Source organism: Stenotrophomonas sp. GW821-FHT01H02A (genome assembly GCF_059422145.1).
Genome location: NZ_JBWKWI010000009.1, coordinates 114,198 through 171,625 on the forward strand (window position 1 = coordinate 114,198; position 57,428 = coordinate 171,625).

Annotated in this window: 50 protein-coding genes, 1 pseudogene and 1 riboswitch (2 of these 52 cut by a window edge); of the genes and pseudogenes, 12 read left to right on the top strand and 39 right to left on the bottom strand. The window is 67.6% G+C overall.

Annotation, left to right across the window (positions count from 1 at the left end; all coding sequences use genetic code 11):
• A protein-coding gene (gene cydB, locus AC07WC_RS14505) for a cytochrome d ubiquinol oxidase subunit II (protein ID WP_495210622.1) crosses the window boundary here: on the bottom strand, window positions 1-889 show its 5' portion. The gene continues 125 nt to the left of window position 1, outside the view; 889 of the gene's 1,014 nt are visible here — the first part of the coding sequence; its start codon is at window positions 887-889; the stop codon falls past the left edge of the window.
• Between the two features lies 1 nt (window position 890).
• Window positions 891-2,288: a cytochrome ubiquinol oxidase subunit I gene (locus AC07WC_RS14510; RefSeq protein ID WP_495210623.1), complete on the bottom strand. Its 1,398-nt coding sequence runs from the start codon at window positions 2,286-2,288 to the stop codon at window positions 891-893.
• 198 nt (window positions 2,289-2,486) lie between these two features.
• Between AC07WC_RS14510 and AC07WC_RS14515 the strand changes: the two genes are divergently transcribed.
• The 5 genes from AC07WC_RS14515 to hemF all read left to right on the top strand — a co-directional run bounded on the left by AC07WC_RS14515 (window position 2,487) and on the right by hemF (window position 8,557).
• Window positions 2,487-4,853 (top strand): S9 family peptidase, encoded by a 2,367-nt coding sequence (locus tag AC07WC_RS14515; protein ID WP_495210624.1) that lies wholly within the window; start codon window positions 2,487-2,489, stop codon window positions 4,851-4,853.
• 28 nt (window positions 4,854-4,881) lie between these two features.
• A complete protein-coding gene (locus AC07WC_RS14520) occupies window positions 4,882-5,301 on the top strand; it encodes an NUDIX hydrolase (RefSeq protein ID WP_495210678.1) in 420 nt (139 codons plus the stop codon).
• 67 nt (window positions 5,302-5,368) lie between these two features.
• On the top strand, window positions 5,369-5,932 hold the full coding sequence (locus tag AC07WC_RS14525; protein WP_495210625.1) for a hypothetical protein: 564 nt from the start codon (window positions 5,369-5,371) through the stop codon (window positions 5,930-5,932).
• Between the two features lie 51 nt (window positions 5,933-5,983).
• A complete protein-coding gene (locus AC07WC_RS14530; RefSeq protein WP_495210626.1) occupies window positions 5,984-7,609 on the top strand; it encodes a hypothetical protein in 1,626 nt (541 codons plus the stop codon).
• 51 nt (window positions 7,610-7,660) lie between these two features.
• Window positions 7,661-8,557, top strand: coding sequence for an oxygen-dependent coproporphyrinogen oxidase (hemF, locus tag AC07WC_RS14535; RefSeq protein ID WP_495210627.1), 897 nt, complete (start codon window positions 7,661-7,663; stop codon window positions 8,555-8,557).
• A gap of 5 nt (window positions 8,558-8,562) precedes the next feature.
• Here hemF and AC07WC_RS14540 read toward each other — a convergent pair whose 3' ends face one another.
• The gene (locus AC07WC_RS14540; protein ID WP_495210628.1) at window positions 8,563-9,036 is read right to left on the bottom strand and encodes a DUF421 domain-containing protein; all 474 of its coding nucleotides are present in this window, start codon (window positions 9,034-9,036) and stop codon (window positions 8,563-8,565) included.
• 356 nt (window positions 9,037-9,392) lie between these two features.
• Window positions 9,393-12,164, bottom strand: coding sequence for a DNA polymerase I (gene polA / locus AC07WC_RS14545; protein ID WP_495210629.1), 2,772 nt, complete (start codon window positions 12,162-12,164; stop codon window positions 9,393-9,395).
• 97 nt (window positions 12,165-12,261) lie between these two features.
• Here polA and AC07WC_RS14550 point away from each other — a divergent pair, with 97 nt between their 5' ends.
• Window positions 12,262-12,543 carry a DUF2782 domain-containing protein gene (locus AC07WC_RS14550; protein WP_495210630.1) on the top strand — a complete coding sequence of 94 codons (282 nt, stop codon included), beginning with the start codon at window positions 12,262-12,264 and terminating at the stop codon, window positions 12,541-12,543.
• 81 nt (window positions 12,544-12,624) lie between these two features.
• On the top strand, window positions 12,625-12,864 hold the full coding sequence (locus tag AC07WC_RS14555; RefSeq protein ID WP_495210631.1) for a hypothetical protein: 240 nt from the start codon (window positions 12,625-12,627) through the stop codon (window positions 12,862-12,864).
• A gap of 41 nt (window positions 12,865-12,905) precedes the next feature.
• Here AC07WC_RS14555 and AC07WC_RS14560 read toward each other — a convergent pair whose 3' ends face one another.
• The 14 genes from AC07WC_RS14560 to AC07WC_RS14625 form a co-directional block, all read right to left on the bottom strand.
• Window positions 12,906-13,352, bottom strand: coding sequence for a universal stress protein (locus AC07WC_RS14560; protein ID WP_495210632.1), 447 nt, complete (start codon window positions 13,350-13,352; stop codon window positions 12,906-12,908).
• A gap of 77 nt (window positions 13,353-13,429) precedes the next feature.
• Window positions 13,430-13,999 (bottom strand): sugar O-acetyltransferase, encoded by a 570-nt coding sequence (locus AC07WC_RS14565; RefSeq protein WP_495210633.1) that lies wholly within the window; start codon window positions 13,997-13,999, stop codon window positions 13,430-13,432.
• A gap of 49 nt (window positions 14,000-14,048) precedes the next feature.
• Window positions 14,049-14,306 (bottom strand): hypothetical protein, encoded by a 258-nt coding sequence (locus tag AC07WC_RS14570; protein WP_495210634.1) that lies wholly within the window; start codon window positions 14,304-14,306, stop codon window positions 14,049-14,051.
• Window positions 14,307-14,540: 234 nt separating this feature from the next.
• Window positions 14,541-15,095: a hypothetical protein gene (locus AC07WC_RS14575; protein WP_495210635.1), complete on the bottom strand. Its 555-nt coding sequence runs from the start codon at window positions 15,093-15,095 to the stop codon at window positions 14,541-14,543.
• Window positions 15,096-15,215: 120 nt separating this feature from the next.
• Complete coding sequence (gene uvrD, locus AC07WC_RS14580; RefSeq protein WP_495210636.1) at window positions 15,216-17,405, bottom strand: DNA helicase II; 2,190 nt, start codon at window positions 17,403-17,405, stop codon at window positions 15,216-15,218.
• Between the two features lie 63 nt (window positions 17,406-17,468).
• Entirely contained in the window at window positions 17,469-18,860 is a 1,392-nt protein-coding gene (locus tag AC07WC_RS14585; protein WP_495210679.1) for an FAD/NAD(P)-binding protein, read from the bottom strand.
• A gap of 36 nt (window positions 18,861-18,896) precedes the next feature.
• Window positions 18,897-20,315, bottom strand: coding sequence for a cardiolipin synthase (cls, locus tag AC07WC_RS14590; protein ID WP_495210680.1), 1,419 nt, complete (start codon window positions 20,313-20,315; stop codon window positions 18,897-18,899).
• Between the two features lie 150 nt (window positions 20,316-20,465).
• Complete coding sequence (rpmG, locus tag AC07WC_RS14595; protein WP_172407465.1) at window positions 20,466-20,633, bottom strand: 50S ribosomal protein L33; 168 nt, start codon at window positions 20,631-20,633, stop codon at window positions 20,466-20,468.
• 10 nt (window positions 20,634-20,643) lie between these two features.
• Window positions 20,644-20,880 carry a 50S ribosomal protein L28 gene (gene rpmB / locus AC07WC_RS14600; protein WP_019185625.1) on the bottom strand — a complete coding sequence of 79 codons (237 nt, stop codon included), beginning with the start codon at window positions 20,878-20,880 and terminating at the stop codon, window positions 20,644-20,646.
• Window positions 20,881-21,108: 228 nt separating this feature from the next.
• Window positions 21,109-22,665, bottom strand: a complete 1,557-nt coding sequence (locus AC07WC_RS14605) for an AAA family ATPase (protein ID WP_495210637.1) — start codon at window positions 22,663-22,665, stop codon at window positions 21,109-21,111.
• A gap of 4 nt (window positions 22,666-22,669) precedes the next feature.
• Entirely contained in the window at window positions 22,670-23,218 is a 549-nt protein-coding gene (locus AC07WC_RS14610) for a hypothetical protein (protein WP_495210638.1), read from the bottom strand.
• Window positions 23,215-23,427, bottom strand: a complete 213-nt coding sequence (locus AC07WC_RS14615; protein WP_421098761.1) for a hypothetical protein — start codon at window positions 23,425-23,427, stop codon at window positions 23,215-23,217. Before AC07WC_RS14615 ends, AC07WC_RS14610 begins: the two co-directional genes overlap by 4 nt.
• 9 nt (window positions 23,428-23,436) lie before the next feature.
• Window positions 23,437-25,152, bottom strand: coding sequence for a hypothetical protein (locus AC07WC_RS14620; RefSeq protein ID WP_495210639.1), 1,716 nt, complete (start codon window positions 25,150-25,152; stop codon window positions 23,437-23,439).
• Complete coding sequence (locus AC07WC_RS14625) at window positions 25,149-25,634, bottom strand: hypothetical protein (protein ID WP_495210640.1); 486 nt, start codon at window positions 25,632-25,634, stop codon at window positions 25,149-25,151. Before AC07WC_RS14625 ends, AC07WC_RS14620 begins: the two co-directional genes overlap by 4 nt.
• 183 nt (window positions 25,635-25,817) lie before the next feature.
• On the opposite strand from AC07WC_RS14625, the gene AC07WC_RS14630 reads away from it, so the two are divergent.
• Window positions 25,818-27,032, top strand: a complete 1,215-nt coding sequence (locus tag AC07WC_RS14630) for a glycosyltransferase (protein ID WP_495210641.1) — start codon at window positions 25,818-25,820, stop codon at window positions 27,030-27,032.
• A gap of 66 nt (window positions 27,033-27,098) precedes the next feature.
• Here the strand turns inward: AC07WC_RS14630 and AC07WC_RS14635 are convergent, their stop codons facing one another.
• From AC07WC_RS14635 to AC07WC_RS14700, 14 genes and pseudogenes are all read right to left on the bottom strand, one after another.
• Window positions 27,099-30,281, bottom strand: coding sequence for an efflux RND transporter permease subunit (locus AC07WC_RS14635; protein WP_495210642.1), 3,183 nt, complete (start codon window positions 30,279-30,281; stop codon window positions 27,099-27,101).
• A gap of 38 nt (window positions 30,282-30,319) precedes the next feature.
• Window positions 30,320-31,132: pseudogene (locus tag AC07WC_RS14640) on the bottom strand (efflux RND transporter periplasmic adaptor subunit); the annotation flags it as partial.
• A 152-nt stretch (window positions 31,133-31,284) separates the two neighbouring features.
• Window positions 31,285-32,571, bottom strand: a complete 1,287-nt coding sequence (locus AC07WC_RS14645) for a TolC family protein (RefSeq protein WP_495210681.1) — start codon at window positions 32,569-32,571, stop codon at window positions 31,285-31,287.
• A gap of 56 nt (window positions 32,572-32,627) precedes the next feature.
• Window positions 32,628-33,008, bottom strand: coding sequence for a DUF2946 family protein (locus tag AC07WC_RS14650; RefSeq protein WP_495210643.1), 381 nt, complete (start codon window positions 33,006-33,008; stop codon window positions 32,628-32,630).
• A gap of 100 nt (window positions 33,009-33,108) precedes the next feature.
• Window positions 33,109-34,896, bottom strand: coding sequence for a DUF885 domain-containing protein (locus tag AC07WC_RS14655; protein ID WP_495210644.1), 1,788 nt, complete (start codon window positions 34,894-34,896; stop codon window positions 33,109-33,111).
• A gap of 98 nt (window positions 34,897-34,994) precedes the next feature.
• Window positions 34,995-35,336 carry a lipid-A-disaccharide synthase N-terminal domain-containing protein gene (locus AC07WC_RS14660; protein WP_495210645.1) on the bottom strand — a complete coding sequence of 114 codons (342 nt, stop codon included), beginning with the start codon at window positions 35,334-35,336 and terminating at the stop codon, window positions 34,995-34,997.
• On the bottom strand, window positions 35,336-36,058 hold the full coding sequence (locus tag AC07WC_RS14665) for a glycosyltransferase family 2 protein (protein ID WP_495210646.1): 723 nt from the start codon (window positions 36,056-36,058) through the stop codon (window positions 35,336-35,338). The genes AC07WC_RS14660 and AC07WC_RS14665 overlap by 1 nt, the downstream gene beginning before the upstream one ends.
• Window positions 36,059-36,145: 87 nt before the next feature.
• Complete coding sequence (locus AC07WC_RS14670; RefSeq protein WP_495210647.1) at window positions 36,146-37,111, bottom strand: NAD-dependent epimerase/dehydratase family protein; 966 nt, start codon at window positions 37,109-37,111, stop codon at window positions 36,146-36,148.
• A 50-nt stretch (window positions 37,112-37,161) separates the two neighbouring features.
• Window positions 37,162-37,887 carry a suppressor of fused domain protein gene (locus tag AC07WC_RS14675; RefSeq protein WP_495210648.1) on the bottom strand — a complete coding sequence of 242 codons (726 nt, stop codon included), beginning with the start codon at window positions 37,885-37,887 and terminating at the stop codon, window positions 37,162-37,164.
• Between the two features lie 41 nt (window positions 37,888-37,928).
• Window positions 37,929-38,237, bottom strand: coding sequence for a helix-hairpin-helix domain-containing protein (locus AC07WC_RS14680; RefSeq protein WP_495210649.1), 309 nt, complete (start codon window positions 38,235-38,237; stop codon window positions 37,929-37,931).
• A gap of 35 nt (window positions 38,238-38,272) precedes the next feature.
• Window positions 38,273-39,196 (bottom strand): ParB/RepB/Spo0J family partition protein, encoded by a 924-nt coding sequence (locus AC07WC_RS14685; protein WP_495210650.1) that lies wholly within the window; start codon window positions 39,194-39,196, stop codon window positions 38,273-38,275.
• Window positions 39,196-39,993, bottom strand: a complete 798-nt coding sequence (locus tag AC07WC_RS14690) for a ParA family protein (RefSeq protein WP_019185613.1) — start codon at window positions 39,991-39,993, stop codon at window positions 39,196-39,198. The genes AC07WC_RS14685 and AC07WC_RS14690 overlap by 1 nt, the downstream gene beginning before the upstream one ends.
• Before the next feature lie 201 nt (window positions 39,994-40,194).
• Window positions 40,195-40,833, bottom strand: coding sequence for a 16S rRNA (guanine(527)-N(7))-methyltransferase RsmG (rsmG, locus tag AC07WC_RS14695; RefSeq protein ID WP_495210651.1), 639 nt, complete (start codon window positions 40,831-40,833; stop codon window positions 40,195-40,197).
• A 50-nt stretch (window positions 40,834-40,883) separates the two neighbouring features.
• A complete protein-coding gene (locus AC07WC_RS14700) occupies window positions 40,884-41,483 on the bottom strand; it encodes a 4'-phosphopantetheinyl transferase family protein (protein WP_495210652.1) in 600 nt (199 codons plus the stop codon).
• 90 nt (window positions 41,484-41,573) lie between these two features.
• Here AC07WC_RS14700 and AC07WC_RS14705 point away from each other — a divergent pair, with 90 nt between their 5' ends.
• Complete coding sequence (locus AC07WC_RS14705; protein ID WP_070426235.1) at window positions 41,574-41,825, top strand: GlsB/YeaQ/YmgE family stress response membrane protein; 252 nt, start codon at window positions 41,574-41,576, stop codon at window positions 41,823-41,825.
• Between the two features lie 63 nt (window positions 41,826-41,888).
• Here the strand turns inward: AC07WC_RS14705 and xth are convergent, their stop codons facing one another.
• The 4 genes from xth to AC07WC_RS14725 all read right to left on the bottom strand — a co-directional run bounded on the left by xth (window position 41,889) and on the right by AC07WC_RS14725 (window position 47,392).
• Window positions 41,889-42,656: an exodeoxyribonuclease III gene (gene xth, locus AC07WC_RS14710; protein WP_495210653.1), complete on the bottom strand. Its 768-nt coding sequence runs from the start codon at window positions 42,654-42,656 to the stop codon at window positions 41,889-41,891.
• A gap of 41 nt (window positions 42,657-42,697) precedes the next feature.
• Window positions 42,698-44,113 (bottom strand): coniferyl aldehyde dehydrogenase, encoded by a 1,416-nt coding sequence (locus AC07WC_RS14715; RefSeq protein ID WP_495210654.1) that lies wholly within the window; start codon window positions 44,111-44,113, stop codon window positions 42,698-42,700.
• 123 nt (window positions 44,114-44,236) lie between these two features.
• On the bottom strand, window positions 44,237-45,892 hold the full coding sequence (locus AC07WC_RS14720) for an MFS transporter (protein ID WP_495210655.1): 1,656 nt from the start codon (window positions 45,890-45,892) through the stop codon (window positions 44,237-44,239).
• A 66-nt stretch (window positions 45,893-45,958) separates the two neighbouring features.
• Window positions 45,959-47,392: a DcaP family trimeric outer membrane transporter gene (locus AC07WC_RS14725; RefSeq protein WP_495210656.1), complete on the bottom strand. Its 1,434-nt coding sequence runs from the start codon at window positions 47,390-47,392 to the stop codon at window positions 45,959-45,961.
• Between the two features lie 405 nt (window positions 47,393-47,797).
• Here AC07WC_RS14725 and acs point away from each other — a divergent pair, with 405 nt between their 5' ends.
• From acs to mntP, 3 genes are all read left to right on the top strand, one after another.
• A complete protein-coding gene (gene acs, locus AC07WC_RS14730) occupies window positions 47,798-49,741 on the top strand; it encodes an acetate--CoA ligase (protein WP_495210657.1) in 1,944 nt (647 codons plus the stop codon).
• A 178-nt stretch (window positions 49,742-49,919) separates the two neighbouring features.
• Window positions 49,920-50,585, top strand: coding sequence for a response regulator transcription factor (locus AC07WC_RS14735; protein ID WP_495210658.1), 666 nt, complete (start codon window positions 49,920-49,922; stop codon window positions 50,583-50,585).
• Between the two features lie 186 nt (window positions 50,586-50,771).
• Window positions 50,772-50,935, top strand: a riboswitch (yybP-ykoY riboswitch).
• 15 nt (window positions 50,936-50,950) lie between these two features.
• Window positions 50,951-51,529, top strand: a complete 579-nt coding sequence (mntP, locus tag AC07WC_RS14740) for a manganese efflux pump MntP (protein ID WP_495210659.1) — start codon at window positions 50,951-50,953, stop codon at window positions 51,527-51,529.
• A 24-nt stretch (window positions 51,530-51,553) separates the two neighbouring features.
• Here mntP and AC07WC_RS14745 read toward each other — a convergent pair whose 3' ends face one another.
• From AC07WC_RS14745 to AC07WC_RS14755, 3 genes are all read right to left on the bottom strand, one after another.
• Window positions 51,554-55,015 (bottom strand): hybrid sensor histidine kinase/response regulator, encoded by a 3,462-nt coding sequence (locus tag AC07WC_RS14745; RefSeq protein WP_495210660.1) that lies wholly within the window; start codon window positions 55,013-55,015, stop codon window positions 51,554-51,556.
• A gap of 78 nt (window positions 55,016-55,093) precedes the next feature.
• A complete protein-coding gene (locus tag AC07WC_RS14750; protein WP_495210661.1) occupies window positions 55,094-57,241 on the bottom strand; it encodes a S46 family peptidase in 2,148 nt (715 codons plus the stop codon).
• Window positions 57,242-57,339: 98 nt separating this feature from the next.
• Window positions 57,340-57,428: the end of a translocation/assembly module TamB domain-containing protein gene (locus AC07WC_RS14755; protein ID WP_495210662.1), read on the bottom strand. It continues 3,757 nt past the right edge of the window; 89 of the gene's 3,846 nt are visible here — the last part of the coding sequence; the start codon falls outside the window, past its right edge — the gene reads right to left on this strand; its stop codon occupies window positions 57,340-57,342.

Below are 57,428 nucleotides of genomic sequence, written 5' to 3' on the forward strand. Positions count from 1 at the left end.
GCGCGGCGGCCTGCCACAACGTCATGCTGGGCGGCAGCAGGTACGGCCACATGCCCAGCACCAGGCCGATGAAGCCGAGCACGAACAGGGCCAGCGTCAGCAGGAACGGCGGCAGATCGCGCCTGGGGTGCATCGCGCTGCGCCATAGCGCCGTGGCGACCGCCAAGGTCAGCAATGGCACCGGCGAGAGCCACCAGAAGTTGCCATCGCTGAACCAGCGCGCCATCAGGCGCGAATCCAGGAACGGCAGCCACGCGCTGACCAGGCCCATGAACACGATCACGGCGACCACCAGCGGGCGGGTCAAGGTGCGCGCGAAGGTCTGCTCGCGGCCTTCGGTCTTGAGGATCAGCCAAGTGCTGCCCAACAGCGCGTAACCGAACACCACGGCAGCGCCGGTGAGCATCGAGAACGGGCTGAACCAACTGAAGGCGCCGCCGACATACCGGCCGTCCACGACCTGCAGGCCCTGGACGAGTGCGCCCAGGATCACGCCCTGCGCGAACGCGGCCAGCAGCGAACCCAGGCCGAACGCCACGCTCCACAGCTTGCGCGAGCGGTGCGCCTTGAAGCGGAACTCAAACGCCACGCCGCGGAATACCAGCGCCACGACCAGCAGCAGCACCGGCAGGTACAGCGCCGAGAGCAGCGCGGCGTAGGCCTTCGGGAACGCTGCCATCAGCCCGGCCCCGCCCAGTACCAGCCAGGTTTCGTTGCCGTCCCAGATCGGCGCGGCGGTGTTCATCATGATGTCGAGCTGTTCTTCATCCTCGGCCATCGGCGCGAGGATGCCGATGCCGAGCACGAAGCCATCCAGCACCACGTACATCAGCACGCCAAAGCCGATCACCGCGAACCATGCCACAGGCAGCCAGGTCGTCATCTCCATCTCAGCGCTCCTCCAGCGGTTCATCGGCGCCGGACAGCGGCCGCGCCGGGGTATGGCTGCCGGCATCCAGGGCTGGGGCCGGGTCATGCGGCTTGGGACCGGTGCGGATGATCTTCACCAGGTACCAGACGCCCCAGCCGAACACGAACGCATAGCCGACGATGTACACGCCGAGCGACAGCGCGGTCATCCATGCGCTCTGCGGGCCTACCGCATCAGCGGTGCGCAGTACGCCATAGACCACCCACGGTTGCCGGCCCATCTCGGTCACGAACCAGCCGGAAATCAGCGCGATGAAGCCGCTGGGCAGCATCCAGTTCCAGCCGCGGATCAGCCACCGCGACTGCAGCAGCTTGCCGCGCCACCACTGGAACGCCGAGACCCAGGCCAGCAGCAGCATCAGGGTGCCGAGCCCGACCATCACCCGGAACGCGAAGAACACCGGCACCACCGGCGGCCGTTCACTGGCGGGTACCGAGGTCAGCGGGTCGAAGGTCCCGTCCAGCGAATGGGTGAGGATCAGGCTGCCCAGGCGCGGGATCGCGATCTCGTAGTCATTGCGCTCGGCCTTCTCGTTGGGCACGGCGAACACCACCAGCGGCACGCCCTTGCCCTCGCCTTCGGAATGCCAGTGCGCTTCCATCGCCGCGATCTTCATCGGCTGGTGCTTGAGCGTGTTCAGGCCATGCATGTCACCGACGAAGATCTGCACCGGCACCGTCAGCGCGGCGAACCCCACCGCCGCCAGCAGCATCTTGCGCCCTGCCTCGCGGTGCACGTCCTTGCGCAGGTACCACGCGCCCACGCCGCCGATCACGAAGCAGGTGGTGATGAACGAACCCAGCGCCATGTGCGCCAGGCGGTACGGGAAGGAGGGGTTGAACACCACCTGCCACCAGTCCTGCGGGTGCACGATGCCGTCGATGATCTCGTAGCCGGCCGGGGTCTGCAGCCAGCTGTTGGAGGACAGGATCCAGAACGTGGAGACCAGCGTGCCCAGCGCCACCATGCAGGTGGAGAAGAAGTGCAGGCGCGGCGAGACCTTGCCCCAGCCGAACATCATCACGCCCAGGAAGCTGGCCTCCAGGAAGAACGCGGTCAGCACTTCATAGGTCAGCAGCGGCCCGATCACCGTCCCGGCGACCTCGCTCAGCCGCGGCCAGTTGGTGCCGAACTGGAAGGCCATGACGATGCCGCTGACCACGCCCATGCCGAAGGACACGGCGAAGATCTTCTGCCAGAAGAAATACAGCTCGCGCCAGACCGGATTGCCGGTGCGCAGCCAGCGCGATTCGACAAAGGCCAGCCAACTGGCGGTACCGATCGTGAACGCCGGGAACAGTACGTGGAAACTGATGACGAACCCGAACTGGATCCGGGACAACAACAACGCGTCCAAGAGACGCCTCCGACTGGCTTCTGGAATCCGCACCAGTCTGGGCCGGTATCCGTGAAAGGCACATGCGACCCGGTGACGCGCTGCTTCACTTTGTCGCAGGTGGGTCGGGCGCAGGGCGCCTCCCATGACCTGTGGCCCCTTCGGGCGGCCCTTGCGGCTGCTACGCTTGGCGGGTTTTCCTCATTGGTGCTGCCCGCAATGCCCAGAACGCTGCCTTTGTCCCTGCTGCTGCTTGCCGCCCTTGGCGGTGCTGCCCACGCGGCGCCGACGCCGATCACCATCGAGCAGGCCATGGCCGACCCGGACTGGATCGGTCCGCCGGTGGAAAGCGCCTGGTGGTCCTGGAACAGCCAGCAGGTCGAATACCAGCTCAAGCGCACCGGCAGCCCGGTGCGCGACACCTTCCGCCAGCCGGTCGCCGGTGGCGTGGCCGCGCAGGTCGGCGATGACCAGCGCGGCACCCTGGACGTGGACAGCCCGGTCTACGACAGCGCCCGCCAGCGCTCGGCCTTCGTCCGCAATGGCGATGTGTTCGTGCGCGACCTGCGCAGCGGTGCCCTCACCCAGCTGACCCGCAGCACCGAGAAGTCCGGCGCGGTCAATTTTGCCCGCGACGGCGGCGTGATCTGGCGCACCGGCCAGAACTGGTTCCATTGGACCGCCGCCGCCGGCGTGCAGCAGGTGGCCAGCCTGAAGGCCGAGAAGAACCCGGACGATGCGCCCAAGGCCGACACCCTGCGCGAGCAGCAGCTGCGCACCCTGGCCACGCTGCGCAACGACCGCGCCCAGCGCGAGGCGCTCAAGGCGCAGGAAGCCAGCTGGCGCCGTGCCGACGGCACCCGCGCGCCGGGCCCGGTGTATCTGGGCGCCGACGTGGAGATCGTCGACAGCGTGCTCTCGCCCGATGCGCGCACCCTGATCGTGGTCACCAAGCCGAAGAGCTTCGATGAAGGCCGCGGCGGCAAGATGCCCAAGTACGTGACCGAATCGGGTTACGAAGAGTTCGAGGACACCCGCACCCGCGTGGGCCGCAACGATCCGGAGCCGAACGCGCTGTGGCTGGTCGATGCCGTGGCCGGCACGGTCAAGCCGCTGTCGCTGGACGGCCTGCCGGGCATCGCCACCGATCCGCTGGCCGCGCTGCGCAAGGCCGCCGGCAAGGACGCGCTGAAGGGCAACCGCCCGGTGGAAGTGCTGGGTGGCCCCGGCGCGCCCGGCATCCGCTGGAGTCCCGATGGCCAGCAGGCCGCGATCATGCTGCGTGCCAATGACAACAAGGACCGCTGGATCGCCAGCGTGACCCCGACCAGCGGCAAGCTGGAGACGCGTCATCGCCTGACCGACAGCGCCTGGATCAACTGGAGCTTCAACGATTTCGGCTGGTCCAACGACAACCGCACGCTGTGGCTGCTGTCCGAAGAATCCGGCTACTCGCACCTGTACACCCAGCAGGGCACGGCCAGGCCGCAGGCGCTGACCGGCGGCAAGTGGGAAACCTCGATGCCGGTGCCCAGCGCCGATGGTCGTGGCTTCTACTTCCTGTGCAACCAGCAGTCGCCGGGCGACTACGAAGTGTGCGCGGTCGACAACGCCAGCAGGCAGGTGCGTGAGCTGACCTCGCTCAACGGCGTGGAGGACTTCTCGCTGTCCCCGGACGGCCAGCAGCTGCTGGTGCGTTACTCCGGTGCCTATCTGCCGACCCAGTTGGCCGTGGTGCCCACCGCCGGTGGCCAGGCCAAGGTGCTGACCGATACCCGCACCGCCGAGTTCAAGGCGCGCGAATGGATCCAGCCCAAGCTGGTGCAGGTGCCGTCCAAGCACGGCGCCGGCGTGGTCTGGGCCAAGTACTACGGCCCGGAGACCTTCGAGCCGGGCAAGCAGTACCCGATCGCCATGTTCGTGCACGGCGCCGGTTACCTGCAGAACGTGCACCAGCAGTACCCGGCCTACTTCCGCGAGCAGATGTTCCACAACCTGCTGGTGCAGAAGGGCTACGTGGTGCTGGACATGGATTACCGCGGCAGTGCCGGCTACGGCCGCGACTGGCGTACGGCGATCTACCGCAACATGGGCCACCCGGAACTGGAGGACTACAAGGACGGCCTGGACTGGCTGGTCGAGACCAAACAGGGCGACCGTGACCACGCCGGCATCTACGGCGGTTCCTACGGCGGCTTCATGACCTTCATGGCGCTGTTCCGCTCGCCGGGCACGTTCAAGGCCGGCGCCGCGCTGCGCCCGGTGGTCGACTGGCACCAGTACAACCACGGCTACACCGCCAACATCCTCAACACCCCGGATATCGACCCGGAGGCGTACCGCAAATCGTCGCCGATCGAATACGCCGACGGCCTGCAGGACCACCTGCTGATCGCGCACGGGATGATGGACGACAACGTGTTCTTCCAGGACTCGGTCAACCTCACCCAGAAGCTGATCGAGCTGCACAAGGACAACTGGACGATCGCGCCGTATCCGCTGGAACGCCACGGCTATGTGCGCGCCGATTCCTGGCTGGACCAGTACAAGCGCATCCTCAAGCTGTTCGAAGAGAACCTGAAGTAAGCCAGCGATGACGTCGGTTCCCACTGACGTGCAGCACGCCGCGGCGACGATCGATATCGTCGCCGCGGTCGTTTTCGATCCCGATGGCCGCGTGCTGGTGGTGCGCAAACAGGGCTCGGAGACCTTCATCCAGCCCGGCGGCAAACCCGAACCCGGCGAAGCGCCCTTGGTCGCCCTGGCGCGTGAACTGTACGAAGAACTCGGGGTCACCCTGGAGCCTGCCAGTGCCGTGCCGCTGGGCCGGTTCGAAGCCTGGGCGGTGCACGAAACCGGGCACCGGGTGCGTGCCCACGCGTTCCTGGTGGCGGTCACCGGTACGCCCCGCGCGCAGGCCGAGATCGCCGAACTGGCCTGGGTGCCGTTGCACCCGCCGCATGGTCGGCGCTTGGCACCGCTGAGTGCAGACCATATCCTGCCCGCGGCCGCGAACGCGGTGGCGGCGACCTAGACGTTGCGGCCTGCCCCAACCAGGACACCGGATGTCAGCGTCGCTTCCCCCGCAATTGCCTACCGCCATGCCCCGCCCCAGCGGGGACGGTGCGCCTGCGTTCCTGGCGCCGCTGCTGAAATCCGTCCTGCTGGTCTGTCTTGCATCGGCTGCGCTGTGGGCGGTGCTGGCGCTGATCTCGATTCCGTTGTCGGGAGTGGAGGCCCTGCGGGCGCTGTTGGCCGACAAGGACCTCGGCTGGTTGCCCGGCTCGGTGCACTGGCTGCTGAGCCACCCGGTGCTGGCCAACGTGCTGCTGTGCCTGGCCAGTCTGGTCGGCGTGGTGGCGTGCTGGGGCATGCTGCGCCGCTGGCGCTGGGCGTGGGGATCGTTCGTGGCGCTGCTCGCCGTCACCGCCGTGCTCAACGGGGTGGTGGTGTGGGCGGTCGACGATGCTTTCCGCCACCTGCTGGCGCAGCTTCCGGCCGATACCTATTCGCTGGAGATACTGCAGCTGCGCAGAGACCTGCGCGTGCTGCGCGTGATCTGGGGCGGATCGATGGGACTGACCGCTGCCGCATTCGCGGTGCTCCACGGCTGGCTGATCGTGCGCCTGTGCGCCCCCGATGTACGCGCGCTGTTCCGCCGCTGACATTTCCCCCCGCGGCGCTCCGTGCGCTGCACGACCTGCAAGGATGATGGTGTGACTGCTTCCCTCCCCCTTCTGCGCCGCCATGGCTGGCGCGCGACCCTGTTCACCCTGCTCACGGCGGTGAGCCTGCCGGCGGCCGCCCAGGCCATGGTCTGTGGCACGTTCGTGGACGAAGACACCGGCACCACGCTGACCCTGCGCAGCGCCAACGAGGGCGTGCGCCAGATTCCCGGGCAGGCCCCCGAGCCGTACCTGCTCAGCCGCCTCGGCAAGGAGCTGAAGCTGGCCGACCTGGACAACGGCGGCGTCGGCTCGCTGACAGCGGAGGACGGCGGTCGCCGCCTCAGCGACCGTTACAACACGTACCGGTTGCAGAAGGCGGCCAGCTGCCGGCCTGCGGCGGTGTTTCCGGCCGCGTCGTGCCGGGCCGAGATCGGCACCTGCCTGAAGGACACGCTGTTCGCCAGCAACGATGACCTCCGGCAGTGGTGCCGCGAGGGCGTGCCGGCCGCCTGCAAGCGCCTGCTGGCCAATTTCCAGTCCGAAGCGCGCGAGGCCAACACGCTGGCCGCGACGCAGGGCGATGCCCCGGATCTGCCCGAACCGGAGGTCTGCAAGCCGGCGTCCACGGAGTACGACGAAGCGGCCTGCATGGAGGCGGCGCGCGATGCCCTGGGACAGGCCCTGGCCAAGGCCCTGCTCGGTGGCCTGAGTGCAGCCGATGCATCCCCCTTGCCGGCCGCGCAACTGGATGAGGTCACCACGCTCTGCCAGGCGCAGACCCGTGGCACCTTCTGCGCCAACGCCGCCGAAGCGCTGTGGGACGCCGGCCGCCTGGTCGCCGCCCGCGATGCACTGCAGCGGGCCTGCACCCGTGGCGAAGACCCGCGCGCCTGTGAGCGTGCGGCGCCGCTGGCCGGGCTGGACGCCCACGCACTGAGCCCGGTGGCAGCCACGTCCCTGCCGTGCGGCAGCTACCTGGCCAGCCAGGGCCTGATGGACCACCTGGCGTTCGGCAATGGCGGCATGATCGACAGCGGCTTCGGCGGCAAGCTGCGCGCGCGGCTGGTCGATGGCGACATCCGCGTGCGCCACGACCAGGGCGACGACTTCGTGTTCAAACGCCTGGCCAACGGCAACCTGATCGGCATGGACAGCTGGAACCGCTTCAGCTACTACGAACGCAGCGGCGACACGCAGCAGTGCAGCGCACCGGTGGTCTTCGTTGAAACGCCGCTGCCGCAGGACTGCCCGACGCTGGCCCGCGAAGGCGGTGCCCAGGCGTGCTGCGCGGCCGGCAAGCTGCAGGGCTGCAATGCCGCCGGTCATCAGCTGGCGCTGCGCAACCGCTGGGCCGAGGCGGCACCGTTCTATCTGAAGCTGTGCACCGCCGGCGTGCGCGAGGGCTGCGAGAACCTGGCCAGCGTCTACGAACACACCGGTGACGAGGCGCTGCCCGAGCAGATGGCCGCGATCTGCGCAAAGGACGGCAAAGGCACCCACGTCGCCTGCGATGTGCACGCGACCCGCAACTGGGGCCTGATGCAGGTCAGCGCCGGGCTGGAGCAGATCGCCGAGCGCATGGCGGCCGACGCGGACGACGACGCCGATGCGCCGGCCGAGGCCCCTGCCACGACAAAGAACACCCGGAACAGCAACCGCAAGGGCGGCCACTGAGCGCACGTGAGCACACGCAGGCCGTGCACCGGCCTGCGGTAAAGTAGTGCCATGAACGACTTCGACCGCGTCCGCGCGTATCTGACCGACCTGCAGGACCGCATCTGTGCGGCGATCGAAACCGCCGACGGCCAGGCCCGCTTTGCCGAAGATCTCTGGCAGCGCGCGGAGGGTGGCGGTGGTCGCACCCGCATCCTGCGCGAGGGCGCGGTGTTCGAGCAGGCCGGGATCGGGTTCTCCGACGTAGCCGGCACGCGCCTGCCGCCATCGGCCTCGGCGAACCGGCCTGAGCTGGCCGGCGCGTCATGGCGTGCGACCGGCGTTTCGCTGGTGTTCCATCCGGCCAATCCCTACCTGCCGACCACGCACGCCAACGTGCGCTACTTCCGCGCCGAACGCGATGGCGTGGCGGTGGCGTCCTGGTTCGGCGGCGGCTTCGACCTCACCCCGTTCTACCCGATCGACGAAGACGTGCGGCACTGGCACCAGGTCGCGCACGATCTGTGCGCACCGTTCGGCGAGGAGCGCTATGCGGCGCACAAGCGCTGGTGCGATGAGTATTTCTTCCTGCGCCATCGCAACGAAACGCGCGGCGTGGGCGGGTTGTTCTTCGATGACCTGCATGGCGATTTCGAGCGCGACTTCGCCTATCTGCGCGCGGTCGGCGATGGTTTCCTGGACGCCTATCTGCCGTTGGTCGAGCGTCGCAAGGACACGCCGTATGGCGAACGCGAGCGCGAATTCCAGCTGTACCGGCGCGGCCGCTATGTCGAATTCAACCTGGTATACGACCGTGGCACCCTGTTCGGGCTGCAGAGCGGTGGGCGCAGCGAGAGCATCCTGATGAGCCTTCCCCCGCGCGTGCGCTGGGAGTATGGCTTCCAGCCGGAGCCGGGCAGCGATGAGGCGCGTTTGGCGGATTACCTCGTCCCACGCGACTGGCTCTAACGCCGTTATTTCTTCGGCACGATGGTGATGTGCCCGTTGATCTCCAGCACCGCCAGGGCGACATCGTCGATGGACAGGCAGCCCTGCTGCCGCATCGCCGCGTCCAGGTCGGCCGGGGTGACCAGTTCGCGCTTGAGGACTGAATCGAGCACCTTGCCATCGCGGGCGATCAGGATCGGCTCGCCTTCGACCAGGGTTTCCACCCGTCGGCTGCGCGTGCTGAGCCAGCCCACGCCGTAGTTGATCGAGATCAGGGTCGCCGCCAACAGCAGGCCGCCGCCCAGCGACGTGTCCTCACCCAGCAGGGCGTTCTGCACCGCGTTGCCAAGCAGCACGATCAGCAGCACGTCGAACGGCGTGATCTGGCCCAGCGCGCGCTTGCCGGACAGCCGGACCATGCCGAGGACCACCACGTACACCACCACCGCGCGCAGGATGAATTCCCACCACGGCATGGCCAATGCAAACAGGTCGCTCATTGCCTCTCCCGGACTCGTGCGGCCAGCATGGGCCGCCACCCGCGGCGAGGCAATGGCCTGGCGACGCGGTTGGCCCGTTTCGGTGCCACAAATAAAAAGCCCCGCCAACCAGGGGGAGGTTAGCGGGGCCGGGGAACGGGCGCTTGGGGAGGAGCCCCCGTTCCGAGATCTGCTCCAGGGGATGGGAGAGATCCACAACAGGCATTGCGCCTGTCGAGGTCTATCAAAGCACTCCGAACATTGATAGTTCGTGAAGGGGCCCAATTAATCCGGGCCTCTTCACAGAAACATTCATCCAACAGTCAGATTATCGTGACGCACTGAACCAATTCAGCCTTTTGACTGTGATTCAGGCCTCAATGTGCCTCATCCCAGTTATCGCCAACACCGGCATCCACCACCAGCGGGACCCGCAGTTCGGCCGCCGAAGACATCAGTTCCACCACTTTCAAACGCAAGGTATCGAGGAAACTGCTTTCGGTTTCAAACACCAGTTCATCGTGCACCTGCAGAATCATCTTGGCCTGGTCGTCGTGGTCCTGCAGCCAGCGGTCCACGTTCACCATGGCGCGCTTGATGATGTCCGCCGCGGTGCCCTGCATCGGTGCGTTGATCGCGGCGCGTTCAGCGCCGGCGCGCAGCCCCTGGTTACGGGCGTTGATGTCGTTCAGGTACAGGCGGCGGCCGAACAGGGTTTCCACATAGCCCTGCTCACGGGCCTGCTGGCGCATCCGCTCCATGAAGTCACGCACGCCCGGGTAGCGGCTGAAGTACAGCGCCACGTAATCCTGCGCCTGGCCTCGGTCGATGCCCAGGTTGCGGGCCAGCCCGAACGCGCTCATGCCGTACATGAGCCCGAAGTTGATCGCCTTGGCGGCCCGGCGCTCGTTGGCGGTCACGTCGTCCAGGGGGCGGCTGAAGACTTCGGCCGCGGTCGCCCGGTGGACGTCCACGCCCTGCTCGAAGGCCCGCACCAGGCCGGGATCTTCCGAGAGGTGGGCCATGATCCTCAGTTCGATCTGCGAGTAATCGCAGGCCAGGATCTTTCGGCCCGGCGGCGCGACGAAGGCGCGGCGGATGCGGCGGCCGTCCTCGGCGCGGATCGGGATGTTCTGCAGGTTCGGGTCCGACGAGGACAGCCGGCCGGTCGCGGCACCGGACTGGTGGTAGCTGGTGTGTACCCGCCCGGTGTCCTGGTTGATCATCTCCGGCAGCTTGTCGGTGTAAGTGCTGCGCAGCTTGGCCAGCCCGCGGTACTCCAGGATCACCCGCGGCAGCTCGTGCTGCTCGGCGATCGCCTCCAGCGCCTCTTCGTTGGTGCTGGGCTGGCCCTTGGGGGTCTTCACCAGCGCCGGCAGCTGCAGCTCATCAAACAGCACGGCCTGCAACTGCTTGGGGGAATCCAGGTTGAACGTGCGCCCGGCCAGCTCGGTGGCCTTCTGCTGCGCGGCCAGCATGCGCGACCCCAGATCCTGGCTCTGCCGGCGCAGCTCGGCCATGTCGATATGCACGCCGTTGGCTTCGATCCGGGCCAGCACCGGCACCAGCGGCATCTCGATGTCGCGGTAAACGCCGTCCAGCGAGGGCGTGGCCTGCAGTTGCGGCTGCAGCGCGTGGTGCAGGCGCAGGGTCACGTCGGCATCTTCGGCCGCGTAGCGGCAGGCTTCGTCCAGGCCCACCTGCGAGAACGAGATCTGCTTGGCGCCCTTGCCGGCCACCTCTTCGAACTTGATCGTGGTGTAACCCAGGTAGCGCATCGCCAGCGAGTCCATGTCATGGCGCGTGGCGGTGGAATTGAGCACGAAGCTCTCGAGCATGGTGTCGTCGTGATACCCCTGCAGGTTCACGCCGTGGCGGCGCAGCACGTGCAGATCGTATTTGCCGTGCTGGCCCAGCTTCTTCTTGGCGGGGTCTTCCAGGGCCGGGCGGAGCGCCGCGAGCACCTGCTCACGCGGCAGCTGGGCCGGTGCGCCCGGGTAATCGTGGCCGACCGGGATGTAGGCGGCCCGGCCCGGCTCGACTGCCAGGCTGATCCCGACCAGGTTGGCGCGCATCGCGTCCAGCGCGTCGGTCTCGGTATCGAAGGAGATCAGCTCGGCATCGGCAAGGCGCTGGACCCAGGCATCGAGCTGGTCGGTGGTCAGCACCATCTCGTACTCGCCGGGGGCGGCGAGCGCCGGATCCACCGGCACCACCGCCGCCTCCGCCGTGCCACGGGCGTAGCCGGCCGCGGTGCCGCGCAGGCTGACCGGGGCATCGCTGGCAGCGGCCGGGGCCGGCACGGGGCCACCCAGCTCCTTGAGGGCCTGGGTGAAGCCGTAACGCAGGTACAGCTCGCTCAGCGACGGCACGTCCGGCTCACGCAATGGCAGCGTCTGCGGCGTTACCTCCAGCGGTACGTCGGTGCGGATCGTGACCAGTTCGCGGTTGAGCGGCAGGCGCTCCAGCGCTGCGCGCAGGTTCTCGCCGATCTTGCCCTTCATGGTCGGGGCCGCGGCGATCACGCCCTCCAGGTGCTGGTATTCGGCCAGCCACTTGGCGGCGGTCTTGGGGCCGCACTTCTCCACGCCGGGCACGTTGTCGACGGCGTCGCCCATCAGTGCCAGCAGGTCGACGATCTGGTCGGCGCGCACGCCGAACTTCTCCATCACCGCCGCGTCCGAATCCATGCGGCTGCCGGTCATGGTGTTGACCAGTTCGATGCCGGGACGGACCAGCTGGGCGAAGTCCTTGTCGCCGGTGGAGATGGTGACCTGCAGGCCATCACGGTGGCCCTGCAGGGCCAGCGTACCGATCACATCGTCGGCTTCCACGCCGGGGATGCGCAGGATGCTCAGGCCCAGCGCTTCGACGATGCGGCACATCGGCTCGACCTGCGGGCGCAGGTCGTCGGGCATCGGCGGGCGGTTGGCCTTGTAGTCGGCATACAGGTCGTCACGGAAGGTCTTGCCAGGCGCATCGACCACGAAGGCGACGTACTCGGGGCGCTCCTTCAGGGTGGCGCGCAGCATGTTGACCACACCGAACAGCGCACCGGTGGGCTCACCCTGCGCATTGGTCAGCGGCGGAAGCGCGTGGAACGCGCGATACAGGTAACTGGACCCGTCAATCAGGACTAATCGGCTCATGCGACGATTCTACGCGTCCGGCCCTGACCGTCGTCGGCACCGGGCTCACGATCCATCGGGCATAATCAGGCCTTCTTCGCCCAAGGACTCCCGGCCCATGAAGATTCTGTTGCTCGCAGGCCTGCTCGCGCTGGCCGGCTGTGCCACTGGTGGTGGCGACAGGCCCCCGGTGGATGTCACGGGTGCCGACGTGGTCAAGACGGTCCAGGACAACGGTGACACCATCGAGGAATACCGGGTGGGGGGCCAGTTGCGGATGGTCAAGGTGACTCCGTCGCGTGGTGCCCCGTTCTACATGTACGACCAGAACGGCGATGGCCGCATGGACAGCGACAAGGATGGCGTTTCGCCGGTCTACTGGAAGCTCTACAGCTGGTGAGCCCGCTGATGTCCGCCCCGCCGCCCCGTGCCCGCACGCGGTGGCCGGGGCAGCAAGCCCGTCCCTGCACGTCTACGCTCGATGACCACACCCGAACGCCGCACTGCCCCGAATCCGGCTGAACTGCGCGCCGGCCTGACCGCGGAGCAGCGCCAGGCGGTGGAGACGCTCGAGCATTTCGGCTGGCAGCTGCGCTTCGTGCGCCGCCCGCTGTTCCGCGACCCGATCCCGGTGCTGTTCGACCGCAACGGCGAGCGCTACGTGGTGCTGCAGCCGGATGGCACGCTGGATGAGTCGCAGACGTTGAAGCTGCGGGACTGACGGGTCGTGCCGGCCAGCGGCCGGCACGACGGGGTCGCCCGTCAGCGGATGACCAGCACCGGTACCGTACTGCGCGCGAGGACTTCGGCGGTCTGGCTGCCGAGCAGCACGCGGGTGACGCCCCGGCGACCATGCGAGGTCATCACGATCAGGTCGCTGCCGCGTTCGGTGGCGGTATCGATGATGCCGTCGGCCGCATAGCGGTCGAGCACGTGCACGGTGGTGGTCCGCAGGCCCTGGGCCTCGGCGGCCGCCTGGGCCGGGCGCAGGATTTTCTGCGCGGTCTCTTCGCGGTCGGCCTTGTACTCGGGCGTGTTCATGTAGCCCACGCTCCAGCCCATGGCGTCGTACATGCCGACCGCCCACGGTTCGGAGACGGTGACGATATCGACCTCGGCATCGAGGTCCCTGGCCAGCTCCAGGCCCTTGGCCAGGCCTTTCTCGGCCAGCTCCGAACCATCGGTGGCGATCAGGATGCGCTTGTACATGGCAGAGCTCCTTCAAAGGTGTGCAATGTGGACACCACCATTGCACACCCGATGTGGACGCGGTGCCTTGAGCTGGATCAATCGCCGTGGGCGCGCGCAGGCACGACCCGCGCCGGGTTGCCGACCACGGTCGCACCGGCGGGTACATCACGGGTCACCACGCTGCCCGCGCCGACCACCGCATCATCACCGATGGTGATGCCGGGCAGCACGATCGCGCCGCCCCCGATCCAGACATTGCGGCCGATGCGGACCGGCCTGGCCGACTCCAGGCCTTCGGCGCGTGCCTGCGGATCGCGTGGATGGTCGGCCGCATAGATCTGCACCGCCGGGCCGATCTGGGTGCCATCGCCGATGCTGACCTCGGCCACGTCCAGGATCACGCAGTTGTAGTTGAGGAACACGCCTTGCCCCAGGCGGATGTTGCAGCCGTAATCGCAATGGAACGGCGGGCGGATCACCGCGCCCTCGCCGACCGCACCCAACTGCTCGCGCAACAGCGCCCGGCGCACCGCCGGGCTCTCGGCCAGGGCGGCGTTGTAACGGACCATCCAGACCTTGGCGGCCGCCATGTCGGCCTGCAGCGCCGGGTCGCCCGGGCGGTACGGCTTCCCGGACAGCATCTTTTCCTTTTCGCTCGGACCCATGTGGCCTCCATCAGACAGAGGTTGATGATGCCGGTTGCCCGCGCGCATGTCAGCGCGTGCTGCGCCGCGTGCCCAGCAGCGCCACCACCGCGAAGACGAGGCCGCTCAGCCAGAACCACAGCGTTGCCTGGCCGATGCACACCACGCTGGGCTGCGGCTGGCAGCGCAGGCGCAACAGATCGAAGTCGCCGCCGTGGGCCAGGCAGGACTGCACGTGGTGGACCAGGGCCAGCACCGGCTCGGCCCAGCCTGCCGACCATGTCAGCAGGACCAGTGCAGCGAGCAGATACGGAATTCCCTTGTTCACGAGTGCGCTCCCAGCGGACAGGGGCAGACTCTGGGCGCCGGTCCGGGGAGCGACAAGCGGCACGCGACGAACTGGGTGAAATCCGGGATGAGTCGGGGGCGATGCGGGATGAAGCGCGGCGTCCCGGCCCACCCGCAGCCAGGTCGCGCAAACGTGCATCGCCCGTGCTGCAGCGCAGAACGACAAGGGGCGAGGCCCATGCGCTATGCGCCAGGCCACGCGCCGGGTTGCTGATCAGGCGGTACGCACCACACGCGCACCCTGGCACAGCGGGTAGCTCGCCAGCAGATCGGCGATACGCGCGTGCATCGTGTCGAAGGAGGCGCCGTACAGATACAGCGCCGTCTCGGTCGGCCCCTGCCACCAGCTGCAGATTTCACCGTGGCCTTCGATGCGCTCGACGATCTGTTCAAACACGTAGTTCGAATCGCACTGCTCGTAGACCTCATCGGGCAGATCGGTGCCGTTGAGATACAACGCCAGCCCTTCGGTGACACCGAACGGCTGATCGGGAGCGCCGTCGCGCTGGATCAGCGATCCCTTGGGCGCACCCAGCTGCTCCAGCAGCTCGATCACGCCGGGCAGCGAGGCCGGGTCATTCAGCGCGATCTCGATATCGCCATAGTCCACTTCGCCGTCGTCGGTCAGCGCGGTGCCGCCGCCGGTGATCTCGCCCAGCTCGGCAGTGCCCAGCAAGGCATCCAGCGGATCTTCGAACAGCTCATGGCGATGCTCGGGCTGAAGCTTGGCGTTCAACTTCACGGTGACGTGCAGCGGCGAATCGGTCATGGCGGGGGCCTGTTCGAAAAAGATGGCCCCATTGTAGTGCCGGCCGCTGGCCGGCTCCCGACAACGCCGCGGCAAGCAGCTGCCGGCCAGCGGCCGGCACGACTGGATGACGGTGCTGCTTCAGAGCACCGTCAGATTGGCATACGCCATCACCAGCCACTTGCTGCCGGCGTCGATGAATTCCACCTGCACGCGGGCGTGCTGGCCGCTGCCTTCGTAGTCGGTGACCATGCCCTCGCCGAACTTGGGATGGTTGACCATCGCACCCAGCTTGAGCGGCGGTGCTTCCAGCGCCGCATGGCCCATCACCCGGTTGGCACCCAGCGAGGTGCCGCGCGAGACCTGCACCTTGGGGCGCACTTCGTTCACCAGTTCACGCGGGATCTCGCGCAGGAAGCGCGAGGGCACGTTGTAGTTGTCCTGGCCATGGATGCGGCGCGATTCGGCATAGCAAAGCACCAGCTTCTGGCACGCGCGGGTGATGCCCACGTATGCCAGGCGACGCTCTTCTTCCAGCCGCCCGCTTTCTTCCAGCGAACGTGCGCTCGGGAACAGGCCGTCTTCCATGCCGGCCAGGAACACCAGCGGGAATTCCAAGCCCTTGGCGGCGTGCAGCGTCATCAACTGCACGCCCTCTTCGCCAGCCTGGGCCTGGCCTTCGCCGGCCTCCAGCGAGGCGTAGGCGAGGAAGGCGACCAGCTCGCTCATGTCCTGGGTTTCTTCGACATCGTCTTCGCGACGCACGAAGCGCGAGGCCACCGAGACCAGTTCGTCCAGGTTGTCCGCGCGCGATTCCGAATCCAGCGCGTTGCGGCTTTCCTTGGACCAGTGCTCACGCAGGCCCGAGCGCATCAGCACGTGGTCGATGCGTTCAGCCAGGGTCATCGTGTCCGCTTCGGCCTGGAGCTGGTTGACCAGCACCAGGAAGCCGGCCAGCGCATTGCGTGCACGTGCGGCCAGCGCACTGCCCTGGGTGGTCAGCATGGTGGCTTCCCACAGCGAGATCGCGTGGGCGCGCGCCAACCGGCGCACTTCATCCAGGGTGCGGTCGCCGATGCCGCGCGTCGGCGTGTTGACCGCGCGCTCGAACGCAGCGTCATCGTTGCGGTTGGTCATCAACCGCAGGTACGCCAGCGCGTCCTTGATTTCGGCACGCTCGAAGAAGCGCATGCCGCCGTACACGCGGTACGGCACCTGCTCGGAGAGCAGCGCTTCTTCGAACGCACGCGACTGCGCGTTGCTGCGGTAGAGCACGGCGACGTCGCCATAGCTGCCGCCATCACGCACCCATTGGCGCGCGCGCTCGACCACGTAACGCGCCTCGTCCATTTCGTTGTAGGCCGCGTACAGATCGATCGGATCGCCGTCGCCGCTGTCGGTCCACAGCTCTTTGCCGATACGGTCCGGGTTGTGCGCGATCACCGCGTTGGCCGCACCCAGGATGTTGGCGCTGGAGCGGTAGTTCTGCTCCAGGCGCACGGTCTGCGCGCCGGGGAAATCCTTGAGGAAACGCTGGACGTTCTCGACCTTGGCGCCGCGCCAGCCGTAGATGGCCTGGTCGTCGTCGCCGACCACGAACACGTGCCCGCTGTCACCGGCCAGCACGCGCACGAAGGCGTACTGGATGGCATTGGTGTCCTGGAACTCGTCCACCAGGATCTCGCGGAAACGAGAACGATAGTGGGCCAGCAGCGCGGGATTGTCGCGCAGCAGTTCATGCGCACGCAGCAGCAGTTCGGCGAAATCGACCAGGCCGGCACGGTCGCAGCGCTCCTGGTAGGCCGCGTAGGCCTGACGCATGGTTTCCAGCCACGCGTCATGCGGCTCGGGCTGGATGTGCTGCGGGCGGCGGCCCTCGTCCTTCTGCTCGTTGATCCACCAGGCGATCTGCTTCGGCGGGAACTTGCCGTCGTCGATCTCCAGCTGCTGCACGACCCGCTTGACCAACCGCAACTGGTCGTCCGAATCCATCACCTGGAAGCTGTCGGGCAGCTTGGCATCCTGGAAATGCAGGCGCAGCAGGCGATGGGCCAGGCCATGGAAGGTGCCGATCCAGGCGCCGCGGCTGCCCTGTGGCAGCTGCAGGTCGATGCGGTGACGCATCTCGCCGGCGGCCTTGTTGGTGAAGGTCACCGCAAAAATGCCATGGGTCGGCACGCCGCAGACTTCATTGAGCCAGGCGATGCGGTGGATCAGCACGCGGGTCTTGCCGGAACCGGCACCGGCAAGCACCAGATGGTGGCCGGGCGGGGCGGACACAGCTTCGCGCTGGGCGGGGTTCAACCCGTCGAGCAAGTGGGAAACATCCATGTCCCCATTTTACCCCCGGGCGGGTCGCTCCGGGCTGTTACGCGGCGCGGGGATCGAACGGGTTCAGCCGCGCGCAGCGTGTTCGGCCTGCACGCGCAGCTCCGGGATCGCCAGGCTCTCCCACAGGGTGCCGATGCGCAGGCTGCCGACCACCCGGATCGCCGGCCGTGGTTGGCCATGGCCGTCGATCAGGGCGCCCTCCTCCACCGTGGCATCCAGGCCCAGCCCATGCGGGCCCGGACGTGCATGCCCGTCCGCCAGCAGCTGCTGGATCAGCGGATTGCGCATGGACAGCGCGCGGGTCTCCACCCCGGTGGCATTGATCACCGCGCCGACGGTCAACGGCGGCAGGCCACCGTCCGGGCTGCGCCCGTGCAGTTGCAGCCCGCTCTCCTGCACCAGCAGCGTATCCAGCCGGGCACGGTGGCGCTGCAGCTGGCCGCTGCGTTCCAGCTCGGCCACCTGGGCCTGCACGGATTCGGCGATGCGATGGCGGTGCACGTCCCAATAGCGCACCACGTGGCGCAGGAAACGGCGCTGATCGGCCTCGCTCAAGCTCAGCCACAGCGCCTGGCCCATCGGACGGATGCGGTCCATCACGCTCTGCCAGGGGATGCCCTGCGCCACCGCCGTGTGGGCCTGCCCACGCAGTTCGCGGACGCGCTGGCGCAGCGACATCGCCAGCAGCGGCTGCGGATCGAAGGTGACCGCCGCGCCGTGCGCGTGCGGCAACGGCAGCAGCGCGTGGCGCGACAGCACGAAAATGCGCCCGCGGTGACCGGCGGCAGCGAGGGCCACCACGCTGTCGGCCATGCTCAGGCCCGAGCCGATGATGGCCAGATCGTCGTCACCGGCGAGGACACGCACGCCGTCGTAGTCCCAGGCCTCCACCGCCTGCGCGGGCGGCAGTGCCTCGGCACCGGACACTGGCAGCGGGCGCATGCTGTTGCCGCAGGCCAGCACCACGCGCTGCGCGTTCCAGAGGATGTCGTCCTCGATCCGCAGCTGCACGCCGTGTGCGGTAGGTGTCAATGCGAACACCGGCTGCTCGACCACCTCCAGATCTGCCACGCTGCGCTCGCGCGCCTGTTCCAGGCGTTCGCGCAGGTACGCGGCGTAATGGCGGCGCGGCACGAACTGATCGGCCAGCACCTCACGCGACACATCGGGAATGGCCTGACTGTCGATCAGGTAGTCGAGGAAATCCGCTGGCTGATCCGGCAGCCCGCTCATCTTGCCGGCCGGCACGTTGAGCAGGTGCTCGGGCCACGGGGTGGCGTAGGCGATGCCTTCAGCCAGCACCGAGGCGGGCTCGAACAGCACGATGCGTGACGGCCGCCGTGCATGGCGCAGGGCCTGCAGTGCGGCGAGGACGCCGGCAGCGCCGCCGCCGACGATGGCCAGATCACACTGGCGATGGGTATCGGACGCAGTCATGCCCGGATTGTAGGCGATGCGCGTGGAGGGGCCGCCCACCTACGTCACAACCGGCTACATCAACGCATCGGCCAGCCGTGCGATGCCTTCCCGGCTGCGCTTCCATGCCGGGCGCTGGCGCCATGTCGCCAGATCCAGCTGACGGGATTGTTCGAGGTAGTCTGCTTCGATCTGCGCCAACTGGCGCACCATGCCGGCGTCGTAGCAGAGCATGCCGATCTCGGCGTTGAGCGCGAACGAGCGGATGTCCAGGTTGATCGAGCCGACCAGCGCGATGTCTTCATCCACGGTCAGGTGCTTGGCATGCAGGAAGTTCGGCTCGTACAGCGCGATGCGCACGCCGCTGCGCAGCAGCTCGTCGTAGTAGGCCTCCTGCGCCCAGGAAGTCAGCCGCTGGTTGGTGCTGGCCGACAGGATCAGCTGCACCTGCACGCCGGACAGCGCAGCGATGCGCAGCGCGCTCAGGGTCGCTTCGTCGGGCACGAAATACGGCGTGACCAGCACGATCCGCCGGCGCGCCAGATGGATCAACGCGTTGACCGCATCGCGCGCGTTGCTGAAGGGGTATGCCGGACCGCTGGGCAGCAGTTGGGTCGGCACATCGGCCGGGCACACCGGGACCGCGGTCAGCACGTCCAGGCGCTGCCCGGTTTCCATGTACCAGTCGCTGGCGAACACCGCCTCCAGATGGGCCACCACCGGCCCGCGCACGCGCGCGACCAGTTCCTTGTTCGGGAAGCCGGCGACGAACTGCGCGCGCGCCAGGTTCTGCGAGCCGATGTAGCCGACGCGGTTGTCGATCACCGCGATCTTGCGATGGTTGCGCAGGTCCATGCGGCCACTGCGGCGCCAGCGCAGGCCACCGGGCAGCATCGCGCGCACGTCCACGCCGATCGCCTGAAGCCGGTGGCGATAGTGGCGCAGCCCGCGCTTGGCGCCGACCGCATCCAGCAGCAACCGGCAGTGCACGCCACGCGCCGCGGCCCGCTGCAGCGCCTGCACGATGGCCTCGCCGACGGCATCGTCAAACATCAGGTAGTACAGCAGGTGCACGCGATCGCGCGCCTGGTCGATGTCTTCGATCAGCGCCTGCAGCGAGGCGTCATAGTCGTTGAGCAGATCCACCGCGTTGCCGTGGATGGGCATGAAATCGCCCTGCCGCTCGATCAGCGGCACGATCTCGGCGGTGGCGGTATCCGGCGCGGGTGTCCAGCGCAGCGGTGGCTGCAGCGCCTGTTCTTCGCGGATCACCTGGGAGGCTTCGGCCTGCCGCTGCACGCGCTGGCGCGACAGCCACGGGTGGCCGAACAGCAGATACAGCGGCAGCCCGAGCAGCGGCACGAAGCCGACCAGCAGCAGCCAGCTGCGCGCGGCACCGGGCGTGGTGCGGCTGGGAATCCAGAACAGCGCGGCCAGCCGGATCAGCCAATCCAGCATCAACAACCACGAACCCAGCAGCCACTCGAACAGCATCGCGTCGCCCGTCGGGAGGGGACCCCATTCTGCCATGGGCTGCTGTGCGGCCGGGGTGACCGGCGTAGCGGTCATCGCCGCGCGGGCTGAAACGGAAAAACCCGCCACGAGGGCGGGTTTTTCGTCGGGAAGCTCAAGGATCCTTGCGGATTACTTGATCTTGCCTTCCTTGTACAGGACGTGCTTGCGCACGACCGGATCGTACTTCAGGAATTCCATCTTCCCGGGGGTGTTCTTCTTGTTCTTGTCCGTCGTGTAGAAGTGGCCAGTGTTGGCCGTCGAAATCAGACGGATCTTATCGCGCTTGCCTGCCATGATCGTTTACTCCTCAGACCTTTTCGCCGCGCGAACGCAGCTCAGCCAGAACGGAGTCGATACCGTTCTTGTCGATGGTGCGCAGGGCATGCGCGGAAACACGAAGCTTGACCCAGCGGTTTTCGCTGGCCACCCAGAAGCGGCGCTCGTGCAGGTTGGGCAGGAAACGACGACGGGTCTTGTTGTTGGCGTGCGAGACGTTGTTACCCGTCTGCACTCGCTTGCCGGAAACTTGGCATACGCGGGACATTGCGCACCTCGATGAAAGTAGTTGTCAGCCCATAGCCCGGGCGACGGCGGCCTCGACGGTTTCCCGCCACACGTCATGAGAATCAAAGGGTTACGCTGTCGAGGGCGGGCCGGATGACGTGTTCCCGGCCTCCGATCCAAAGGTTTTCTGGACACAGCGAGCCGCTCATTATGCCCGCTCAGCCCTGCTGGCGCAACCGAGGCCGGGCGCAACTCCCGGCCGGGTCGTTCAGGCCAGCACGGCGCGACGGGGCCGCCCGTTGGCCGGATTGCTGGCCGCGATCGGCTCACCGGAGGCCGGCACTGCCCGCTCCCGGCCCCAGGCGCGGATGTTCTCGATCTGCTCCGGGGCGGTGCGCGACAACGGCACCACGTTCTGGAAACTGCGCCGGAACAGCGCATCGGTGACCACCGCATCGCCTTTCAGGTAGGCCTCCTTGACCACCTCGCGGACCGCCGATTCCAGGTCCGAACCGGCAAAGCCCTCGGACAGCTCGACCAGCTCGTCGAGCAGGGCCGGCGCCAGTTCGCGCTGCTGCAGGCCACGGCGGGCGTAGATGCCGATGATGTCACGACGTTCCGGCGCGGTCGGCAGGTCGACGAAGAAGAGTTCATCGAACCGGCCCCGGCGCAGCAGTTCGGGCGGCAGCTTGGAGACATCGTTGGCGGTCGCCACCACGAACACGCGGGTACGGGCTTCCTGCAGCCAGTACAGGAACTGGCCGACCAGCCGGGTCGAGGTACCGCCATCGCCGCCCCCCGTGGCGCCGGCCAGGCCCTTCTCGATCTCGTCGATCCACAGCACGCAGGGCGCCACGTGATCGGCAGTGGCCAAGGCCTCTTTCAAGCGGCCTTCGCTCTGGCCCAGGTACTGGCCGTGGATGGTGGACAGGTCCAGCCGGTACAGTGGCAGCTGCCAGTCCTGGGCGATGGCCTTGGCCGACAGCGATTTGCCGCAGCCCGGCACGCCGACCAGCAGCACGCCACGCGGCGGCCGGATGCCGCGCTCGCGCAGGTCAGCGGTCAGCAGTGGCCGCTCGCGTGCCAGCCAGCTTTTGAGGCCGCCGAGGCCACCGACACTCAGGTCGCCGCCCCGTACCGGCACGCGCTCGATGCCGGAGATGTCGGCGAAGATCCGGTCCTTGGCGTGCATCAGCTCGACCAGATCATTCTTGTCGATACGGCCGTTGACCAGCAGCGTGGCGATGATGTTCTCCGCCTCCAGCCGCGAGATGCCGGCCAGGATGGCCGCTGCCTGGCGGATGTCGGCGTCGTCCCAGTCGATCTGGAACTGGCTGCGGTAAGGATCGATCTGCTCATGGATGATCGCCGCCATCTCGTCTTCGGTGGGCGGCGACAGCACCAGCGACATGCCCAGGCGCTGCAACTGACCGAACACCGGCTTGCTGGTGACCACGACCAGCGAGCCGCCATGGTCGGCCGCCAGCATCGCCACGTCGATCAGTTGCCGGGCCGACGGCGTGTCGTCCTCCAGGTCGGACACCTCGGTCAATACGAAACTGAGGTTCTGCCGCTGTGCCATCTGCTGGCTGGCGAAGTCGACCGCACCGATCACCGAGCGGTCTTCGTTGACGATCCGCCCGGTCGCCAGTTCGCGCGTCCCCTGCGACAAGGTGTGCACGTAAAACGGTGCACTCAGCGCACCGGCCACGTCACGCAGGATGTCCAGCACCCGCGCACGTTCGGTGCTGCGGATGGAGATGAAGGGCACGCGCGCTTTCAGGTAGCGGGTCAGCGTGGCGTGGAACTCGCGGGTATCGCTCATGGGGTCAGATCATCAAGGTTCGCCGGCGCCCCGGCAGGGCGGGAACATCGGCAGGTGCAGCAGAAGGGAGTGACGGCGGCGCGGTGGCATCCAGCGCGGCCGGCCGGTAGTGGCACAGGCTGTTGTAGCGCACCGCGCGCAGGGTGCGGTCGCAGCGTTGGGCGCGTGCGTTGGCGTCCAGGTCGGCCTGCATCCTGGCGGTGATGCGGACCAGTTCCTCGCGCAGGAAGGCGCGCAGCGATTCGGGCAGCGTCGCCAGCGAAGCCAGCTGATGCAGCACGCTGAAATGCCGACGCGCATCCAGCAGTGCCCGGACCAGGGTCACCTCATCGGCGCGTTCACCCAGGTTGCGCTGCAGGCGACTGCTGCACTGCTTCAGGCGCAGATCGAGCAGCATGGCGATCCGGTCGGTGAACAGCTGCGCCACGCCGGGGGTCCAGTCCAGCCGGCCTGCCGCCATGGCCGCGAGCGCCTCGGCTTCGCGGCCACCGTCGCTGAACGCATCCAGGACCTGGCTCCATTCGGCGTAGGTCCGCGGAACCGGCAGGGTCATCCGTGCGAGGCACGCTTGCGGCGGACGAAACCGGTCATCGGCAACAGGTCCCAGCCAGGCAGGGCACCGGCGAGCGCATCCGGCGCGGCAACGGCGACCGGCGGGGGGGCCGGGGTCGCCACCGCTGCATCGTTCAACGGCGGTGGAACGGCGTCATGGACCGGCAGCGGTGGCGGCACGGCGGAAGCATCGAGCAGGGAACGGGTCATGGTCGGGCCTCAGGCGGTGGCGGCAAGGATGCGGCGGGTGTTGTCATGGCCGCCAAGAGTGAACTGTTCGGGCGTGATCGACTCCAGCAGCGCGGTCAACTCGGCGGCCTGTGCGTCGCGCCCGGCCAGGTCCCGCCGCACTTCCACGACTTCGGCCATGCAGGCCTTGAGCGCATTCTGCAGTTGCTCGCGCTGCCGCGTGAAGTCGGCGCGGACCGTTTCGCGGGTCTTTTCCAGATTCTTGTAGGCCATGCCGACCCACAGCAGCATCAGCGCGGCGATCACCATGCCGATGACGTTGCCCAAGGTCATCACCAGCAGCAGGACACCCAGCACCAGCACCGCCCAGTGCTGGAAGCGCAGCTTCACACCGGCCAATGCCTGCGCGAGCCCGGTGTCGACGTGCTCGTTGAGCGAGGTCTCCAACGCAGCCTGGTTGCTGCCATCGCGGGTGCTGCCCTGCCAGGCATCCAGTGTGACCTCCACCTCGGTCGGGATCGCCTGGCGGATGCTGGCGGTGAGGTCGTGGTGCGCTTCCAGAATCCAGCTGCGCGACTGCGCGGTGGCAAACCGCTGGGTGGCGCGCGAGGCCTGCGAGGTTTCCGGATGCATCGCGGCGTTGGTGAGCAGCTGGGTGAAACTGATGCGGTGTTCCAGCGCCGGGTCCTGCAGCTGGAAGCGGCGATCGGCCGCAGGGCGGTCGCCGTTCTCATCGATGATCAGCTTGCACAGGGCCTCATCGCGGCGCAGCGGGAGCTCGTCGGCATCGAAATGCGAGACCAGCTTGGTCAGCAGCGCATCCACGTCGGCGGCCAGTCCGGCCGTGGCGCGTACGTCACCGCTGAACACGCTCTGGAAGTGCCGGGTGACGGCCGCGTGGGTCGCCGTGGCGTTGAGCGAGTCCTGCAGGGCCGGCCAGGTCGGGCTGAAGCGCTGCAGGTGCGGATAGCGGGCGCTGTCGTCGCCATTGGGCGTCTTGGAGCGCAGCGCGTCGATCCACTGGCTGCGCTGGGCCTCTACGAAGCCGGCCCGCTGGGCCAGTTCCTCGATCCATTCATTGGTGCGGGCCACGCAGATGCGGGCGGTATCCACGCCGAACACACCGCCGGCGATCGCATCGATCAGCACCACGGTCTGGCGGTCGAGTTCCACCGGATTCTGCATGCCCAGGTAACGGTCCATCCACTGCTGGGCGGCCGACAGACGGCCGGCGCGGCGGCTGACGAGGGAGAACAGCAGGCTGGTTTTCTCGTCATCGCGACGGATCGCCTCGGCCAGCGCACGCTGCGCCAGATCCTGCTGGTCGTTGAGCCACGCCGCCAGCGCCACCAGTGCCGGGGCCAGCCAGTAACCGGGTGCAGCGAGCATGAGGTTCTCGCTGGCGGCACGGATGGTGTCCTGCCGGACCAGGCTGATATCGGCCGCCTGCAGGATGCCGGTGGTCTGGCGGCGCACTTCGGCGTAGTGGCCGAAACGGTTCTCCAGCGCCTGGCGGATCTTCACCTGGCGGGTTTCGGCCAGCGACAGCTCCTTGGCTTTCAGGTCCGCCGCCACGAAATCCATGAACGCCTTTTCCAGGCGGGCCAGTTCGCTGCGGGTGGCGCCCACATCGCTCTGGATCGCGTGGGCCCGGGTATGCAGGGCGTCCAGGTCCTGCCCCAGCGAGCGCAGGCTGCTGTTGATCGCGGACAGGTCCGCCATGTGGATGATGCGTTGTGTGCTCATGTCGTTCCTTCGATGACGGCGGTCTGGCCGGAGTCGCTGACGGTGACCATCCGCTTCGCGTACACCTCGATGAAGGCGTAGGACGGATGCAGGGCCAGCGTGCGTGCCCGTTCGAGCGTTAGCGGCAGCGGGTGGCCGATCTTGAAGTGCTCGCTGATCTGCCCGGTCAGGTCCAGCGTATGGACCTCATACGGGTGCCCCAGCATGCAGCGGCTGACGATGCCGAGCAGACGGTCCTCCAGGGCGATCTCACCGAGCTCCGCCTCGACCAGTTGCTTCAGCGCGGCCACTGCGTCGCGATCGTGCACGTGGCCGCCCACATCGACCCGGGTCATGGCCTGTACGTACGCAGGCGAGCGCTTCTGCCGGAGCCGGCTGTCGAGCGAGGCCGCGCTCAGTGTGGTGGTACGTGCCTGTGAGCGCGTGGCGACAGACAGGCCAGCGGTGGCGGCCTCCTTGCCGAACAACAGATTGCGAGCCATTCCCTGCTTCCTGCGACACCGCGAGCGCGGCCGTTCCGTGGCGGAAAGTAGCAGAGATGCGGTGCTGTTCCAATGCGATGGGGCCGTCACTGGCGGCTGCGTTAGGCTGGGTGCCCGAGAAGGACAGCCCTGCATGAGGATCCCCGCCATGACCCGGCGTTCCGTGTTCCCGACGCGCCACCCATGAAGCTGCTCGCCCTGACCTACGGCACCGAAGGCGACACGCGCCCGTTGGTGATGCTCTGCCATGGCCTGATCACCGCGGGCCATGACGTGCTGTTGCTGGCCGAGCGCGGCACGCTGGATACCGCGCGCGAGCTGGGCGTGCCGCATGCCGCGCTGGAGGGGGACATCCATGACGAGGTGGTGGCCCTGGTCTCGCGTGGCAACGCCCGGCTGGCCGCCTCGCGGGGGCTGACGCGGATGGCGCAACGTCATGTGCCCGGCTGGATGCGCCAGGCCGATGCCGCTGCCGCCGGGTGCGATGCGGTGCTGACCGGCGGGCTGGCCGCCTTCGTCGGCCTGACCGTGGCCGAGCACCACGGGCTGCCGGTGATCGGTACCGGGATGATCCCGCTGACCCCGACCGCCGGCTTCCCCTCCCCGTTCCTGCCACGGCTGCGCTTGCCCGGCGTGCTCAACCGGCTCAGCTACACCCTGGTCAACCAGACGGTATGGCGCACCTTCCGCCGCCCGATCAACGCCGCGCGAGCGGCACTGGGCATGCCGCGGCGCGCCTCACCCTGGCGGGATCTGCCGATGCTGTACGGCATTTCGCCCAGTTTGCTTCCCCCGCCGCCGGACTGGCCGGACAACCACCGGATCTGCGGCCAGTGGCGCGCGCCCGAACGTGGCTGGCAACCGCCGCCGGATCTGCAGGCCTTTCTGGATGACGGCCCCGCCCCGGTCTACCTCGGCTTCGGCAGCATGACCGGCTTCGATCGCGACCACGTGCTGCCCGCGCTGCTGGCGGCGTTGGCGCCGCGCCGGGTCCTGCTGTTCCCGGGCTGGGCCGGGCTGCCCAGCGCCCCGTTGCCACCCAGCGTATTCGTGATCGGGCCGACCCCGCATGAGGCGTTGTTCCCACGCTGCGCGCTGATCATCCATCACGGTGGCAGCGGCACCACGCATTCGGCCTGCCGGGCCGGGGTGCCGTCGCTGGTGATGCCGTTCGCCGCGGACCAGTTCTTCTGGGCGGACCGGCTGCGCGAGCTGGGCGTGGCACCGGCAGCGTTGTCGCCGAAGCGCCTGGACGCCGGGACCCTGCAGCGGGCGATCGCCTTTGCAGAACGTGCCGATACCCGTGCCCGCGCCGCCGCGCTGGGTCACGCGATGACGGCCGAGAACGGCGTCAGCACTGGCGTCGCTGCCATCGAGGCGTGGTTGTCACCTCGATAGCAGCGGCGGCACGGTGCGCGGCGGCTTCCGTGCCACCTTCCAAGTGACCCGACCAACGGCCGGGTGCTACCGGGTAACCGGTGCAGCGTCGTCCTTGCGATGCAACCACCGATACAGCACCGGCAACACCAGCAAGGTCAGCAGCGTGGACGAGACGATGCCGCCGATCACCACGGTCGCCAGCGGACGTTGCACTTCCGAGCCGGCGCCGACGTTGAACGCCATCGGCACGAAGCCGAGCGAGGCCACCAGCGCGGTCATCAGTACCGGGCGCAGACGGCCCAGCGCTCCCTCGCGCACCGCCTGCGGCAAGGGCATCCCCTGCTCGCGCAGGCTGCGCACGAAACTGATCATCACCAGGCCATTGAGCACCGCCACACCGGACAGCGCGATGAAGCCCACACCGGCCGAGATCGACAGCGGAATGCCACGCAGGGCCAGCGCGAGTACGCCGCCGGTGAGCGCCAGCGGCACGCCACTGAACACGATCGCCGCATCCTTGACCGAGCCGAACGCCCAGAACAGCAGCGCGAAGATGATCGCCAGCGTCACCGGCACCACGATCGACAGGCGCTGGCTGGCCGAGATCAGCTGCTCGAAACTGCCGCCGTACTCGATCCAGTAGCCGTTGGGCACCTGCACATCGCGCCCGATCGCCTGCTGCAGGTCACCCACGAAGCCGCCGAGATCGCGGTCGCGTACGTTGGCGGTGACCACGATCCGGCGCTTGCCGTTCTCGCGGTTGATCTGGTTCGGCCCTTCGCTGTTGCTCAAGGTTGCCAGCTCACGCAGCGGCACGGTGCGTGCACTGCCGCTGGTCCAGCTGCCGGTGCGGCTGGACTCGTCGGCGTCATCGGCCAGTGCCGTCTCCAGCGACACCGGCAGGTCCGCCAGCGCGGCCGGGTCCTGGCGCAGCGCTTCAGGCAGGCGCACCACGATGTCGAAACGACGGTCGCCTTCGAACAACTGCCCTGCCACCTGGCCGCCCACCGCGGTGGCCACGGTCGACTGCACCTGGCCCGGGTTCAAGCCATACCCGGCCAACGCGGTACGGTTCGGGGTGACGGTCAGCAACGGCAGGCCGCTGGTCTCCTCCACCCGTACGTCGGCCGCGCCCGGTACGGTGCCGGCCACCGCCGCGATGCGCTTGCCGACCGACAGCAGCGTGTCCAGATCATCCCCGAACAGCATCACCGCCACGTCGGCACGCACGCCGGAGATCAGCTCGTTGGTGCGCATCTGGATCGGCTGGGTGAACTCGTAGTTGTTGCCGGGCAGCTGCTCGACCGCTTCCTCCAGTTCGGCCAGCAGCGCCGCACGCGTTTTGCGTGGGTCCGGCCAGGCCTTGCGCGGCTTCATCATGATGAAGGTATCGGCGACCGAGGGCGGCATCGGATCGGAGGCGACTTCCGGCGTGCCGATCTTGGAAAACACCTTCTCGACCTCGGCGAACTGCACCAGCCGGTTCTCGATCTGCTTCTGCATCTCGATGGACTGGGTCAGGCTGGTCCCGGGGATGCGCATGGCGTGCATGGCGACATCGCCTTCGTCCAGGTTCGGCACGAACTCGCTGCCCAGCCGCGTGGCCAGCAGGCCACAGCCGACCACCAGCACCAGCGCGCCAGCGACCATCCAGCGGCCGCGCCGCAGCGCGAAGGCGAGCATCGGCGCATAGCGTCGGCGCACCCAGGCCATCAGGCGGTTTTCCTTCTCCTGCACGCGGCCGCCGAGGAACAGCGCGATCGCGGCGGGGACGAAGGTCAACGCGAGCACCATCGCACCGGTCAGGGCCAGCACGACGGTGATGGCCATCGGGTGGAACATTTTTCCTTCCACGCCGGTGAGCGCGAAGATCGGCAGGTACACCGCAGTGATGATGCCCAGCCCGAACAAGCTGGGGCGGATCACTTCGGCGGTGGCGCTGGCGGTTTCGGCGAAGCGTTCCTCGCGGGTCATGTCGCGGCCGAGCATGTGCTGGCGTTCGCCGAAGCGGCGCAGGCAGTTCTCGATGATGATCACCGCACCGTCGACGATCAGGCCGAAGTCCAGCGCACCCAGGCTCATCAGGTTGGCCGACACACCCCCACGGGCCATGCCGGTCAGCGTGAACAGCATCGCCAGTGGAATCACCGCGGCGGTGATCAGCGCCGCACGGAAATTGCCGAGCAGCAGGAACAGCACCACGATCACCAGCAGCGCGCCTTCGATCAGGTTCTTGGCCACCGTCTCGATGGTGCGGTCGACCAGCGCGGTGCGGTCGTAGCTGGCGGTGACCGTGACGCCCTCGGGCAGGCTGGCCTGTGCCTGCTGCAGGCGCGCCGCCGCGGCCTGGGCGACATCGCGGCTGTTGGCGCCGATCAGCATCACCACCGTGCCCATCACTACTTCATGGCCGTTCTGCGTGGCCGCGCCACTGCGCAGCTCCGGCCCGTCCTGGACCTGGGCCACATCGTGCACGTGGATTGGCACGCCTTCGCGGCGGGCCAGCACGATGTTGCCGATCTCCTCCAGATTGGCGACCTGCCCGGGGATACGCACCAGGAACTGCTGGCCGTTGCGTTCGATATAGCCGGCACCGACGTTCTGGTTGTTGGTTTCCACCGCCTGCGCGACATCTTCCAACGTGAAGCCCAGCGCGCGCAGCCGTGCCGGATCCGGGGTGATGTGCACCTGGCGCTGGAAGCCACCGATGGTGTTGACTTCGGTCACGCCGGGCACGTTGCGCAGCTGCGGGCGGATCACCCAATCCTGCAGCGTGCGCAGGTCGGTGGCGGTGTACGCCGTGCCATCGGCCTTGCGCGCCTTGGGATCGGCGTCGATGGTGTACATGAAGATCTCGCCGAGCCCGGTGGAGATGGGTCCCAGCTGCGGATCCAGTCCCTCCGGGATCTGCGACTTGACCTGCTGCAGGCGCTCGGCGACCTGCTGCCGGGCGAAGTAGATGTCGGTGCCGTCCTTGAACACCACGGTCACCTGCGAGAGCCCGTAGCGTGAGAGCGAGCGGGCCTGCTGCACACGCGGGAGGCCCGCCATAACCGTTTCCACCGGATAGGTGATGCGCTGCTCGGTCTCCAGCGGCGAATAGCCGGGCGCGGCGGTGTTGATCTGCACCTGGACGTTGGTGATGTCCGGGGTGGCGTCGATCGGCAGCTTGGTGAAACTCCAAATGCCTACAGCCACCATACCCATGGTCAGGGCCATCATGAGCCAGCGAAGGGCGATTGAGGCGCCCAAGATGCGTTCAAGCATGACGGCGTCCTCCGTTGGCGTGCGGTGGCGACGCGAGGTCAATGTTCATGCGATGCCCCTGCCTTGCCGATGTCGGCCTTGACCAGGTAGCTCTGCTCGACCACCACTTCTTCGCCGAGGGTCAGGCCATCGAGCACTTCCACCTTGCCGGCATCGCGCGCACCGAGCGTGACCGCACGCGCGGTGTAGGTCTCGCCTTCGCGCACGAACACCACCTCCTTGCCGTCCATCGTCTGCAGCGCGCTCAGCGGCACTACCTGCGCCGCCGGCGTGGTGGCGACCACAATGCGGGCCTTCACGGCGGCACCGGGCCGCCATTGGCCGTCGTCGTTGCGCAGCGTGGCACGGGCGACCGTGCTCTGGCTGGCGGTGGCGGTACCAGGCAGCACGCGCTCCAGCGTGGTGGCCTGGCTGACGCCGTCGGTCATGCGCGACACGGTGACGGGCACGCCGGCGGTGATGTGCTGCGTGTCGTTGCCGAAGATATGCAGGTCCACCCACAACGTGGACAGATCACCGATCTCGAACAAGGGCATGCCCTCACCGGCCACCCCACCGACCTGTGCCTGGCGCGCAAGCACCACGCCACCGATCGGTGCCGTCACGGTGTAGGTCGTCAGGCTCAGGTTGCTCTCGATGCTGGCCAGCACCTGGCCGGCGCGCACGCGGTCGCCGACATTGGCGCGCAGCGAGCGGATCGGCCCGGGGAAGCGCGCCGTCACCTGCGCGACGCGGCCATCGACCGGGGTCAGCAGGCCCTGCACGTCGTGTTCATCGGCAATAGTGCCGGCAGCTACCGCGGCCAAGCGGATTCCAGCCTGTTCGGCCATGGGTGCGGGGATGATGGTTCTTTCCGTAGCGACTTTGTCATCCGTGTCGCCATCGCTTTGGTTGGTTTCGCTGTTGGTCGGGATGGCGGCCGGGGTGTCCTTGCCGCAGCTGGCCAACACCAACACGGCCAACAACAGGCTGGCGGCCAATACGGTCCGGGAGGCGAATACGGTCATGGGCGATCCTCCGCTAACACGGTTCGGCCGTCGGTAGCGGCAAGCATGCTCTGGCCGGACAGGCGCTGGATTTCGATCAATGCGATCTGTGCGGCGACCGCCACCTGCAGCTGGCGCTGGCCGGCATCGATGCGCATCGCCTGCAGCTGCGCCCATTCCATGTAGCTGATCGCGCCGGCTCGCCAAGCCTTCTCGGCGGCATTCTCGGCGCGCTTGAGCTGGGGCAGTACGTCACGCCCCATGCGGGTGACTTCCAGCCGCGAGGTCAGGTAGCGACCATGCGCTTCAGCGAGTGTGGCGTACAGCTGCAGCGCGCGCGCGTCGCGCTCCACGCTGTTGAGCGCCAGTTCGGCCTCGGCCGCGCGGATCTCCGGATCGGCACGGCGCACACTGCCCAGCGGCACGCTGAAACCGGCTACTAAGGAGGTATCGCGGGTGTCGCGGCTGTTGCGCACACCCACCTGCCAGCTGAAGTCGGGTCGTGCCTGGGTTCGGGCCAGCTTTACTTGCGCTTCGCGGATGCGGCGCTCACCGGCCAGCACCGCCAGCTCCGGGGTGCGCTGTAGTTCGTCGGCGAGCACGGCGAAGTCCTGCAGCGCGGGCATCTGCATTGGATCGCCGGTGACCACGTCGAAGCCTGGCTCGCGCTGACGCCACAACGCTGACAAGGCGCCGCGTGCGGACTGGTCCATCTGGTGGGCGCGGTCGCGGTCCAGTTCGGCCTGGGCCAACATGGCCTGGGCCGTCATCAGCACCGACTCCGGGGAGGCGCCGGCCTGCAGCCGCAGCCGCGCGGCGGCGACGGCGCGCTTGCGCTGCTCGATATCGGTCTCGGCGAGGCTCAGCTGCTGGCGCGCGTCGGTTACCGCCAGGTACCGGCGTGCGACTTCGGCCATCAGGTCCAGCCTCGCGATTTCGCGCTGCGGAGCCAAGTTGTCAATGTTAGCTAGGACCACAGCACGGCGGGCGTCCAGTTTGCCGACGCGTTCAAGTACGCCGGCCAAGGTGACCGTCAGCTGGGCGGCCTTAAAGCTTCTGTTGCCACCGGTCCCCAACGCGTTTTCAAGTCCCATGCCAACAGTGAGTGGCGGGCGCAGGCCCGCCGCGTCGCCGCGTGCTTCCCAGAGCGGGCGCTGCGCGTCGACCAAGAGCAGGTCGGGGTGATGTTGAGCTACGCGCGCGAGCGCGTCATCGAGGGTCAACGGGGCGGGCGTAACCGTGCCCTGCGCATGGGCGCACGGCACGAACGCGAAGGCAGCCAAGGCAGCCAGGCGCATCCACATGGGCAATCTCCAGATAGCGGTTTTGATGGCAAACGACGGCGCGTGGCCGCATGGCATCAGATCGCTATCGGAGGACGCAGCAGGTTCTCGGGCGGCTGGGTGCGCAGCTGCGCGACCAACCCGGCAGGCACGCCGTGGCTGGGCGCGGTGGGCAGGCTCCAGGCCATCGCGGCCATCGGCAGCACGCCGCCATGGCCATGGCAGTGGCCGCAATGCACCAGGGCATGCAGCCAGTCTTCGTTGCCGTCGACGTCGCTGGAGGCAACGCCAGCCGTGTCATCGGCAGTGCCGTGCAGCTCGCTGCTGTCGGCGTGCATGGTCAGGTGGATATCGGCCAGGGCCGAGGCCAGCGAGCTGCCGAACACGCCCATACCCACCACCACCAGCATCAGCAGGCGGAGCAGCAGGGACGGACGCGGGCGGGCACGACGGAACATGGCCCACAGGGTAGCCGGGCGTGAAGCCGTTACACAATCGCAGCCGGGCACGTTGGTTCACGTTGGTCGGGGCCGACACGGCAGCCGGCCCCGGCGCGGCTCAGCTGGCCGCGGCCTTGCGCTGGGCGATGAAGGCCTGGATCTGCGCCTCCAGCACCGGCAGCGGCACCGAGCCCTGGCTGAGCACGGCGTCGTGGAAGGCCTTGACGTCGAAGCGGTCACCCAGCTCCTGCTCGGCCTGCGCACGCAGGCGCACGATCGCGATCTCGCCGAGCTTGTAGCTCAGCGCCTGGCCCGGCCAGGAGATGTAGCGGTCCACTTCGGTAGTCACTTCATGCTCGCTCAGCGCGGTGTGATCGCGCAGGTAAGACAGCGCCTGCTCGCGGGTCCACCCCTTGTGGTGCACGCCGGTATCGATCACCAGGCGCGCGGCACGCCACATCTCGTAGGTCAGGCGGCCGAAATCCTCGTACGGGGTTTCATAGATGCCCATTTCCACGCCGAGCTTTTCGCAGTACAGGCCCCAGCCCTCGCCGTAGGCGGAGATGTAGTTGTTACGACGGAACGCCGGCTGCTCGCCCTGTTCTGCCGCCAGTGCGCCCTGCAGTGCATGGCCCGGGTCGGACTCGTGCAGGGTCAGCGCCGGGAGGTTGTACAGCGGTCGCGCCGGCAGGTTGTAGGTGTTGAGCCAGTAGGTGCCCATGCCACCGCGGCCGGCGGTCCAGAACGGGGCGATATCCGGCGGCACCGGCACGATGGTGAAGCGCGCACGCGGCAGGGTCATGTACTTGCCGATCACCCCGTCCACCCGCTTGGAGATCCAGGCCGCGCGGTGCAGCAGCTCGTCCGGGGTCTTGGCGTAGAACTGCGGGTCGGTGCGCAGGAAGGTCAGGAACTCGGCGAAGCTGCCCTTGAACTCGACCTGCTTGATGATGCCGTCCATTTCGGCCTGGATGCGCGCGACTTCCTTCAGGCCGATCTCATGGATCTGCTGCGGGGTCAGGTCCAGCGTGGTGTATTCGTGGATCTGCTGCTTGTAGTACGCCTTGCCGCCGGGCATCGCCTCGGCCGCCAGGGTAGTGCGCGCCTGTGGCACGTACTCGCTGACGAAGAAGGTACGCAGTTTGCCGAAGGCCGGCACCACGCTGCCGCCGATCGCCTGGCGGACCTGTTCCTGCAGTTGCGCCTGTTCGGCGACCGGGATGCTGGCCGGCAGTTTCTTGAACGGTGCATACAGCGGCGACTGGGTCGGATCTTTCAGTTCGGAGACGGTGGCGATCGAGACCTCGCGGCCATCGAGCACCGCGCGCGGCACGCTGAAGCCGCGCTTGAGGCCGGCGCGCATGTTCTCGGTCTGCTGGTCGAAGTAGCGCGGCACATCGTTCAGGCGTGCGATGTAGTTGCGGTAGTCCTGCGCGGTCTTCATCTCGCGCCGGGCCATGAAGGACAGGTTGGACCAGAACGAAGAGTCCGCGTTGAACGGCATTTCGTAAGCGCGCAGACGTACGTCGGCGGCCAGGTTGAACACCTGGTCGCGGTAGATCGCGTAGTTGATGCGGTTCTCGGCCGAGAGCGCCTGGGTGTCGACCTTGTCGAGCTGGGCCAGGACGTCGTCCCAGACTTTCAACCGGCCCTGCTGCGCGGCCGCGCCGACATCGGGCATACGGGTCGCGTTGGCCGGGCCATCGCCGTCTTCGCTGGCCTCGCCACCGCCGGCTTCACGCCACGCCCATTCCTTCTCGTAGATGGCGCGGAACCGCGCATCGGCGGGGCTTTCAGTGGCCAGGCTGGCCGGTGCGGCCGCCGGAGCGACGGGAGGCGCGGCCAAGGCGGCTCCGGCAGGAAGGGCCAGGGCGAGCAGCAACGCAGCAACGAGCGGTGATTTCACGGTCAGGGGTTCCCGAGGGACGGCAAACCCCGATCATGGCACCAAGCCGGTGGGCGGTGCATGGATCAAAGGTCCTGCTCCGCTGCGCGGGCCGGACCCTAATGGCTGGCCTTGTCCCGCCTCCAGCCGCGGTGCGCGATATCCAGCTTCAGGCTGTACAGCGCGGTGAACGCCGGGAACAGGTTCTGCAGCACGCCCACCGAGTCCTGCTTGGCCGAGAACAGGAAGTAGCTCAGCGTCATCAGGCTGCCGACCACGCTCATGTACCAGAACAGGCGCGGGATCACGGGCTTGCCGGCGCGGCGCGAGGCGATGAACTGGACCAGCCAGCGGCCGCCGAACATCAGCGCACCGGTGTAGCCGATCAGCTTCCAGCCGGTGACATGCAGGCCGGTCCAGTACAGCCAGGTCAATGGCTGGTCGAGCCAGTGCAGTTCCATCAGCGTTCTTCCACGGCAGTGCGCTTGCTGCGCGTGATCAGCCAGGCCACGCCGCGCAGGTCGCGGATGCCGACCAGCGCACGGCCGAGGTTGTTGTACTTGGACACGCCCGCGGTGCGGTGCCGGTGATTGACCGGCACGCTGAGGGTCGTCCAGCCGGCGCGCTGCATCAGCGCGGGCAGGTAGCGGTGCATGTGGTCGAAATACGGCAGGTCAAGGAACGCCGCACGCTCGAACAGCTTGATTCCGCAGCCGGTGTCCGGGGTATCGTCGCGCAGCATGCGCGCGCGGATCGCATTGGCCCACTTGCTGGCCCAGCGCTTGCTGCCCGAATCCTGGCGGTGCACGCGCCACCCGGCGAACAGCTTGACCTCGGCGGCGGCGGCGGCACGCGCGGCGAGCAGCTTGGGAATATCGGCCGGGTCGTTCTGGCCGTCACCGTCCAGGGTCGCGATCCACGACGCGCGGGCGTGCTTGACGCCGTTGCGCACCGCGGTGCTCTGCCCGCTCTGGGTGACGTGGTGCAGCACCCGCAGCTCGGGCGTACGGGCCTTCAGGGCCTGCAGGACCGCCAGGGTATCGTCGCGCGAATGGTCGTCGACGTAGACGATTTCGAAATCGACCTGCCCGCGCAGCGCGGTGGTGATCTCGTTGATCAGGGGCGTGACGTTGTCGCGTTCATTGAAGACCGGGACGACGACCGACAACTGGGGTTGGCTCATGGTCGGGCTCTGCGAATGGCCAGGATCGAAAAAGAGCGCGCATTTTCCGCACCCGAGGTTATCCGAAGATGAATCGCCGCGTGTGTGTCAGGCGTGATCGCCGAAATAATCGCGGCACCAGGCCACCACCGGGGGCAGACCGCGCTCGATCGGCATCGCCGGCTCATAGCCGAACGCGTCATGCGCGCGCGTGGTGTCGGCCATGGTGCGGACCATGTCGCCCGGCTGCATCGGCTTGTAGACCTTCTGCGCCGGGCGGCCGGCGGCCGCTTCGATGACCCCGATGAAGTGCTCCAGCTCGACCGGCGTGTGGTTGCCGAGGTTGAACACCCGGTGCGGCACCGTTTCGCTGGACGGATGCGCCAGCGCGCCGAGGATGCCATCCACGATGTCGGAGACATGTGTGAAGTCGCGCTGCATTTTTCCGTCGTTGAACACGTCGATCGGGCGGCCGGCCAGGACCGCGCGCGAGAACAGCAGCGGTGCCATGTCCGGGCGGCCCCACGGGCCGTACACGGTGAAGAAGCGCAGGCCGGTGGCGTGCAGGCCGTACAGCTGAGCGTAGGTGTAGGCCATCAGCTCGTTGGCGGCCTTGGTCGCGGCGTACAGCGAGCGTGGCTTGTCGATGCGCTGGTCTTCGGAGAACGGCGGGGTGGCCGAATCGCCGTACACCGAGCTGCTCGAGGCATACACCAGATGCGCCACGCCGCGATGGCGGCACAGCTCCAGCATGTTGACGAAGCCGATCAGGTTGCTGTCGACGTAGGCATGCGGATTCTCCAGCGAGTAACGCACGCCGGCCTGCGCGGCCAGGTGGATCACCCGGGTCGGCTGGACCTCGTCGAACAGCGCGGCCAGGCCGTCGCGGTCGGTCAGGTCGAGTACCCGGATATCGGCATCCGGACACAGCGCGGCCACCCGATCGCGCTTGATCTGCGGGTCGTAGTAGTCGTTGTAGTTGTCCAGCCCAACCACCGTTTCACCGGCATCGAGCAGCGCGCGGACCGTGTTGGTCCCAATGAAGCCGGCAGCGCCGGTGACGAGGATGGTCATCGCAGTAATCCTGGAAATACGGGTAACAGCATAGCGGTGCGGTAGGTCACTCAGAACAGGCCGAAGCGCTTCCTGGCAACGTTGACCCGGCCCGGTTCGATGATGTCGCTGACGCCCTTGGCATCGAAGCGATCCAGCAGGGCGTCGCTGCCCTTCTTCAACTTCAGCGCCATTTCTTCGGGGTAAAGCGGCACCAGCGACATGAACACGATGGTCTTTTCAGCGTCGATCACCAGGTGGCCGAAGTCTTCCGGGGCGTTTACCGGCGGCAGCACGATCACACCGTCGAAACCGACGCCCGGTGCGTAGGGCGCGGGAGGATCGAAGTTGGGAATGGTGTGGCCAAACCCCAGCCAGGTGTCGAACTTGTGCGGCAGCCGCGCCATCATCTTCAGGAGGCGGATCGGCCAGTAGTGGCGCTCGTCCTCGAGGTCGGCCTGTTGCAACGGGCAGTCGGCCGGCAGGGTCACCATCAGTTCCATGTACCGCGGCGCGTCGACGTCGTCGGACAGCGTCATCGGCAGGTCACTCATGCCTGATGTGACCAGCCGCAGATGCGGGAACTCATCGGTGGCCGGCACCACGTGCACGTCAATGTGCACGGCGTCGGACACGATTTCATGGAACACGCTCGCGACCGGGCCAAGATGCCGTTCGATATGCGCGCTGATCTGTTCGATGCACACCTCACCAACCGCCGGCGCGAAGTCGCGGGGCCGGGTGTGGGTCAACATCGGACTGCCGCCAGGGCTGACTTCGTCGTAGGTATCGCTCATGCGTCACTCCTTGTGGGCCACCACCGGCTGCCCGGAAGCCGTCACCACAACGTGAGCGGTGCTTCCCTGGCCAGGGTGGCCTTGCGTTCCTTGCTGAAATTCCACCACGGGCGCGGTGCCTCGCCCTGCATGAAGCGCACGATCGACAGGAACACGTCGATCACGCACGGGTCATGCATCACGCCGGTGCGCAGGCATAGCTGCGCGTACATGTCATAGGCATCGCGGCCGCGCAGGTGCGCGGGCACACGGATGCCGATCAGACGCAGATCTTTCTCACAGGCCGGCCCGACATTCGGCAGGTCGGTCAGACGCAACAGATGGTTGCGGTCGACCTTGGCAGGGTTCATTGCGGGGGGATGATCCTCGTGCGCCGGTGGGGGACTCAGCCCTTCTGTGCGCGAAGTCGGTCGAGCACGCCGTCCAGCGTGTCCAGGTCGGTGTAATGGATGATCAGCTTGCCCTTGCCGCCGCGGCCGTGGTTGATCGCCACGCGGGCGCCCAGCGACTCGGACAGTTCGGTTTCCAGCGAGGCGATATCGGCCTGCGGTGCGCTGGCGGCCGGCTTCTTGCGCAGTGCGCCGGGGACCTTGCCGGCAGCGAACTGCTGTGCGCGGTGTTCCACTTCACGCACCGACCAGCCCTGGTCTGCCGCTTCCTGGGCCAGCTTGCTGGCCAGTTCCGGCGCCAGCGTCAGCAGCGCGCGGGCATGGCCCATTTCCAACCGGCGGGTTTCCAGCAGCAGGCGGATCGCGATCGGCAGCTCCAGCAGGCGCAGCAGGTTGGACACCGCCGCGCGCGAGCGGCCGACGGCCTGGGCGGCCTCGGCATGGGTCAGCGCGAATTCGCTGATCAGCCGCTGCAGGGCTTCGGCTTCTTCAAGCGGGTTGAGGTCTTCACGCTGGATGTTCTCGATCAGCGCCATCGCGATGACGGTGCGGTCTTCCAGCTCGCGCACCACCACCGGCACTTCGTCCAGTCCAGCCAGCTGGGAAGCGCGCCAGCGGCGTTCGCCGGCCACGATCTCGAAGCTGTCCGCGCCGAGCTGGCGGACCAGGATCGGCTGGATCACACCCTGCGCCTTGATCGACTCGGCCAGCTCGGCGAGCTTGGTCTCGTCCATGTCGCGGCGCGGCTGGTACTTGCCCGGTTGCAGATGACCGACCGGCAGCTTGCGCAGGAGTTCACCCGGCTGCGGTTCGACCACGGCCGCTGCCTGCACCTGCGTCACCGCCCCCTTGGGTCCCAACAGCGCATCGAGGCCACGGCCGAGGCCGCGTTTCTTGCCGAGGGCAGGCTTGGTGCTCATCAGGCGGTCTCCATAGCCTTGTCGGCCTTCTTGCGTTGGTTGTTGCGACGGATGATCTCGCCGGCCAGGCCGAGATAGGCAACGCCACCGCGCGAGGCACGGTCGTACCCGACGATGCTCTGGCCATGGCTGGGCGCCTCGGCCAGGCGCACGTTGCGCGGCACGATGGTGCGGAACACCTGCTCGCCGAAATGCTCGGTCAGCTCGGCCGACACGGCATTGGCCAGGTTGTTGCGCACGTCAAACATGGTGCGCAGCACGCCCTCGATCTCCAGCGCGGGATTGAGGTTGGCGCGCAGCGCTTCGATGGTTTCCACCAGTGCGCTCAGGCCTTCCAGCGCGTAGTACTCGCACTGCATCGGCACGATCACCGAGTCGGCGGCGGCCAGCGCGTTGAGCGTCAGCAGCGACAGCGCCGGCGGGCAGTCGATCAGGATGTAGTCGTATTCGTCGCGGATCGGGGCCAGCGCGCGCTTGAGGCGCTGCTCGCGCTCGCTCTGGTCCATCAGCTGGATCTCGGCGGCGGTCAGGTCGATGTTGCCCGGGAGCAGGTCGAAACCTTCCGGCGTCTTGACCCGCACCTCGGCCGCGGTGCTTTCGCCCAGCAGCAGATCACAGGTGGACGCGGCGACTTCGCGCTTGTCCACGCCGCTGCCCATGGTCGCATTGCCTTGGGAATCGAGGTCGACAAGAAGCACGCGCTTGGGTGCAGCAGCCAGGGAAGCGGCCAGATTGACGGCGGTCGTGGTCTTGCCGACGCCACCTTTCTGGTTGGCGATGGCGATGATGCGGGCCATGCGGGTGAGCCTCATCGGCAGGGAGTGGGACTGGTCATTATGCGTATATGGGGCGTGTCATGCACTGTGAGATGCACGGCAGGCACGCGCTGCAATACCGCAGCGGCCCCTGCCGGGACGTCGGCGGGGCGGCATGGGGCCAGCGCGGAAAGGGGTCGGGACGACCGTGGGGCGGGCGCTGCGGTGGCGGACGTCACCGGCTCACGGGCCGGTGACCACCACCAGATGGCGCTCGCCGGTCAGCCCGGGGACGCTCAGCGGCATGACCTTCTCCACCGACCAGCCGGCCGGCAGTTGCGCGATCTCGTCGTGCGGGTACACGCCTTTCATGGCCAGCAGGCGGCCACCCGGGCGCAGCAGATGCCCACCGACCCGGATGATCCCGGCCAGGGTGTCCATCGCGCGGGCGGTCAGGTGGTCATAGGCCGCCGGTTCGGCCAGCGCCTCGGCGCGCGACTCGGCCACGCGGGCGTTGCCCAGGCCCAGCTGGCGGACGGCCTCGCGCATGAAGCGGGCCTTCTTGCCGTTGCTTTCGACCAGGGTCACCTGCAGTTGCGGGCGCGCGATGGCCAGCGGGATGCCCGGCAGCCCGGGGCCGGTGCCCAGGTCGGCCAGGGTGCCGGTTTCCAGGTGCGGTTGCATCGCCAGCGAATCGAGCAGATGGCGGGTCACCATCTCCAGCGGGTCGCGGATCGCGGTGAGGTTGTAGGTGCGGTTCCAGCGGTCCAGCAGGGTCAGGTAGGTCAGCAGCGGCGGTGCCAGCGCGGCGTCCAGCTGCATGGCGGCCAGGCCGCGCTCAAGCGCGTCGGCCACGCCGGCGGGGAGGGTGTGTTCGTTCATGGCGGCATTATCGCAGGTCGGTAGCGCCGACCGTTGGTCGGCTCCCCCTCTCACATCGCATGCCAGGCCAGCGCCGCGCGGAAATCATCGGCCGCCTGCCACTCATGCAGGTGCCAGCGCTCGGCCGGCCCCAGTTCGGGGTCGCACCAGGCCAGGTGCAGGCCGCCATCGATGCCCGGCGCGAGCTGCAGCCGGTGCAGGCCGAAGGAGATGCCCTGCCCCTGCGCCTTGAGCAGCGCCTCCTTGGCACACCACACCCGGAAGAACCAGTGGTTGCGGGCGTCCTCGTCCAGCGATTCCAGCCAGGCGATCTCGCCCGGGTGGAAGAAGCGCTGCACGATCTCCAGCATCCGTGGGCGCGGGCGCAGGGGTTCCAGGTCCACGCCGAGCCGCACCCGTTCGCCCATCGCGACCAGCAGCAGGCCGTGGCTGTGACTCCACCCGGTGCCTACATGGGCCAACGGGCCATGCAGCTCCGGGCGGCCGCGCGGGTCGCGCTGCAGCGGCAGGTCCTCCGGCGCCCCGCCCAGCTGCTCGGCCAGCAGCACCCGGGCCTGGGGCTCGCCCCGGGTGCCTGGCACATGCGGCAGGCGCCAGACCGTGACCGGGCCGAAGCGCCAAGGGCCGTCCAGGGTGGCCGGCAGGGTCATGCCACGGCCCCGCCATCGCGGCTGCACGACGACTTCACGGGGTGTGCCGTCAACTGCACAGGTCGCAACCGCACAGAGGGAGTCAACGCTATGGGCATCATCATCTGGTTGATCGTCGGCGGCATCGTGGGCTGGCTTGCCAGCATCATCATGAAGCGGGACGCGCAGCAAGGCATCATCCTCAACATCGTGGTCGGCATCGTCGGCGCATTGCTGGCCGGTTGGCTGTTCGGCGGTGGCATCAATGAAGCGATCACCATCCGCACGTTCCTGTTCTCGTTGATCGGCGCAGTGATCCTGCTTGCGATCGTGAATCTGTTTACGCGTCGAAGCGTCCGGTAACGAGCGCACGCATACCGCTGGATCGACAAGGCCCGGCACTGCCGGGCCTTGTCGTTTCCGCGGTCAGCCCAACTGCACCCACGCCGGCACATGGTCGCTGGGGCGCTCCCAGGTACGCGGCTCGCGATCGATGCCCGAGGCCAGCGCGCGCGCCTTGAGCGCGTCGGAGACCAGGGTCAGGTCGATGCGCAGGCCCAGGTTGCGGCGGAACCCGGCGGCACGGTAATCCCACCAGCTGAACACGCCTTCTTCCTCGCTGTGCAGGCGGAAGGCATCGTGCAGGCCCAGCTGCAGCAGCTTGTTCAGGGCGCCGCGCTCGGCGGTGGAGGTCAGGATGTGGTTCTCGTTCCAGACCAGCGGGTCGTGCACGTCGCGGGCATCGGGGGCGATGTTGAAGTCGCCCATCACCACCAGCTCCGGGTACCTGGCCAGCTCGGCCTCGACCCAGGCATGCACGGCCTCCAGCCAGCGCAGCTTGTAGGCGTACTTGTCGGTGCCGACATCCTGCCCGTTGACCACGTACAGGTTGATGATGCGGACGCCGTTGACGGTGCCGGCGATGACGCGCTTCTGCTCATCCTCGAAGCCGGGAATGCCGATCTGCACGTCCTGCGCCGGCTCACGCGAGAGCAGCGCGACGCCGTTGTAGGTCTTCTGCCCGGCAAACACGCTGCGGTAGCCCAGCCCGGCCAGCACCGCGTCGGGGAACTTGTGGTCCTCCATCTTGGTTTCCTGGATGCCGACCACGTCCGGCGCGAACGCCGTGAGCCATTGTTCCAGGTGCGGCAGGCGCACGTTGAGCGAGTTGACGTTCCAGGAGGCGATTTTCATGCGGGCATTCTACCTGTGGAGCGTGCGTCGGGCGGCAGCCGCTACCGGACCATCGCCTTCACCATCCCGGCAATCTTCGAATACGGCGGCTTGAGCAGATCACTGGCCGCCCAGCGCGACTGCCACAGGATCGGCAGCTGCTTGCTCATCGCATCGAAGCCGGCGCGCGCGTGATACGCGCCCATGCCACTCGGGCCGACGCCGCCGAACGGCAGGCCATTCACCGCGAAATGCAGCAGGGTGTCGTTGACGGTGACGCCGCCGGCCACCACCTGCGCCAGCACCCGCTCGACCTGTGCGCGTTCGTGACTGAAAACGTACAGTGCCAGCGGGCGGTCGCGTGACTGCACCCCGGCGATCGCGGCATCCAGATCAGGATAGGCGCAGACCGGCAGGATCGGGCCGAAGATCTCCTCGCGCATCAAGGCCAGATCCGGCGGCGGATCCAGCACGATGGTCGGGACGATCAGCCGTTCGCGGTGGGCACGTTCGGGATCGATGGTGGCCAGTTCGATCACCGGCACCCCGCGCGCGCGGGCTTCCTCGAGGTAGCCACGCAGGCGCTGGTACTGGCCCTCGTGGATGATCCGGGTGTAATCAGCGGCGTCGCTGAAATCGCCGTAGCGCGCCTGCACCTGCGTCTGCAGCTGCTGCACCAGTTCGCGCTGGCGATGGCCGTCGATCAGCACGTAGTCCGGGGCGATGCAGGTCTGGCCGGCATTGAAGAATTTTCCGGTGGCCAGGCGCGCGGCGGCCTTCTCCAGCGGGTAATCGCTGCAGACGATGGCCGGGGATTTACCGCCGAGTTCCAGCGTCAGCGGGGTCAGGTGCGCCGCGGCAGCCGCCATGACCTTGCGGCCGATGGCGGTGGAGCCGGTGAACACCAGGTGGTCCAACGGCGCGCCGGCCAGGGCGCTGGCCAGGTCCCCATCGCCCTGCACGACGGCCACGCGGTCCGCAGGGAACACCTCCGCCAGCAGCGACTGCAGGAATGCGCTGGTGCGCGGCGTGTGCTCGGATGGCTTGAGGATGACGTGGTTGCCGGCGGCGATCGCGGTCGCCAGTGGAATCAGGGCCAGGTTGACCGGGTAGTTCCAGGGGGAGATCACCCCGACCACGCCCAGTGGCACCGGCCGGGTCTGCGCGCGCGCCGGCCAGAACCGCCAACCGACGCCGACCCGGCGCGGACGCATCCAGCCGCGCAGGTGGCTGCACAGGTGATCGATGTCGCCGAGCACGGTCATGCCATCGGCGATCAGTGATTCGTGGGTGGAGCGGTGGCCGAAATCAGCGGAGATCGCTGCCGCCATCTCGGGCAGGCGCGCCTTCAGCGCAGCACGCAGGCGCTGCAGGTCGTCTCGACGCTGCTCCAGCGCCGGGCGGTTGGCCTGCCAGGCGGTACGCAGGGTCTGCAGGATCGCGGCGAGCGCCGCAGGATCGGTGGGGGCATCGCTCATGGGCCGACTATAGCCGCACAGAACGTGATGATCGGTAGTGCCGGCCAGCGGCCGGCACTACCCGACAAACAAAAGGGCCGCGATTCGCATCGCGGCCCCTCCGTCATACCGCGGCGACCACCGTTACTTGGTGATGTCCACGTCCTTGGTTTCATGCAGGAACAGGCCACCGACCACGACCGTCATCAACGCGATGATGATCGGGTACCACAGGCCGTAGTAGAGGTTGCCGGTACCGGCCACCAGCGCGAAGGAAATCGCCGGCAGGAAGCCACCGAACCAGCCGTTGCCGATGTGGTACGGCAGCGACATCGAGGTGTAGCGGATGCGGGTCGGGAACAGCTCGACCAGGTAGGCGGCGATCGGGCCGTAGACCATGGTCACGTACAGCACCAGCAGCCACAGCATGAAGATCGTGCCGGGGATGTTGATGCGTGCACCATCCGCCTTGGCCGGGTAGCCGGCGGCGGTCAGTGCACCCTTCAGCTCGCCACCGAAGGCATCGCCCTTGGCCTTGAGCTCGTCCTTGGTCAGGCCGGCGGCCTCGTAGGACGTCACGGCGGTACTGCCCACGTTGACCGTCGCCAGGGTACCGGCCGGGGCCGGCTTCACGTCGTAGGGCACACCGGCCTTGGTCAGGGCCGCGGTGGCCACGTCGCAGGAGCTGGTGAACTTGCGCAGGCCGACCGGATCGAACTGGAACGAGCAGGTGTTCGGATCGGCATTGACCAGCGCCGGCGAGTTGGTGCGGGCTTCTTCGATGGCCGGGTTGGCGAAGTGGGTCAGGCCCTTGAAGATCGGGATGTAGGTGATCGCGGCCAGCAGGCAGCCAGCGAGGATGATCTTCTTGCGGCCGATACGGTCGGACAGCCAGCCGAAGAAGATGAAGAACGGCACGCCCAGCGCAAGGGCCGCGGCGATCAGCAGGTAGGAGGTGGTCGCATCGACCTTGAGCATGCTGCTCAGGAAGAACAGCGCGTAGAACTGGCCGCCGTACCAGACCACCGCCTGGCCAGCCGCGGCACCGAGCAGGACCAGCAGCATCAGCTTGAGGTTGCCGTCCTTGAGGCTGTCACGGAACGGGGTCTTGGAGCCCTTGCCCTCGGCCTTCATCTGCTGGAACAGCGGGGACTCGCTCAGCTGCAGGCGGATCCACACCGAGATGCCCAGCAGCACGATCGAGACCAGGAAAGGAATGCGCCAGCCCCAGGCTTCGAACGCTTCATTGCCCAGGAAGTAGCGGCAGGCCAGGATGATCAGCAGCGACATGAACAGGCCCAGCGTCGCGGTGCACTGGATGAAGCTGGTGTACAGGCCACGCTTGTCGGCCGGTGCATGCTCGGCGACGTAGGTCGCGGCACCGCCGTATTCGCCACCCATCGCCAGGCCCTGGGCCAGGCGCAGGATGATCAGGATCACCGGGGCGGCGAAACCGATCGAGGCGTAGTTGGGCAGCACGCCGACCAGGAAGGTCGAGATGCCCATGATCAGGATCGTGACCAGGAAGGTGTACTTGCGGCCGATGCGGTCGCCGAGGCTGCCGAAGAAGGCCGCGCCGAACGGGCGCACGAAGAAGCCGGCCGCGAACGCCAGCAGGGCGAAGATCATGCCGGTGGTTTCATTGACACCGCTGAAGAACTGCTTGGCGATGATCGCGGCGAGCGAGCCGTACAGGAAGAAGTCGTACCACTCGAAGACGGTACCCAGGCTGGACGCGAAGATGACCTTCTTGTGTCCCTGGGTAAGTTGGGCTTTCGCCGGTGCAGGTGTTGTTGACATGGGACGCTTCCCCTCCGAAGCAATCGTGGTGGTGTGCCGGCTGTACGCCGGCACGCGTTTTCTGTTTTAGAAGCTGTATTTCGTCGTGAACTGCAGGCGGCTGATATCGCCCTTGCGGCCATCCTCGATCTCGCGCACGCCGTACATCAGCTCGGCGCCGACATCGACCTTGGGCAGCGGCGTGTAGAACACGTTGCCGCGGATGCTCTGTACGCTCTTGGTGACCAGCGGGCCGAGGCTGCCGTCGTTGTCGTAATCGCTGCGCGCGTAGATCAGGTTGGTGCGCAGCTTCGGGGTGAAGGCGTGGCGCCAGCCCACGTAGCCGGCCAGCACGCCGGTCGGGTTGAGTTCGTCACGGGCGATGTCATACGCGGTATCGGCGGTGACGCCCAGGCCGATGTAACGCGCGATGCCTTCACCACCGGTGACCTGGTAATGCAGCGTATCGGTCGGGCCCATCACCCACTTGCCGCCCAGGGTGAGGCCGCCGGCGATCTTGTCCGCATCGGCACCGGTGGCCTGGTTGTCGACCTTCAGCTGGCGGACCACGCCGCCGACCCCGAAGGTGCCCCAGTCGCCCTTCCAGCCATAGCGCAGGGTCAGGTCCGGCAGCGCCCCGCGGTCGGAGTTGCTGGCCACGTTGGTCCACACGCCGGTGACCGGGTTGCGGGTACCGGTGAGCAAGGTGGTTTCCGGGTTTTCCAGCGCGACGCTGAAGCCGCCCTGGGTATAGCGGATCTGGGCCTGGCGCACGAAGATCACGCCGTCGGTCGGGCCAACGAAGTCGGCCGCTTCCGGCAGCGAGGCCGCGTCCATGAAGTTCGACCAGGTCTGGCCGGCCATCCAGTTGTTCCAGTACATGTAGGCATGACGCAGGGTCGCACCGTAGGTATTGGTCGCGGTCTGGTTGCCCAGCGAGTTGCCGAAGAAGTCCATCTCGAAGAACGCGCCGGACTTGTTGCCGGCCTCGCTGACGTTGTCGATGCCGAGGTTGAAGCGCGAGAACTTGGCGTGGGCGTTGTAGTCCACGTCCGAGCGCTTGCCGCTGCCGCTACCGCCGGCACCGGCCACCGGGGTCTGGCCCGGCAGGTACAGCGCGCGGCCGGTGGCGTCGTCGGCCAGCTGGCCGTCACCGGTCTGGGTGGCCAGGAAGTCGGCCTTGATGAAGCCGCCGATCTTGACCGTGGTACCCGGCGCGGCGCCCGGGGTGATGGTGGTGACCTGGATCGGCTGCTTGCCGGCCGGCACCGTGGCCGCCGCCGGTTGCTGCGCCTGGACCGTGCGCACGGCGGTGACATCGGTCTGGGCCTGGCTGATCTGGGCCTGCTGTTGCTGCTGGTTGGACAGCAGCAGCTGGACCTGGCGCTCGAGCTCGACGACGCGGGCTTCCAGCGCTCTTTCTTTTGCGGTTTCAGCGAACGCCATGCCTGGCGCGATCAGTGCGACGAACAGGGCGGCGGCCAACGGCCGGCGTGTCGTCCTCAGCAAACGGTGGCTCATGTTGCCCTCTCTCCCGGGTGGCAAAGTGATGCCGCGCGTGGGGCACGGTCGAGCCGAGGGTGCGGCGCGGTGACGCACCGAAGCTATTGGCCATTAGTCGTACTCGCCCCCCGGGGGCGAGTACGACCCGGGCGCCTCCGGCGACCGGCAGGTGCCGAAGGCACCGCGTAGGTACCGACCGTTGGTTGGTACGCAGTGCCTCACGACCAACGGTCGCGCGCTACCGCGGCGAACGGTCATGTGCCACCGGGATCGACGGCCATGTCATATCGGGGTGGACAGCGTTCGACCATGGTCTAACCACCCCGATACCGCGCAGGCGGGTGGATGCGGCAAACTGAGCGGGAGAGGTCGTCGCGTATGCTGCGACCGCACAACCCAAGTCAACGTGCAAGTGAGGGTGCCATGGCTGATCTTTACCCCGTCGACGCCGCGTTCGCCGCGGCATCGCGGATCGACAGGAACACGTACCAGCAGCTCTACCGCGAATCGGTGGAGCATCCGGACGCCTTCTGGGGCAAGGCCGCCGAGCGCCTGGACTGGTTCAAGAAACCAACCCGCATCAAGAACGTCAGCTACCAGCTCGACGATTTCCGCATCAAGTGGTTCGAGGACGGCGAACTCAACGCCAGCGTCAACTGCCTGGACCGCCAGCTCGACAAACGCGGCGACAAGATCGCCCTGCTGTTCGAACCGGACAGTCCCGATGCGCCTGCCCAGGGCGTCACCTACCGCGAGCTGTATGAGCGCACCTGCCGCCTCGGCAACGCGCTGCGCAACCTCGGCGTCAAGAAGGGTGACCGGGTCACCATCTACCTGCCGATGATCGTCGACGCCGCCGTGGCCATGCTGGCCTGCGCGCGTATCGGTGCGATCCACTCGGTGGTGTTCGGCGGCTTTGCGCCGAACTCGATCGCCGATCGCGTCATCGACTGCGGCAGCAAGCTGATCATCACCGCCGATGAAGGACTCCGCGGTGGCAAGAAGATTCCACTGAAAGCCAACGTCGATGCCGCACTGAAGCTGCCCGGCACCACCACCGTGGAAACGGTGCTGGTGGTTCGCCACACCGGCGGCGCGGTGGACATGCAGGCCCCGCGTGACCGTTGGTTCCACGATGTGGTGGACCCGCAGCCGACCGAGTGCGAACCCGAGCGCATGAATGCCGAGGACCCGCTGTTCATCCTCTACACCTCCGGCTCCACCGGCAAGCCCAAAGGCGTGCTGCACACCACCGGCGGTTACCTGCTGTATGCGGCCTACACCCACGAAGCGGTGTTCGACCTGCGCGAGGAGGACATCTACTGGTGCACCGCCGACGTCGGCTGGGTCACCGGCCACAGCTACATCGTGTACGGGCCGCTGGCCAATGGCGCGACCTCGGTGATGTTCGAAGGCGTGCCGAATTTCCCGAACACCTCGCGGTTCTGGGAGGTGATCGACAAGCACCAGGTCACCATCTTCTACACCGCCCCGACCGCCATCCGCGCGTTGATGCGCGAAGGCGATGCACCGGTCAAGCGCACCTCGCGCCGTTCGCTGCGCCTGCTTGGCAGCGTCGGTGAGCCGATCAATCCGGAAGCGTGGCGCTGGTACTACGAAGTGGTTGGCGACAGCCGCTGCCCGATCGTGGATACCTGGTGGCAGACCGAAACCGGCGGCATCCTGATCTCGCCACTGGCCGGCGCGGTCGATCTCAAGCCGGGCTCGGCCACCCTGCCCTTCTTCGGCGTGCAGCCGGCCCTGGTCAACGCCGATGGCGAGATCCAGGAAGGCGCGACCGAAGGCAACCTGATCATCCGTGACTCGTGGCCGGGCCAGATGCGCACCGTCTATGGCGATCATCAGCGCTTCATCGACACCTATTTCCGCACCTACCCGGGCAGCTACTTCACCGGTGACGGCTGCCGCCGCGACGAGGACGGCTACTACTGGATCACCGGCCGCGTGGACGACGTGATCAACGTCTCCGGCCACCGCATCGGCACCGCCGAAGTGGAAAGCGCGCTGGTCTCGCACCCGAAGGTCGCCGAAGCGGCCGTGGTCGGCTTCCCGCACGACATCAAGGGCCAGGGCATCTACGCCTACGTGACCCTGATCGCCGACGAGACCCCGAGCGAGGCGCTGCACAAGGAACTGGTGGCCTGGGTACGCAAGGAGATCGGCCCGATCGCCGCGCCCGATCATCTGCAGTGGGCACCCGGCCTGCCGAAGACGCGCTCGGGCAAGATCATGCGGCGCATCCTGCGCAAGATCGCCGAGAACGCACCGGACCAGCTCGGCGACACCTCGACCCTGGCCGATCCATCGGTCGTGGCGTCGCTGGTGGAAGAGCGGAAAGTGAAGTAAGGGTCGCCACATCGCATTCGCGCTGTCGCTCCCACGGTCCGCAAGCGGACCGTGGGCCCCTTCTCACCATCACCCACACCCCCGCCGCTGCGCGGCTGCCCCCTGACCCAGTGGGCTGTCATCGCGATGCAATCGTTCCGTTACGTCGTGTTACCCCTTTCGCAACATGGCCCCCACCATGACAACCCTCCTGATTGCCGATGACCACCCGCTGTTCCGCGAAGCACTTCGCGGCGCCGTGCAACGCGTCATCCCCGGCGTGCAGCTGTACGAAGCGGACAGCGTGGAAGCGCTGTACCAGCTCGCCGACCAGCACACCGACGCCGACCTGGTCCTGATGGACCTCAACATGCCCGGTGCGCAGGGATTCAACGCGTTGGTCCACATGCGTGCCCTGCACCCGCAGCTGCCGGTGGTGGTGGTGTCCGCGCGCGAGGAGCCCACGGTAATGCGCCGCGCGCTCGACCACGGTGCATTCGGTTTCATCCCCAAATCCGCCGACTCGGACACGATCGGCCATGCCCTGGGCACCATCCTCGATGGCGAGACCTGGGCCCCGCCGGAAGCACACAACGTGCCCCCAACCGGCCGCGAAGAGCGTGAGATCGGCCAGCGCCTGCGCGAGCTGACCCCACAGCAGTTCCGCGTGCTGCAGATGCTCGGCGCCGGTCGCCTCAACAAGCAGATCGCCTACGACCTCAACGTCTCCGAAGCGACGATCAAGGCGCACGTCACCGCGATCCTGCGCAAGCTCGGCGTGACCAATCGCACCCAGGCGGTGCTGATGGCCGGCAAGCTGGCCATCGATGACGAGCAGATCGTGCTGCCGCCGGAAGAGGATTGAGCGCACCGCGCGGATCGGTGGCGTAGAGCCGACCGCTGGTCGGCTGCAGAGCCCGATCACGCCGTGCAGCCGACCAACGGTCGGCTCTACCCGCCTCGGCTTATAGCCAGGGCTATGAAGTCCAGCGTTACCTGCGCAATTCGCGCTGGATGCGCCACGCTGCAGGCCCGGTGCTAAGCTTCGCGTCCCCTTGGGGAGTAGCCGGATTCCTGCTGCAGGAATCGCCCGCATCAACATACTCGGCCAGTGCGCCGTGGTGCGGGCAACCATCGTGGTTGGCGAGACCAGCGGTCCGCGTGCGCAACGACAGGTTGGGCGCGTTCGCGGTCCGTTGCTCGATATCGCCCGACCTGCCGCGTACCCCAATGTCCCCTGTTTCGATCCTGCTGATCGGCTTTGCCATGTCCACCGACGCCTTCGCCGCGGCGATCGGCAAAGGCGCAGCCATGCGCAAGCCACGTTTCTCCGACGCGCTGCGCGCCGGCCTCATTTTCGGTGTCATCGAAGGCATCACCCCGGTGATCGGCTGGCTGCTCGGCCGCGCCGCGCTGCAGTACGTTGAGGCCTTCGATCACTGGATCGCGTTCGGCCTGCTCGGTGCGCTGGGCGTGCACATGATCATCAACGGGCTCCGCCCGGATGACGGTGCCGAGGACGAAGACACCAGCAAGCACCATGGCTTCTGGCGCCTGGCGGTGACCGGTTTCGCCACCAGCATCGATGCGATGGCGGTGGGCATCGGCCTGGCTTTCCTGGACGTGCATATCGGCGTCATGGCCCTGATCATCGGTCTGTGTACGCTGACCATGGTGACCGTGGGGATCATGCTCGGCCGCGTGCTGGGCGGCATGGTCGGCAAGCGCGCGGAAATCATCGGCGGCCTGATCCTGATCATCATCGGCTCGACCATCCTGTACGAACACCTCAGCGGTGCCATGGCCTGACCAGGCACCCGCACGGTCCCGCGGCTAGAGATCGCCGCGGGTGTCGTGGAAGGCGGCCAGGAAGGCGCGCAGCGAAGCCGGCTTGATCGGCTTGGTCAACAACCGGTAGCCACGGTCGCGCGCCATCCGCTTGAGTTCATCGCGGCCATCGGCGGTGAGCAGCGCACCGGGAATCGCGCGGCCCGCCTTCTGGCCCAGCGCCACCAGCGTATCCAACCCATCCAGGCGGTCGTGCAGGTGGTAATCCACCAGCATCACATCCGGCCGCTCGACGACCTTATCAAGTGCCTGGTCGACCGTGCTGGCGGTGATCACCTGCACCTGCCAGCGCCCCAGCAGCGCGCGCATGCCGTCCAGGATTTCCTGGTCGTTGTCCACGCACAACACGCGCATGCCGGCCAATGAATCGGCACGGCTCACCGGGCTCGGTGCCGGCGAGGACGATGACGACGACGACGCGGCCGGCAGCTGCGGCGCAGCGACCAACGGCAGCAGGATCGAGAACATGCTGCCGCTGCCGACCCGGCTGCGGGCGTTGAGGCGGTGGTCGAGCAGGCGCGAGATGCGCTGGCAGATCGACAGGCCCAGCCCCAGCCCCTGTTCGCCCCAGTCGAACGGCTGCTGGTAGCGGTGGAACTCGTCGAAGATTTGCTGCATGTGGTGTTCGGGGATGCCCGGGCCGGTATCCCAGACCTGCAGCTCCACTTCCGGCCCGCGATGGCGCACGGCCAGCACGATGCGGCCCTGCCGCGTATAGCGCAGTGCGTTGGCCAGGAAGTTCTGCAGCACGCGACGCAGCAGGCGGCGATCGCTGCGTACCCAGGCCGGGCGCGCGAACAGATCCATGCGCAGCCCACGCCCGGCGGCGACGGGCGAGTACTGCGCCGCCAGCTCGCGCATCAGCAGGCTGACATCGAAATCGCCGATCACCGGATGCAGGCCGCCGGCGTCCAGGCGGGAGACATCCAGCAGGCCATCCAGCAACTCCTCGGCGGCACGCAGCGAGGCATCCACGCGCTCGGCCAGGTGCCGCTGCTCTTCGTTGTTGTGGTGGCTCTCACGCAGCGCCGAGGCGAACAGGCGCGCCGCATTGAGCGGCTGCAGCACGTCATGGCTGATCGCCGCCAGGAAGCGGGTCTTGGACTGCTGTGCCATCTCGGCCTCGTGCGAGCGCTCGGCGACGCGCTGCTCCAGCGTCTCGTTGGCTTCCAGCAGCGCGCGCTCGGCGTGCTTGTAGTCGGTGATGTCGTTGTAGCTGGTGACATAGCCGCCGCCGGGCAGCGCCTGGCCGCGCATTTCGATCACCTTGCCGTCGCTGCGGGTGCGCTCGAAGATATGCGGCGAACCGGCGCGCATGTAGCCGATGCGGCGGTTGATCTGCACCTCGATGTCGCCCTCGCCCAGTTCACCGCGCTCGGCGTTGTAGCGGATCAGGTCCGCCACCGGGCGGCCGACGTAGAGCATCCCGTCGGGGTACCCGAACATCTGCTGGTAGCGGCGGTTCCAGGCGGTCAGGCGCATGTCCGGGTCGACCACGCTGACGCCGGCACTGATGTTCTCCAGCGTGGTGGAAAGAATCTCGCGGTTGAAGCGCAGCTCCTGCCCGGCTTCGTCGAGCACCGCCACCACTTCCCCCAGGTCCATGCCCGAGCCGCGCAGCAGGCTGGTCAGCAGCAGGCGCGCCGAGGCGGCGCCGATCGAGGCCGCCAGCAGGCGCTCGGTGAACTGCACCCAGGCCCGGTCCGCCGGTGCGGAGGCCTGCAGCTCGCGGTCCATCGACTGCGCCTGCTCGAAGAACGACCGGCGCGCATGGCGGTCACCGACCACCCGCGAGGCCAGCGCCAGCAGATCGCCCACATGCACGTTGCCGGGCCACACGCCGGCCACCGAGGGGCGCTGCGCGTACGGGTCCAGGAACGGCGCGGCACGCAGGCGCTCGTCCACGCCCGGGCGCCAGCGCACCGAGACCAGCACCATCGCCGCGACATTGACCAGCAGCGACCAGAACGTGCCGTGGGTCAACGGGTCCCAGCCGCTCATGCCGAACAGATGCTGCGGCTGCAGCCAGCCGATCCCGAACGGCCCCTGCACCAGCCAGGCCTCGTCCATCCAGCCGGCATGCGTGAGCGCGGGCAACAGCAGCGTGTACACCCACGTGCCGAAGCCGAGCAGCATGCCAACCTCCACGCCCCGGCGGCTGGCGCCGCGCCAGTACAGGCCGCCGATCAGGCCGGGCGCGAACTGCGCCACGGCCGCGAAGGCCATCAGCCCGTAGGAGGCCAGGGTGCTGTCGTTGCTGCTGCCGCGGTAGTAGCTGTAGGCCACCAGGGCCAGCAGCAGGATCGCCGTGCGCCGGATCCACAACACGCGCGAGGCGACGTCGGCCGCCTCCTGGTGATCGCCACTGCGGCGCAGCAGCACCGGCATCACCAGGTCGTTGCTGACCATGGTGGCCAGCGCGATCGAGGCCACGATGACCATGCCGGTCGCGGCCGAGAAACCGCCGACATAGGCGACCAGCGCCAGGAACTTGCGGCCCTCGGCCAGCGGCAGGGCCAGCACCATGCTGTCGTCGGCGACACTGCCACCGGTGCCGAACAGGGTCACGCCGGCGGTGGCGATCGGGATCACCATCGCCGAAATGATCACCAGGTAGGCACCGAACATCCAGCGCGCGCGGCGGATGTCGCGCACGTCGCCACACTCCACCACCGCCACATGGAACTGGCGCGGCAGGCAGATGATCGCCAGGAAGCTGAGCAGCGTCTGCGAGATGAAGCCGACCGGCGGCAGGCCGCTGAACAGCGTATGCGCGGACTCGATCACCGCATCGGTGCGGTCGTTGAGCCACAGGTAGGCGAACAGACCCAGCGCAACCATCGCGATCAGCTTGATCATCGATTCCAGTGCGATCGCCAGCATCATGCCGTGGTGGTGCTCGGTGGCATCCACCTGGCGGGTACCAAACAGCGTGGCGAACAAGGCCATCAGCAGCGCCACGTACAGCGCGGGGTCGGTGAAGAAGCCGGTCGGGCCGACGTTGCCGGTCAGCACCTGCAGGCTCATCGCCACGGCTTTGTACTGCAGGGCCAGGTACGGCACGATGCCGATCAGTGCGATCACCGCCACCAGCGCGGCCAGCCGCCGCGAGCGGCCGAACCGCGAGGAGATGAAATCGGCGATGGAGACGACGTTCTGGCTGCGTGCGATCAGTGCCAGGCGCTCGATGATGCGCCAGCCGAACACCCACAGCAGCAGGGGCCCCAGGTAGATGGGCAGATAGCCGATCCCGTTGCGCACCGCCGTGCCGACCGCGCCGTAGAACGTCCACGACGAGCAGTACACCGCCAGCGCCAGGCTGTAGACCACCGGGCGCAGCCATGGCCGGTCCGGATACATCGGGCGGCGGTCGCCCCACCACGCCACGGCGAACAGCAGCGCGGCGTAGACCACCGAGACCAGCAGCAGGATCCAGCTAGAAACCACAGGGTTGTTTCCGCGAGAGCAGCCCGCAGTGTAGGCCACGACCGTTGGTCGTGGCGCTACAGGGGCGGCCGGCGCCGCTTACTCGGCGGGAACGCCCATTTCCTTCAGCAGTTCCGGCGCCGGGTAGACCTTGGCCAGCAGCCAGCGCAGGTAGCGCATGTCCACGTGCACCGCGCGCTTGAAGCGCGGGTCGAACCACCAGCTGGCGCTGACCGACTCCCAGTTGCTGTCGAAGTTCAGGCCGATCAGTTCGCCCTTGGCGTTGAGCACCGGCGAACCGGAGTTGCCGCCGGTGGTGTCCAGGTTGGTCAGGAAGTTGACCGTCTGGGTCTTCAGCACCGGATCGGCGGTGGAGCCGAAGTCGCCCTTGGCGATCGCGTCCAACAGCGGCTTTGGCGCATCGAACGGATAGGCATTGGTGTTCTTCTCGACGATGCCGGCCACGGTGGTCACCGGGTCGAAATGCACGGCGTCGCGCGGCGACAGCGCTTCGACCTTGCCGTAGCTGATGCGCAGCGTACGGTTCGCATCCGGGTAGACCGCGCGGCCCTGCTTGGCACGCCAGGCAAACAATGCCTGCATGTAGGCCGGGCGCAGGCGCAGCTGCTCGCCTTCGCGGGTCTTGCGTTCGTCATCCAGGCGCAGCTGCGCGGCCACCAGCGGGCCGGCGAGGTCGATCAGCGGATCGTGCGCCAGCGCCTTGCCCTCCTTGGCTGCGGCAAAGCGCGACAGGCGCTCGGCTTCGTCGCCCAGGTGGGTGCTGGCGTACAGCGTGTCCAGGGTCTTGGCCAGCGCGGCCGGGGTACGGCCGAAGGCCGCGTCGAACTCGGGCACGCGCTGGGCGTCGGGCAGCTGCTGGTAACGGGTCAGCAGCGTGGTCAGCAGGGCTTTTTCGATGGCCGGATCGTAGCGGCGCTGGACCTGCTTGAGCACGCCTTCGATCAGCGCCAGATCGCGCTGCTGGTAGCCGCTGTCGCGCTCGGCATCGGGCTTGGCCGATTCGATGCGCAGGCGCTCCAGGGTCAGTGCCGAGCGCAGCAGCTGGCTCTGCGCCGCCATCAGGTCGAGCAGCAGATCGCGCTCGCCCACCGAGGCGCCGCTGGACAGCGAGGTCAGCAGCGACTGGATGTCGCCCTGGTACCGGGCATCGGTGGCCTGCAGCATCGCCGTTTCATCGGCGGCACGCTGGGCCTTGGCGTCGCTGCGCAGCAGGCCTTCCAGCTCACCGGCGGCGCGCTTGCGGTTGTTCTTCAGCGACTGCAGCTGCGAGGCGTAACGAGTACGGGCCTGCGCGTCCTTGGCACTGGCCGACTCGATGGTGTCGATCATCTGCTGGTACACCGACACGCGGCGCGGCAGCACCGCATCGATCTGGCTGGCGAATTCGGCGGCGGTGCGATGGCGGTAGGTGATGCCCGGATAGCCGGCCAGCATCGCGTAGTCGCCGGTCTTCGGGCCGTCGATCGCCATCTTCAGGTGCGCCGGCGGGTGGTACGGCACGTTGTCCACGCTGTACGGCGCGGGCTTGCCATCCTTGCCGACGTAAGCACGCAGCAGGGTGAAATCGCCGGTGTGGCGCGGCCACATGAAGTTGTCGATCTCATCGCCGTAGTTGCCGATCGCGCGTGGCGGCGCGTAGACCAGGCGCACATCGCTCAGCTCGAGCTGGCGGATGCGATAGAAATCGGTGCCGTAGTACATGTCCGCCACGCTGCAGCGGATGTTGCCTTCCTTCTCGCAGTCGGCCACCAGCTGCTTGCTGGCGCGATCCACCGCATCGAAGTACGCCCGCCCGGTCTTGCCGCGCGCATCGCGCAGCACCTCATCGGTGACCTTGTCGAACCCGACCGTGACCAGCACGCGGAAATCCGGATTGGCCGCGCGCTCGTCGCTGCGGCCCTTGGCGATGAAGCCCTCGTTGATCAGGTTGTGCTCGGGCGAGGTGTTGTACTGGATCACGCCCATGGCGACATGGTGGTTGGTCAGCAGCAGCCCGTCGTCGGAGACGAACGAACCGGTGCCGCCACCGGCCCGCACCACCGCGCTCAACGGCGGCGCGGTGACATTGGCCAGGTCGCCCGGGTTGCCCTTGAAGCCGGCCGCCTTCAGCGGTTTGGCCAGGTCCGGCAGCTGGGTCGGCATCCACATGCCTTCGTCGGCATGGGCACCGGCGGCGAGGGTCAGGCCAAGCGCCAGCGCGGCGGTGAGGGGTTTACGTGAAGACATGGGCACTTCCGGTACGTCAGAACAGCCCGAGACCTTAGCCACTGAGGCCCGGCAGGGCAACGGCCGATGGTCAGGGGCACCTGACCACCGTCCGCGGCTTACTTCTCCCGCCGCCAGTTCAGCGACCCGCGGTTCTCCACCGTGCTCGATTCCAGCTCCACATCGAAACCGCGGCGCAGCAGGTACT

Excerpts from the sequence above, each read along its gene's own strand:
- acs (WP_495210657.1), top strand. The coding sequence starts at position 47,798 with ATGGCTGATCTTTACCCCGTCGACGCCGCGTTCGCCGCGGCATCGCGG.
- AC07WC_RS14750 (WP_495210661.1), bottom strand. The coding sequence starts at position 57,241 with ATGTCTTCACGTAAACCCCTCACCGCCGCGCTGGCGCTTGGCCTGACC.
- cls (WP_495210680.1), bottom strand. The coding sequence starts at position 20,315 with ATGCTGTTCGAGTGGCTGCTGGGTTCGTGGTTGTTGATGCTGGATTGG.
- polA (WP_495210629.1), bottom strand. The coding sequence starts at position 12,164 with ATGAGCCGATTAGTCCTGATTGACGGGTCCAGTTACCTGTATCGCGCG.
- AC07WC_RS14610 (WP_495210638.1), bottom strand. The coding sequence starts at position 23,218 with ATGACCCTGCCGGTTCCGCGGACCTACGCCGAATGGAGCCAGGTCCTG.
- AC07WC_RS14615 (WP_421098761.1), bottom strand. The coding sequence starts at position 23,427 with ATGACCCGTTCCCTGCTCGATGCTTCCGCCGTGCCGCCACCGCTGCCG.
- AC07WC_RS14645 (WP_495210681.1), bottom strand. The coding sequence starts at position 32,571 with ATGTGGATGCGCCTGGCTGCCTTGGCTGCCTTCGCGTTCGTGCCGTGC.
- AC07WC_RS14525 (WP_495210625.1), top strand. The coding sequence starts at position 5,369 with ATGCCCCGCCCCAGCGGGGACGGTGCGCCTGCGTTCCTGGCGCCGCTG.
- AC07WC_RS14670 (WP_495210647.1), bottom strand. The coding sequence starts at position 37,111 with ATGACCATCCTCGTCACCGGCGCTGCCGGCTTCATTGGGACCAACACG.
- hemF (WP_495210627.1), top strand. The coding sequence starts at position 7,661 with ATGAACGACTTCGACCGCGTCCGCGCGTATCTGACCGACCTGCAGGAC.
- AC07WC_RS14735 (WP_495210658.1), top strand. The coding sequence starts at position 49,920 with ATGACAACCCTCCTGATTGCCGATGACCACCCGCTGTTCCGCGAAGCA.
- AC07WC_RS14605 (WP_495210637.1), bottom strand. The coding sequence starts at position 22,665 with ATGAGCGATACCCGCGAGTTCCACGCCACGCTGACCCGCTACCTGAAA.
- AC07WC_RS14660 (WP_495210645.1), bottom strand. The coding sequence starts at position 35,336 with ATGGAACTGCACTGGCTCGACCAGCCATTGACCTGGCTGTACTGGACC.
- AC07WC_RS14690 (WP_019185613.1), bottom strand. The coding sequence starts at position 39,993 with ATGGCCCGCATCATCGCCATCGCCAACCAGAAAGGTGGCGTCGGCAAG.
- AC07WC_RS14680 (WP_495210649.1), bottom strand. The coding sequence starts at position 38,237 with ATGAACCCTGCCAAGGTCGACCGCAACCATCTGTTGCGTCTGACCGAC.
- xth (WP_495210653.1), bottom strand. The coding sequence starts at position 42,656 with ATGAAAATCGCCTCCTGGAACGTCAACTCGCTCAACGTGCGCCTGCCG.
- AC07WC_RS14685 (WP_495210650.1), bottom strand. The coding sequence starts at position 39,196 with ATGAGCACCAAGCCTGCCCTCGGCAAGAAACGCGGCCTCGGCCGTGGC.
- AC07WC_RS14715 (WP_495210654.1), bottom strand. The coding sequence starts at position 44,113 with ATGAGCGATGCCCCCACCGATCCTGCGGCGCTCGCCGCGATCCTGCAG.
- AC07WC_RS14515 (WP_495210624.1), top strand. The coding sequence starts at position 2,487 with ATGCCCAGAACGCTGCCTTTGTCCCTGCTGCTGCTTGCCGCCCTTGGC.
- AC07WC_RS14560 (WP_495210632.1), bottom strand. The coding sequence starts at position 13,352 with ATGTACAAGCGCATCCTGATCGCCACCGATGGTTCGGAGCTGGCCGAG.
- AC07WC_RS14720 (WP_495210655.1), bottom strand. The coding sequence starts at position 45,892 with ATGTCAACAACACCTGCACCGGCGAAAGCCCAACTTACCCAGGGACAC.
- AC07WC_RS14620 (WP_495210639.1), bottom strand. The coding sequence starts at position 25,152 with ATGAGCACACAACGCATCATCCACATGGCGGACCTGTCCGCGATCAAC.
- rpmB (WP_019185625.1), bottom strand. The coding sequence starts at position 20,880 with ATGTCCCGCGTATGCCAAGTTTCCGGCAAGCGAGTGCAGACGGGTAAC.
- AC07WC_RS14555 (WP_495210631.1), top strand. The coding sequence starts at position 12,625 with ATGACCACACCCGAACGCCGCACTGCCCCGAATCCGGCTGAACTGCGC.
- AC07WC_RS14575 (WP_495210635.1), bottom strand. The coding sequence starts at position 15,095 with ATGACCGATTCGCCGCTGCACGTCACCGTGAAGTTGAACGCCAAGCTT.
- AC07WC_RS14550 (WP_495210630.1), top strand. The coding sequence starts at position 12,262 with ATGAAGATTCTGTTGCTCGCAGGCCTGCTCGCGCTGGCCGGCTGTGCC.
- AC07WC_RS14650 (WP_495210643.1), bottom strand. The coding sequence starts at position 33,008 with ATGTTCCGTCGTGCCCGCCCGCGTCCGTCCCTGCTGCTCCGCCTGCTG.
- uvrD (WP_495210636.1), bottom strand. The coding sequence starts at position 17,405 with ATGGATGTTTCCCACTTGCTCGACGGGTTGAACCCCGCCCAGCGCGAA.
- AC07WC_RS14705 (WP_070426235.1), top strand. The coding sequence starts at position 41,574 with ATGGGCATCATCATCTGGTTGATCGTCGGCGGCATCGTGGGCTGGCTT.
- AC07WC_RS14635 (WP_495210642.1), bottom strand. The coding sequence starts at position 30,281 with ATGCTTGAACGCATCTTGGGCGCCTCAATCGCCCTTCGCTGGCTCATG.
- AC07WC_RS14725 (WP_495210656.1), bottom strand. The coding sequence starts at position 47,392 with ATGAGCCACCGTTTGCTGAGGACGACACGCCGGCCGTTGGCCGCCGCC.
- AC07WC_RS14540 (WP_495210628.1), bottom strand. The coding sequence starts at position 9,036 with ATGAGCGACCTGTTTGCATTGGCCATGCCGTGGTGGGAATTCATCCTG.
- AC07WC_RS14675 (WP_495210648.1), bottom strand. The coding sequence starts at position 37,887 with ATGAGCGATACCTACGACGAAGTCAGCCCTGGCGGCAGTCCGATGTTG.
- mntP (WP_495210659.1), top strand. The coding sequence starts at position 50,951 with ATGTCCCCTGTTTCGATCCTGCTGATCGGCTTTGCCATGTCCACCGAC.
- AC07WC_RS14665 (WP_495210646.1), bottom strand. The coding sequence starts at position 36,058 with ATGAGCCAACCCCAGTTGTCGGTCGTCGTCCCGGTCTTCAATGAACGC.
- AC07WC_RS14700 (WP_495210652.1), bottom strand. The coding sequence starts at position 41,483 with ATGACCCTGCCGGCCACCCTGGACGGCCCTTGGCGCTTCGGCCCGGTC.
- AC07WC_RS14625 (WP_495210640.1), bottom strand. The coding sequence starts at position 25,634 with ATGGCTCGCAATCTGTTGTTCGGCAAGGAGGCCGCCACCGCTGGCCTG.
- rsmG (WP_495210651.1), bottom strand. The coding sequence starts at position 40,833 with ATGAACGAACACACCCTCCCCGCCGGCGTGGCCGACGCGCTTGAGCGC.
- AC07WC_RS14630 (WP_495210641.1), top strand. The coding sequence starts at position 25,818 with ATGAAGCTGCTCGCCCTGACCTACGGCACCGAAGGCGACACGCGCCCG.
- AC07WC_RS14565 (WP_495210633.1), bottom strand. The coding sequence starts at position 13,999 with ATGGGTCCGAGCGAAAAGGAAAAGATGCTGTCCGGGAAGCCGTACCGC.